Source organism: Mesorhizobium sp. BHbdii, assembly GCF_053848045.1.
Genome location: NZ_JBSPKX010000002.1, coordinates 57,359 through 113,825, shown reverse-complemented (window position 1 = coordinate 113,825; position 56,467 = coordinate 57,359). Strand labels below are relative to the sequence as shown.

53 protein-coding genes, 1 tRNA gene and 2 pseudogenes (2 of these 56 cut by a window edge) are annotated in these 56,467 nt (G+C 61.7%); 28 read left to right on the top strand and 28 right to left on the bottom strand.

All coding sequences use genetic code 11. The annotated features are described in order from the left end of the window. Positions 1–1,380: the 3' portion of a hypothetical protein gene (locus tag ACWTU8_RS13225; protein ID WP_455848520.1), read on the top strand. The gene continues 147 nt to the left of window position 1, outside the view; only the last 1,380 of its 1,527 coding nucleotides appear in the window; the start codon falls outside the window, past its left edge; the stop codon is at positions 1,378–1,380. 83 nt (positions 1,381–1,463) lie between these two features. On the opposite strand, the gene ACWTU8_RS13220 is transcribed toward ACWTU8_RS13225, so the two are convergent. Together ACWTU8_RS13220 and gyrB are read right to left on the bottom strand one after the other, a co-directional pair. Next, entirely contained in the window at positions 1,464–2,381 is a 918-nt protein-coding gene (locus ACWTU8_RS13220; protein WP_455839614.1) for a hypothetical protein, read from the bottom strand. 251 nt (positions 2,382–2,632) lie between these two features. Next, positions 2,633–5,104, bottom strand: coding sequence for a DNA topoisomerase (ATP-hydrolyzing) subunit B (gyrB, locus tag ACWTU8_RS13215; protein WP_455848519.1), 2,472 nt, complete (start codon positions 5,102–5,104; stop codon positions 2,633–2,635). Positions 5,105–5,427: 323 nt separating this feature from the next. On the opposite strand from gyrB, the gene ACWTU8_RS13210 reads away from it, so the two are divergent. Continuing rightward, on the top strand, positions 5,428–6,798 hold the full coding sequence (locus ACWTU8_RS13210) for a cytochrome P450 (protein ID WP_455848518.1): 1,371 nt from the start codon (positions 5,428–5,430) through the stop codon (positions 6,796–6,798). 15 nt (positions 6,799–6,813) lie between these two features. On the opposite strand, the gene ACWTU8_RS13205 is transcribed toward ACWTU8_RS13210, so the two are convergent. The 7 genes from ACWTU8_RS13205 to ACWTU8_RS13175 all read right to left on the bottom strand — a co-directional run bounded on the left by ACWTU8_RS13205 (position 6,814) and on the right by ACWTU8_RS13175 (position 13,063). Continuing rightward, a complete protein-coding gene (locus ACWTU8_RS13205) occupies positions 6,814–7,788 on the bottom strand; it encodes a complex I NDUFA9 subunit family protein (protein ID WP_455848517.1) in 975 nt (324 codons plus the stop codon). 118 nt (positions 7,789–7,906) lie between these two features. After that, complete coding sequence (locus tag ACWTU8_RS13200) at positions 7,907–8,359, bottom strand: DoxX family protein (RefSeq protein ID WP_029347625.1); 453 nt, start codon at positions 8,357–8,359, stop codon at positions 7,907–7,909. A gap of 337 nt (positions 8,360–8,696) precedes the next feature. Beyond that, on the bottom strand, positions 8,697–9,698 hold the full coding sequence (locus tag ACWTU8_RS13195; RefSeq protein ID WP_455848516.1) for an Ldh family oxidoreductase: 1,002 nt from the start codon (positions 9,696–9,698) through the stop codon (positions 8,697–8,699). Between the two features lie 33 nt (positions 9,699–9,731). Then, positions 9,732–10,544 (bottom strand): ABC transporter permease, encoded by an 813-nt coding sequence (locus ACWTU8_RS13190; protein WP_455848515.1) that lies wholly within the window; start codon positions 10,542–10,544, stop codon positions 9,732–9,734. Further along, complete coding sequence (locus ACWTU8_RS13185) at positions 10,544–11,209, bottom strand: ABC transporter permease (protein WP_455849051.1); 666 nt, start codon at positions 11,207–11,209, stop codon at positions 10,544–10,546. Before ACWTU8_RS13185 ends, ACWTU8_RS13190 begins: the two co-directional genes overlap by 1 nt. Before the next feature lie 191 nt (positions 11,210–11,400). Further along, positions 11,401–12,195 (bottom strand): transporter substrate-binding domain-containing protein, encoded by a 795-nt coding sequence (locus ACWTU8_RS13180; protein WP_065006059.1) that lies wholly within the window; start codon positions 12,193–12,195, stop codon positions 11,401–11,403. Between the two features lie 55 nt (positions 12,196–12,250). Then, positions 12,251–13,063: an ABC transporter ATP-binding protein gene (locus tag ACWTU8_RS13175; protein ID WP_095517697.1), complete on the bottom strand. Its 813-nt coding sequence runs from the start codon at positions 13,061–13,063 to the stop codon at positions 12,251–12,253. 219 nt (positions 13,064–13,282) lie between these two features. Here ACWTU8_RS13175 and ACWTU8_RS13170 point away from each other — a divergent pair, with 219 nt between their 5' ends. The 3 genes from ACWTU8_RS13170 to ACWTU8_RS13160 all read left to right on the top strand — a co-directional run bounded on the left by ACWTU8_RS13170 (position 13,283) and on the right by ACWTU8_RS13160 (position 16,577). After that, positions 13,283–14,131: a dimethylarginine dimethylaminohydrolase family protein gene (locus tag ACWTU8_RS13170; RefSeq protein ID WP_455849050.1), complete on the top strand. Its 849-nt coding sequence runs from the start codon at positions 13,283–13,285 to the stop codon at positions 14,129–14,131. After that, complete coding sequence (locus tag ACWTU8_RS13165; protein ID WP_455848514.1) at positions 14,128–15,708, top strand: 5-guanidino-2-oxopentanoate decarboxylase; 1,581 nt, start codon at positions 14,128–14,130, stop codon at positions 15,706–15,708. Before ACWTU8_RS13170 ends, ACWTU8_RS13165 begins: the two co-directional genes overlap by 4 nt. Before the next feature lie 161 nt (positions 15,709–15,869). Next, a complete protein-coding gene (locus ACWTU8_RS13160; protein WP_029347638.1) occupies positions 15,870–16,577 on the top strand; it encodes an SDR family NAD(P)-dependent oxidoreductase in 708 nt (235 codons plus the stop codon). 92 nt (positions 16,578–16,669) lie between these two features. Here ACWTU8_RS13160 and rpsA read toward each other — a convergent pair whose 3' ends face one another. The 4 genes from rpsA to aroA all read right to left on the bottom strand — a co-directional run bounded on the left by rpsA (position 16,670) and on the right by aroA (position 21,240). Further along, positions 16,670–18,367, bottom strand: coding sequence for a 30S ribosomal protein S1 (gene rpsA, locus ACWTU8_RS13155; RefSeq protein ID WP_455848513.1), 1,698 nt, complete (start codon positions 18,365–18,367; stop codon positions 16,670–16,672). Positions 18,368–18,572: 205 nt separating this feature from the next. After that, positions 18,573–19,217, bottom strand: a complete 645-nt coding sequence (cmk, locus tag ACWTU8_RS13150; RefSeq protein WP_455839609.1) for a (d)CMP kinase — start codon at positions 19,215–19,217, stop codon at positions 18,573–18,575. Beyond that, a complete protein-coding gene (locus tag ACWTU8_RS13145; protein WP_455848512.1) occupies positions 19,195–19,767 on the bottom strand; it encodes a hypothetical protein in 573 nt (190 codons plus the stop codon). Before ACWTU8_RS13145 ends, cmk begins: the two co-directional genes overlap by 23 nt. Positions 19,768–19,881: 114 nt before the next feature. Further along, entirely contained in the window at positions 19,882–21,240 is a 1,359-nt protein-coding gene (aroA, locus tag ACWTU8_RS13140) for a 3-phosphoshikimate 1-carboxyvinyltransferase (protein ID WP_455848511.1), read from the bottom strand. Positions 21,241–21,435: 195 nt separating this feature from the next. On the opposite strand from aroA, the gene ACWTU8_RS13135 reads away from it, so the two are divergent. Both ACWTU8_RS13135 and ACWTU8_RS13130 read left to right on the top strand, forming a co-directional pair. Continuing rightward, a complete protein-coding gene (locus ACWTU8_RS13135) occupies positions 21,436–21,825 on the top strand; it encodes a TIGR02300 family protein (RefSeq protein WP_095517696.1) in 390 nt (129 codons plus the stop codon). 170 nt (positions 21,826–21,995) lie between these two features. Then, positions 21,996–22,071 (top strand) — tRNA-Ala (locus ACWTU8_RS13130). Positions 22,072–22,198: 127 nt separating this feature from the next. Here the strand turns inward: ACWTU8_RS13130 and ACWTU8_RS13125 are convergent. Then, positions 22,199–22,570 (bottom strand): hypothetical protein, encoded by a 372-nt coding sequence (locus tag ACWTU8_RS13125; protein WP_455848510.1) that lies wholly within the window; start codon positions 22,568–22,570, stop codon positions 22,199–22,201. 443 nt (positions 22,571–23,013) lie between these two features. Here ACWTU8_RS13125 and ACWTU8_RS13120 point away from each other — a divergent pair, with 443 nt between their 5' ends. Then, positions 23,014–24,816 (top strand): PAS domain S-box protein, encoded by a 1,803-nt coding sequence (locus ACWTU8_RS13120; RefSeq protein WP_455848509.1) that lies wholly within the window; start codon positions 23,014–23,016, stop codon positions 24,814–24,816. Between the two features lie 152 nt (positions 24,817–24,968). Continuing rightward, complete coding sequence (locus ACWTU8_RS13115; RefSeq protein WP_455848508.1) at positions 24,969–25,211, top strand: hypothetical protein; 243 nt, start codon at positions 24,969–24,971, stop codon at positions 25,209–25,211. A 6-nt stretch (positions 25,212–25,217) separates the two neighbouring features. On the opposite strand, the gene ACWTU8_RS13110 is transcribed toward ACWTU8_RS13115, so the two are convergent. Together ACWTU8_RS13110 and ACWTU8_RS13105 are read right to left on the bottom strand one after the other, a co-directional pair. Then, on the bottom strand, positions 25,218–25,805 hold the full coding sequence (locus tag ACWTU8_RS13110) for an ATP-dependent DNA ligase (RefSeq protein ID WP_455848507.1): 588 nt from the start codon (positions 25,803–25,805) through the stop codon (positions 25,218–25,220). 77 nt (positions 25,806–25,882) lie between these two features. Beyond that, positions 25,883–26,044: pseudogene (locus ACWTU8_RS13105) on the bottom strand (ATP-dependent DNA ligase); the annotation flags it as partial. A 137-nt stretch (positions 26,045–26,181) separates the two neighbouring features. Between ACWTU8_RS13105 and ACWTU8_RS13100 the strand changes: the two are divergent. Then, on the top strand, positions 26,182–26,364 hold the full coding sequence (locus ACWTU8_RS13100) for a hypothetical protein (RefSeq protein WP_455839851.1): 183 nt from the start codon (positions 26,182–26,184) through the stop codon (positions 26,362–26,364). Positions 26,365–27,112: 748 nt separating this feature from the next. Here ACWTU8_RS13100 and ACWTU8_RS13095 read toward each other — a convergent pair. Both ACWTU8_RS13095 and ACWTU8_RS13090 read right to left on the bottom strand, forming a co-directional pair. Next, positions 27,113–27,622 carry a DUF2243 domain-containing protein gene (locus tag ACWTU8_RS13095; protein ID WP_455848506.1) on the bottom strand — a complete coding sequence of 170 codons (510 nt, stop codon included), beginning with the start codon at positions 27,620–27,622 and terminating at the stop codon, positions 27,113–27,115. Next, on the bottom strand, positions 27,594–27,827 hold the full coding sequence (locus ACWTU8_RS13090) for a KTSC domain-containing protein (RefSeq protein ID WP_455849049.1): 234 nt from the start codon (positions 27,825–27,827) through the stop codon (positions 27,594–27,596). The genes ACWTU8_RS13095 and ACWTU8_RS13090 overlap by 29 nt, the downstream gene beginning before the upstream one ends. Here ACWTU8_RS13090 and ACWTU8_RS13085 point away from each other — a divergent pair. Further along, complete coding sequence (locus ACWTU8_RS13085; protein WP_455849089.1) at positions 27,766–28,023, top strand: hypothetical protein; 258 nt, start codon at positions 27,766–27,768, stop codon at positions 28,021–28,023. The genes ACWTU8_RS13090 and ACWTU8_RS13085 overlap by 62 nt on opposite strands. 115 nt (positions 28,024–28,138) lie before the next feature. On the opposite strand, the gene ACWTU8_RS13080 is transcribed toward ACWTU8_RS13085, so the two are convergent. Next, positions 28,139–28,924, bottom strand: a complete 786-nt coding sequence (locus tag ACWTU8_RS13080; protein ID WP_455848505.1) for a class I SAM-dependent DNA methyltransferase — start codon at positions 28,922–28,924, stop codon at positions 28,139–28,141. Between the two features lie 378 nt (positions 28,925–29,302). Between ACWTU8_RS13080 and ACWTU8_RS13075 the strand changes: the two genes are divergently transcribed. Then, positions 29,303–29,554, top strand: coding sequence for a hypothetical protein (locus tag ACWTU8_RS13075; protein ID WP_455848504.1), 252 nt, complete (start codon positions 29,303–29,305; stop codon positions 29,552–29,554). A gap of 83 nt (positions 29,555–29,637) precedes the next feature. On the opposite strand, the gene ACWTU8_RS13070 is transcribed toward ACWTU8_RS13075, so the two are convergent. Next, the gene (locus ACWTU8_RS13070; RefSeq protein ID WP_455848503.1) at positions 29,638–29,826 is read right to left on the bottom strand and encodes a hypothetical protein; all 189 of its coding nucleotides are present in this window, start codon (positions 29,824–29,826) and stop codon (positions 29,638–29,640) included. Positions 29,827–30,700: 874 nt separating this feature from the next. On the opposite strand from ACWTU8_RS13070, the gene ACWTU8_RS13065 reads away from it, so the two are divergent. Both ACWTU8_RS13065 and ACWTU8_RS13060 read left to right on the top strand, forming a co-directional pair. After that, the gene (locus tag ACWTU8_RS13065) at positions 30,701–31,300 is read left to right on the top strand and encodes an ANTAR domain-containing response regulator (RefSeq protein WP_127210752.1); all 600 of its coding nucleotides are present in this window, start codon (positions 30,701–30,703) and stop codon (positions 31,298–31,300) included. Positions 31,301–31,302: 2 nt separating this feature from the next. Beyond that, on the top strand, positions 31,303–32,541 hold the full coding sequence (locus ACWTU8_RS13060) for a CmpA/NrtA family ABC transporter substrate-binding protein (RefSeq protein ID WP_455848502.1): 1,239 nt from the start codon (positions 31,303–31,305) through the stop codon (positions 32,539–32,541). A gap of 183 nt (positions 32,542–32,724) precedes the next feature. Here ACWTU8_RS13060 and ACWTU8_RS13055 read toward each other — a convergent pair whose 3' ends face one another. Beyond that, the gene (locus tag ACWTU8_RS13055; protein ID WP_455848501.1) at positions 32,725–32,901 is read right to left on the bottom strand and encodes a hypothetical protein; all 177 of its coding nucleotides are present in this window, start codon (positions 32,899–32,901) and stop codon (positions 32,725–32,727) included. Between ACWTU8_RS13055 and ACWTU8_RS13050 the strand changes: the two genes are divergently transcribed. The 7 genes from ACWTU8_RS13050 (at position 32,888) to ACWTU8_RS13020 (ending at position 42,217) form a co-directional block, all read left to right on the top strand. Beyond that, positions 32,888–34,204, top strand: a complete 1,317-nt coding sequence (locus tag ACWTU8_RS13050; protein WP_455848500.1) for a CmpA/NrtA family ABC transporter substrate-binding protein — start codon at positions 32,888–32,890, stop codon at positions 34,202–34,204. The genes ACWTU8_RS13055 and ACWTU8_RS13050 overlap by 14 nt on opposite strands. A 66-nt stretch (positions 34,205–34,270) precedes the next feature. Beyond that, entirely contained in the window at positions 34,271–35,167 is an 897-nt protein-coding gene (gene ntrB / locus ACWTU8_RS13045; RefSeq protein WP_455848499.1) for a nitrate ABC transporter permease, read from the top strand. Positions 35,168–35,177: 10 nt separating this feature from the next. Further along, positions 35,178–35,975 carry an ABC transporter ATP-binding protein gene (locus ACWTU8_RS13040; RefSeq protein ID WP_455848498.1) on the top strand — a complete coding sequence of 266 codons (798 nt, stop codon included), beginning with the start codon at positions 35,178–35,180 and terminating at the stop codon, positions 35,973–35,975. A 4-nt stretch (positions 35,976–35,979) separates the two neighbouring features. Next, positions 35,980–38,430, top strand: a complete 2,451-nt coding sequence (nirB, locus tag ACWTU8_RS13035; protein WP_455848497.1) for a nitrite reductase large subunit NirB — start codon at positions 35,980–35,982, stop codon at positions 38,428–38,430. A 64-nt stretch (positions 38,431–38,494) separates the two neighbouring features. Next, the gene (gene nirD, locus ACWTU8_RS13030; protein WP_192365460.1) at positions 38,495–38,824 is read left to right on the top strand and encodes a nitrite reductase small subunit NirD; all 330 of its coding nucleotides are present in this window, start codon (positions 38,495–38,497) and stop codon (positions 38,822–38,824) included. A 2-nt stretch (positions 38,825–38,826) separates the two neighbouring features. Further along, positions 38,827–41,628, top strand: coding sequence for a nitrate reductase (locus tag ACWTU8_RS13025; RefSeq protein WP_455848496.1), 2,802 nt, complete (start codon positions 38,827–38,829; stop codon positions 41,626–41,628). Positions 41,629–41,731: 103 nt separating this feature from the next. Beyond that, entirely contained in the window at positions 41,732–42,217 is a 486-nt protein-coding gene (locus ACWTU8_RS13020; protein ID WP_455848495.1) for a hypothetical protein, read from the top strand. Positions 42,218–42,244: 27 nt separating this feature from the next. On the opposite strand, the gene ACWTU8_RS13015 is transcribed toward ACWTU8_RS13020, so the two are convergent. Beyond that, entirely contained in the window at positions 42,245–43,276 is a 1,032-nt protein-coding gene (locus ACWTU8_RS13015) for a hydroxyacid dehydrogenase (RefSeq protein WP_455848494.1), read from the bottom strand. 172 nt (positions 43,277–43,448) lie between these two features. Between ACWTU8_RS13015 and ACWTU8_RS13010 the strand changes: the two genes are divergently transcribed. Beyond that, positions 43,449–44,888: an aldehyde dehydrogenase family protein gene (locus tag ACWTU8_RS13010; RefSeq protein ID WP_455848493.1), complete on the top strand. Its 1,440-nt coding sequence runs from the start codon at positions 43,449–43,451 to the stop codon at positions 44,886–44,888. 137 nt (positions 44,889–45,025) lie between these two features. Here the strand turns inward: ACWTU8_RS13010 and ACWTU8_RS13005 are convergent, their stop codons facing one another. The 3 genes from ACWTU8_RS13005 to ACWTU8_RS12995 all read right to left on the bottom strand — a co-directional run bounded on the left by ACWTU8_RS13005 (position 45,026) and on the right by ACWTU8_RS12995 (position 48,261). Further along, positions 45,026–46,363 (bottom strand): glucoamylase family protein, encoded by a 1,338-nt coding sequence (locus ACWTU8_RS13005; RefSeq protein WP_455848492.1) that lies wholly within the window; start codon positions 46,361–46,363, stop codon positions 45,026–45,028. A 51-nt stretch (positions 46,364–46,414) separates the two neighbouring features. After that, entirely contained in the window at positions 46,415–47,167 is a 753-nt protein-coding gene (locus tag ACWTU8_RS13000; protein ID WP_095517687.1) for an SDR family NAD(P)-dependent oxidoreductase, read from the bottom strand. A gap of 164 nt (positions 47,168–47,331) precedes the next feature. After that, complete coding sequence (locus ACWTU8_RS12995; RefSeq protein ID WP_127315855.1) at positions 47,332–48,261, bottom strand: TIR domain-containing protein; 930 nt, start codon at positions 48,259–48,261, stop codon at positions 47,332–47,334. Positions 48,262–48,365: 104 nt separating this feature from the next. On the opposite strand from ACWTU8_RS12995, the gene ACWTU8_RS12990 reads away from it, so the two are divergent. Both ACWTU8_RS12990 and ACWTU8_RS12985 read left to right on the top strand, forming a co-directional pair. Beyond that, on the top strand, positions 48,366–48,728 hold the full coding sequence (locus ACWTU8_RS12990) for a hypothetical protein (protein ID WP_455848491.1): 363 nt from the start codon (positions 48,366–48,368) through the stop codon (positions 48,726–48,728). Further along, a complete protein-coding gene (locus tag ACWTU8_RS12985; protein ID WP_455848490.1) occupies positions 48,725–49,987 on the top strand; it encodes an O-antigen ligase family protein in 1,263 nt (420 codons plus the stop codon). Before ACWTU8_RS12990 ends, ACWTU8_RS12985 begins: the two co-directional genes overlap by 4 nt. Before the next feature lie 80 nt (positions 49,988–50,067). Here the strand turns inward: ACWTU8_RS12985 and ACWTU8_RS12980 are convergent. From ACWTU8_RS12980 to ACWTU8_RS12970, 3 genes and pseudogenes are all read right to left on the bottom strand, one after another. Continuing rightward, a pseudogene (locus ACWTU8_RS12980) lies at positions 50,068–50,216 on the bottom strand (DapH/DapD/GlmU-related protein); the annotation flags it as partial. A gap of 489 nt (positions 50,217–50,705) precedes the next feature. Then, positions 50,706–51,923 carry a polysaccharide biosynthesis/export family protein gene (locus tag ACWTU8_RS12975; protein WP_455849048.1) on the bottom strand — a complete coding sequence of 406 codons (1,218 nt, stop codon included), beginning with the start codon at positions 51,921–51,923 and terminating at the stop codon, positions 50,706–50,708. A gap of 162 nt (positions 51,924–52,085) precedes the next feature. After that, positions 52,086–52,760, bottom strand: a complete 675-nt coding sequence (locus ACWTU8_RS12970; RefSeq protein WP_455848489.1) for a sugar transferase — start codon at positions 52,758–52,760, stop codon at positions 52,086–52,088. A gap of 554 nt (positions 52,761–53,314) precedes the next feature. Between ACWTU8_RS12970 and ACWTU8_RS12965 the strand changes: the two genes are divergently transcribed. The 4 genes from ACWTU8_RS12965 to exoK all read left to right on the top strand — a co-directional run. Further along, on the top strand, positions 53,315–53,635 hold the full coding sequence (locus tag ACWTU8_RS12965) for an exopolysaccharide production repressor exox (RefSeq protein WP_455848488.1): 321 nt from the start codon (positions 53,315–53,317) through the stop codon (positions 53,633–53,635). Positions 53,636–54,036: 401 nt separating this feature from the next. Beyond that, positions 54,037–55,050 (top strand): glycosyltransferase family 2 protein, encoded by a 1,014-nt coding sequence (locus ACWTU8_RS12960; RefSeq protein ID WP_455848487.1) that lies wholly within the window; start codon positions 54,037–54,039, stop codon positions 55,048–55,050. 266 nt (positions 55,051–55,316) lie between these two features. Then, entirely contained in the window at positions 55,317–55,715 is a 399-nt protein-coding gene (locus tag ACWTU8_RS12955) for a hypothetical protein (RefSeq protein WP_455848486.1), read from the top strand. Positions 55,716–55,878: 163 nt separating this feature from the next. Next, positions 55,879–56,467, top strand: the 5' portion of a protein-coding gene (gene exoK / locus ACWTU8_RS12950; protein ID WP_455849047.1) for an endo-1,3-1,4-beta-glycanase ExoK. 281 nt of this gene lie beyond the right edge of the window; 589 of the gene's 870 nt are visible here — the first part of the coding sequence; the start codon lies at positions 55,879–55,881; its stop codon lies beyond the right edge, outside the window.

Genomic DNA, 56,467 nt, shown 5'->3' with positions numbered 1-56,467 from the left:
GCTGTTTGGAGTCACGACCCTGCTCGCGTGCCGTTTTACGCCCGTGTCGCCGATTCGGGCGGTCCCGCCGGCTCGAAGATCAACCAGAGCTGGATCACGCCTGACAGCCGCACGAACTCGCACGAGCTTCGCCGGATCACCACCCCTTACGATGTCGATGGCCGCCGCACTGATTTCTACGAGCTTTACTGGGCCGACATCACGCAGGGCACGACGCGTGGCCGGCTTGCGGCCTGGGTGACAAATCTGCTCTGGCGCAAGCCCGCCGACATTCCGCGCGACGCCCGCGGGCTCTATGTCGTTACGCTTCTGGCCGTCATAACAGTCTTGGGCGCGGCGCTCGTGCTCGCGACCTCGGCCTTGCAAGGGTATATTTCCTGGACCACGGGCATGCTCGTCACGATCCTGGCCTCGTTCGTCGTCTGGTCGGTGGACCGGTTCGGTCTTCCTTATTTCGGTGATGTGGCCGCCTATGTCCGTGCTGAAGCGGCAACGGTCGAGAAGCGCGCGCTTGTACGCGACCGTGGCCTGACGCTGCTGAGGCGTCTCATGATGGACGATACCTACGACCGCATCGTGCTGGTCTCACACAGCCTGGGATCAATGATCGCCTATGATCTGCTGCAGATATTGTGGGCTGATTTCAGGCCGCGAAAGCTGGAAGCGGTCCGCGACAAGGCGAGACTGAAAGCGATCCGCGCCGTCGACAGCGCTACGCTCAACGCCGATGGTTCTGCGTGGCCCGACAGCTTGGATGACCTCTCCGGATTCCGGCGAGATCAATGGGAACTCTATCGCCAGCTCCGCGCCAGGGACGACGTTCATCCATTGCCGTGGAAGATCAGCGATTTCGTCACGCTCGGCAGCCCGCTGACCCACAGCGAATTTCTGGTGACCTACAATCTCGCCGAATTCAGGCGCGGCATCGCTGAGCGGCTGTTCTCGGCTTGTCCGCCAATCGCCGATACGGCGGCCGGTGGAACCGTCCTCTATCAGGAAGGGCGCAGCCGTTCGGGGAGGCCGCAGCGGGCGGTGCATCATGGCGCTGTATTTGCCGCGACGCGCTGGACCAACATCTTCGACAGGGGCAATGGCTGGCTGACGGGCGACCCGATCTCCGGACCGATGGCGGAAAATTTCGGCCCCGGCGTGGAGAACATTCAGGTCGAGCTGCGCAGTTCGCTTGGCCGCATCTTCACCCACAGGCTCTATTGGTCGCTGAAGGCGACCGGCGTCGAGGTCGCCGCAGCGGCCGGAACGCCGCCGCGCTCGCATATCGAGGTGCTGCGCGACGCCGTCGATCTCGGCCGCAAACTGGAGCCAAGCCAGGCGGTGTCCACGGTTTTGCCGGAAAGTAAGAGCCGGCGCTCGTTTCGGTGAACCGGCGCTGGCAATCACCCCATCGAAACAGCATGTCTATGCAGGGGCAGTGTCCCTGCATAGAAGAAACCGTCAAGCACTGATCAGCGGTTGGTCAGGAAGACCGCCTCCTCGTCGTCGCGCTGCCTGCCGCCAAGGGCTGCCGCGGCGCTTGCGATGAAAGCGCCGACAACCAGCGACAGTGCGCCAAGCAGCGCGAAGGTGGCACCGGCTTTCCTGGCGGTATCGGCAGCCTGCTGAGCTTGAACCTTCGCCTCTTCGACCCTGGCAAGCACGGCATCGACACGAGCCCTGGCATCCGGTTCCGACAGCCCGGCTCGGGCAGCCACCAGCTGCGACAGATAGGTCTTGTCGTCGGCAGACACTTCTCCTGCTGCTGCGCTCGCGATCAAAATGCGCGAAGCCTGCGCCGTCGCCGCCGCATCGCTCTCTGGGTTGGCGGCAGCAAGCCTGGCCGCATCGGCCGGGCGGAACAATGCATCGACGAAGTACGACGTTGCGTTGTCGGTCGCGGCGCCTCCGGCGTTTGCAGTGGCACCTGCCGAAGCGCCCATTGCCGCGCCCGACGCGACTGTCGAAGCGGCCTGGACGCCGGTTCCGACAGCTGCGGAAAGCGCCGAGCCGAGCACGCCGGCGACGAGCAACGTTGCAAGCGCCCAGGCGAGGAAGCCGTGGGCGGTATCGCGGAAAAAGACTTCATCGGTGTGGACGCCGACCCATTTGGTGCGCAGGCGCCCGGCAAGATAACCGCCGGCAGCCGACGACAGCCACTGCACGATGATCAGCCACGCGGCGGTGGAGGCCGCGAAAGTTGTGACCGATGTGCTCAAGCCGGACCACGGCGAAACCATGGTTAGCCCGAGCCCGGAGCCGAGCAACATCAGGATCAGTGTTAGCCCCGAGGCAGCAAAGGCGCCGGCCACGATCGGCCCCCAGCTGACAGCGGTGGAAGAGGATTCCGTCGGTGCGGAAACGTCGACAGCCGATAGGGTTGACTGCATGTCAGCCCCCTACCGTGCGAAAAGCATGATGAGAATAATGATCGGAATCGGGACTCCGAGAAGCCAGAGCAAAATGCCACGTCCCATAAGTGCCTCCTGCGGCGATTGTGATCAATCACAATGCCTTGGAAGCCTTTCCGTTCCGACCGGGCCCTCAGTGAACCTTTGTTGCGATGCAGCAGACATCATTGGCAGGCCTAGGTCCACCAACGATGTCTCGAGCGCTCGAAATTGAGCGTCCGGCCTGGGCTTTAAATATCCAGATTGGCGACGGACAGCGCGTTTTCCTGGATGAACTCACGCCTGGGCTCGACCTCGTCGCCCATCAGCCGCGAAAACAGGGAGTCGGCGTCCGTCGCGTCATTGACCTTGACCTGCAAAAGCGAGCGCACATTCGGGTCGAGCGTGGTCTCCCAGAGCTGCTCGGCGTTCATCTCGCCCAGGCCCTTGTAGCGCTGCATGGTCAGGCCCTTGCGGCCGGTGGCAAACACGGCGTTGAGCAGCGCCAGCGGTCCCGAGATGGTTTCCGACACATCCTTGCGGCGCAGCACCGGCGGCTCGCCATAGACTTCTGCGAGGCGCGGTGCGTAGCGGTCGATCTGGCGAGCATCGGCCGAGTTGATCAACGCGAGATCGAGATGCGCGAATTCCTTGACGCTGCGCACCGTGCGCTCGAACACATACCCGCCGACCCCTTCGTTTGAGGTCGACATGCGGCCCGTCCAGCCGCGTTCAGTGTCCTCGGCGATGATGTCGAGACGCCGGGCGACGCGATCGGCCATGGCGTTGGCCCGGCCGAGATCGGCGAACACGTCGGGGTTGAGCGCGCCGGCAATCGCGGCCTGCTCGACCACGCCTCTGTTGTAGCGCGTGTGCAGCCCGTTGATGAGCTGGCGCACCGCCAGCGCATCGTCGATGGCGCTGCGCAGGTCCTGTCCGGCCCGCACCTCGCCGGTGCTGAGCGCAAGCGACGCCTCCTCCAGCCCCGAGCCGATCAGAAATTCCTCGAAGGCGCTTTCGTCCTTGAGATATTGCGAGCTCTTGCCGCGCGTCACTTTGTAGAGTGGCGGCTGGGCGATATAGAGATGGCCGCGCTCGATCAGCTCGGGCATCTGCCGAAAGAAGAAGGTCAGCAGCAAGGTGCGGATGTGGGCGCCGTCGACGTCGGCGTCGGTCATCAGGATGATCTTGTGATAGCGCAATTTGTCGGCGTTGAACTCGTCCTTGCCGATCGAAGTGCCGAGCGCGGTGATCAGCGTACCGATCATGTCGGAGCCCAGCATGCGGTCGAAGCGAGCCCGCTCGACATTGAGGATCTTGCCGCGCAGGGGAAGAATGGCCTGGTTCTGACGCGAACGGCCGCCCTTGGCCGAGCCGCCGGCGCTGTCGCCCTCGACGATGAAGATTTCGGACTTCGCCGGATCGCGTTCCTGGCAGTCGGCCAGCTTGCCGGGCAGCGAGGTGACGCCGAGCGAGCTCTTGCGGGTGATGTCGCGCGCCTTGCGCGCGGCTTCGCGCGCCGCTGCCGCCTGGATGACCTTCTCGATGACCACCTTGCCTTCGGTCGGGTGCTCTTCGAGCCAGGTGCCGAGAGCTTCGTTGACGAGCCCTTCCACCACCGGACGGACTTCGGACGAGACCAGCTTGTCCTTGGTCTGCGAGGAGAATTTCGGGTCGGGAACCTTGACCGACAGCACGGCCGTCAGCCCTTCGCGGCAATCGTCGCCGACCAGCGCCACCTTCTCTTTCTTGGTGAGGCCCGAGGATTCGCCGTAGCCGGTTATCTGGCGCGTCAGCGCGCCGCGAAAGCCGGCAAGATGCGTGCCGCCGTCGCGTTGCGGAATGTTGTTGGTGAAGGCCAGCACGTTCTCGTGGTAGCTGTCGTTCCACCACATGGCGACCTCGACGGTGATGCCGTCACGCTCGGCTTTGATCGCAATCGGCTTGTCGATCAGCGGTTTCTTGACGCGGTCGAGATATTTGACGAACTCCTCCAGCCCGCCATCATAGTGCAGCTCATGGCGCACGACGTCGGCATGGCGGGCATCGGTCAGAACGATGCGCACGCCGGAATTCAGGAAGGCGAGTTCGCGCAGCCGGTGCTCCAGCGTGCCGAAGTCGAACTCGACCATGGTGAACGTCTCGGCTGACGGGAAAAAGGTGATCTCGCTGCCGCTGCGCCCCTCATAGGTGCCGGTAACCTTGCGCTGTTCGTAGGTGCCGGTGACCCTCAGCGGCGCGTCGGCATTGCCGTGCGTGAAGCTCATCTCGTAGATCTGGCCGTTGCGGCGGATCTTCAGCTTCAGCCAGCCCGACAGCGCGTTGACTACCGAGACGCCGACGCCGTGCAGACCGCCGGACACCTTATAGGAGTTCTGGTCGAACTTGCCGCCGGCATGCAGCTGCGTCATGATCACTTCGGCCGCCGAAATGCCTTCGCCGGTGTGGATATCGGTCGGAATGCCGCGGCCATTGTCGATGACCGTCACCGAACCATCGGGGTTGAGCGTTACCGTGACAAGGTCGGCATGGCCGGCCAGCGCTTCATCGATGGCGTTGTCGACGACCTCGTAGACCATGTGATGCAGGCCCGACCCGTCGTCGGTATCGCCGATATACATGCCAGGCCGCTTGCGGACGGCATCCAACCCCTTCAAAACCTTGATGGAATCGGCGCCGTACTCGGCCTCAGCGCCGTTGGCGTTGTCGATCTGATCGCTCATGAAAACCTGTCTGATTGATGCCGCACATCCAGCGCAGAAATCGGCTCCGAATCGCGCGTCTTTGATGTCCTAGATATAAGTGCAAAAGGCGGTTTTTCCAAGGTTTGCAAGCATTTCCGAATGGAAGAAGAGCACGCTCGGCCGGCCATGGCATCGGACCCAAAAAGTGGATCGGTTTTGGAACAGAGCGGCGGCAACAAGAGCAGGCCGCCCTGTTCCGGCAATCAGGTACTTTCCAGTGCCCCGGTTACATTCCGGAGAGGCCGGCGACATGGACGCTTGCCTTGCCAGCCACTACATTGAGGTGACCAGCGGAGCACGCCATGGACAGTCAGCCCGCCCCGTTCGTCCCGCCGGCACCGAAGCCGCGTACCTTGCCGCCTTCGACGCTGGAGATGATCCGCATCGTCTATCGCAATCCGCTCGAACTGTGGGGCGAGCCGACCTACAACGAACCCTGGATTTCGGTGACCGGCATCGGCGGGCCGCTGGTCATCGCCAATGACCCCGGCCTCATTCGCCACGTGCTGGTCGACAATGCGAAAAACTACAAGATGGCGACGGTGCGTCAGATGATCCTGCGGCCGATCCTGCGCGACGGCCTGCTGACCGCTGAGGGCGAGGTATGGAGGCGCTCGCGCAAGGCGATGGCGCCGGTGTTCACGCCGCGGCACATCTTCGGTTTTGCCGAGCCGATGCTGAGGCGCACACGGGAGTTCGTCACGCGCTACGAGGGCGGCGGCACGTCGGACATCGCCCATGACATGACGCTGCTTACCTTTGACATCCTGGCCGAGACGCTGTTTTCCGGTGAGATATCAGGTGAGCCGGGCGGCTTCGCCAAGGAGATCGACCGGCTGTTCGAGACCATGGGCCGCGTTGATCCGCTTGATCTGTTGCGGGCGCCCGATTGGCTGCCGCGCCTGACCCGCATCCGCGGCCGCAAGACCATGGCCTATTTCCGCAAGATCGTCACCGACACCGTCAAGATGCGCGAAGAGCGGGTCAAGCGCGATCCGGACAAGGTGCCGCAGGATTTTCTCACGCTTTTGCTCAAGGCGGAGGGACCGGACGGGCTGACGCGCGCCGAGGTCGAGGACAACATCATCACCTTCATCGGTGCCGGCCATGAGACCACGGCGCGTGCACTTGGATGGACGCTCTATTGCTTGGCCGAAGCGCCTTGGGAGCGCGAAAAGATCGAGCGCGAGATCGACGCGGTGCTGGCGCGCGAGTCCGATCCGACAAAGTGGCTCGACGCCATGCCGTTCACCCGCGCCGCCTTCGACGAGGCGCTCAGGCTCTATCCGCCGGCGCCGTCGATCAACCGCGAGCCGATCGAACCCGAAACCTGGAACGGCCTCTATATACCGAGGCGCGCCGCGGTGCTGGTCATGCCGTGGGTTGTTCATCGCCACCGCAAGCTGTGGGAGCGGCCCGACGCGTTCATGCCCGAACGCTTCCATCCGGGAAATCGCGAGAAGATCGACCGCTTCCAGTATTTACCGTTCGGCGCCGGTCCTCGCGTCTGCATCGGCGCCAGCTTTGCCATGCAGGAGGCGATCATCGCTCTGGCGATCATGCTGTCGCGTTTCCGCTTCGACACCACCGCCGAGACTAAGCCCTGGCCGGTGCAGAAACTGACGACGCAACCGCAGGGCGGCCTGCCGATGCAGGTCACGCGGCGCCTTTAGTGAGCGCCTGATTGGCTAGGCCGCCGTCTTGCGCTGGAACTGGCCCGCGGCCCGGTAACGCCAGAGATAGCTGGGCAGGATGCTGCCGATCGACTGTGGCTGGATATCGAGACCGGCGAGCGTCCTGTTTTCCCTGGTGGCCGCTTCCGACACGACGTTGTGCTCGCGCAATTGCAGGACCTGATCCTTGGTCAGCAGTGGATTGGGCAAAAGCCCGAGAATCGATGCCTGCATGTTCGCCACCCACCAAGGCACCGACACCAGAAGTCGCTTGCGGTCGATCATGGCAAGCATTTCCTGCATGCATTGCTTGAAGGTGAGCACCTGCGGCCCGCCAAGCTCATAGATCCGGCCGCCCTGGACTTTGCCGTCGACCGAGCGCGCCACCGCTTCGGCGACATCGCCGACATAGACCGGCTGGAATTTGGTCTGCCCACCGCCGATCAGCGGCAGGACCGGCGAATAGCGCGCCATATTGGCGAACCGGTTGAAGAAACTGTCCTCCGGCCCGAAATTGATCGACGGCCGCAAGACGACGGCATCGCTGATCGTTTCCAGGACCGCTTTTTCGCCGAGCGCCTTGGTGCGCGCGTAGTCCGATTGCGCGTTCAGATCGGCGCCCAGAGCCGAGATATGGGTGAGGCCAGCGCCGACGGCGCGCGCCGCTTCGGCGACGGCGCGTGCGCCGAATTCGTGGATGGAGGTGAATTTCTGCCGGCCGCTCTCATGCAGGATGGCCACCAGATTGACGACATGATCGGCGTCTTGCACGGCGCGGTCGACCGACCAACGCACGCGAACATTGGCCTGCACCGGTTGGATCTGGCCGACATTGCCGAGCGGCTGCAGATGGCCGGCGAGATCGGGCCGGCGGCAGGCGACCCTTATGCGGTAGCCGCGCCTGGCCAGCGCCCGCACGACTCTACGGCCGACAAAGCCGGAACCGCCGAACACGACGACGAGCTTTGGGGTCTGCAGGATTTCGGTCATTGCTGGCTCCGGCGCAGTTTCCAGATTTACTGGTGCTTGACTGAAGCCGTTTCTTAGTCCGTTTCGCGCCAAAGGCAAAGGGCGACGATAAGTCGCCGGAGACCTTGGTTCGACCGCGTCAGAACGCCCTGCCGATGCGTGCGTCGACCGATTGGCGGTTGCCGCCGCGAATGACGAAGAAGAACAGGATCGCCGCCCACAGCAGCGATTTTTCGGCGCCCGAAAAGCCCTCGCCCATAGTGACCCAATGGAACCAGACGGTGACCAGAAGCACGAACATTCCGGCGAAGGCGGCCGGTCGGGTCAAGAGACCTATGGCGATGAAAATGCCTCCGAAGAACTCGGTGCATGCCAAGAGCAGGGACCAAAATGCGCCCGGATAGAAGCCGAGGCCCTCGACCATCTCGGCGGCGCCAAACGGATCGGTGATCTTCTGCGAACCATGAATGGTGAGGAAGATGCCGGCTACGGCACGCAGGATGGTTTCAGAGGTGGTGTGCAGCGCCGCATAAAGGCTGCCAAGGGCTGGGACGAAAAGGCTTCTTCTGGAATTGTCGGTGCTTGCGGACATTGGGGCTCCTCTTTTGCTGCTTCGCGCAAACACCCGACCACCTCAGTCAAAGTCAAATGAACAAAAGTTGACTAGAAAGGCGTGTTAACTGACCAGATGCGAGAGAACGCAGAAAACCCCGCCGAAGCGTGGTTTTCGGGGTGACTCCCAAGGTCGGAGTCAGGGTCCGACGAGGCGGCCTAGCCTGAGACGGTATCAGGACGGCGTGAGACGCCCGCCCCAGCCCTGGACATTCGACCGGATGTCACCGCCCGGGCAAACCCCACCCCGGACAGGCATTGGTCGCGGCACCGCGCAAAAAGGTTCAACGGCGGCGAAAAAATCGCAGACAAACTTTTTAGGAAGAATACCGGGCGGCGAATTCGGAGATGCGCTGCACCACGGCTTTCGGAGCCGTTATGCCCCGTGCTGCTGCCTTCTCCGCCGCTTCGGCCCGGGCACGGCCGGGCACATGCACGCCGTAGCGGCGGCGCAACCGTTCGAGCTGGTCCTTCATGCGTTTCTCGAAATCCGGATCGAGCAGCTTAGGCTCGACGGCCAGCACGAAGAGGCCGGTTCCGGGACTGTCCGGTCCGCCGCTGAACCATGGCGCATCGAGCGACCAGTTGGCGCCCGACAGGCCAGCCGCCAGCACTTCGACCATCAGCGCGATGTTGGCGCCGCGCTGGCCGCCGAAGGCAAGCATCGCGCCTTTCATGGCGGCGGCGGGATCGGTGGTCGGGTTGCCGCTGACGTCCAAGGCCCAGCCTTCGGGAATTTTCTTGCCGTCCTCGGCCGCCTTGCGGATGTTAACGAAGGCAGTGGCGCTCGACGACTGGTCGATCACCAGCGGCGCTCCGTCGGCGGCGGGCGCGGCGAAGGACATCGGGTTGGTGCAGTAGACCGGCTTGACTGAGCCCGAGCCGGCAAGCACGGCGGGCCCGTTCGTCGCGGCGAAGGACACCAGTCCCAGCGCGGCCAGCCGCCCGGTGAAATAACCGAGTGCGCCGCATGTATAGGCGTTCTTCTGCGAAAAGATGGCGACGCCGAACAGGCGCGCCGCCTTGGCGAGATCGTCGATGGTGCGGTCGAAGCCGGTATGCGCCAGACCGCCGCGCGCGTCAGAGAGATAGATCGCCAAAGCCGGCCTGGTGATGACCGGCTCGGCCTTGCCGTCGATGCGGCCGGCCTCCAGCGCTTCGAGATAGTCGATGAAATGCGACAACCCCACCGTCGACAGCCCTTCCGCCTCGGCCGCTACGATGGAGGCTGCAAGCGACTGCGCCGCTTCTTCATTGGCGCCGGCGCCGAGCGCCGCCATCCGGCACAGCCCTGTCGCCTGGTCGAGACTGAGTTGCATTTCGTAAGTCCTGAATTCGTGAAACTGTCTCGATCAGCCGAGCCGGTTCGGAATCCGCGCCTCGAGCCGGCGGAAGCCGAAGACCAGGATACCGGTGATGGCCATATAGACCAACGCCAGAAGCAGCAAGGGTTCGTAGGTGACGAACAGATCCTGGCGCACCCTCGAGGCTACGGCATAGATGTCGACCATGGTTATGGTCGCCACCAGCGGTGTTGCCTTCAGCTGGAGAACGGTTTCGCCGGCCAGCGTCGGCAGCGCCCGGTGGATCGCCTGCGGAAGCCATACTCGCCTGAACATTTTCCAACGGCTCATGCCGAAAGCTCGGGCCGCCTCGAGTTGACCTTTCGGTACGCCTGCGAAGGCGCCACGCATTACTTCGCCTTCGTAGCCAGCATAGGAAATCGTCAGCGAAAGAACCGCATAGGGCCATGCCTGCCTGAGAATGGGCCAGAGGAACGACTCGCGTATCCACGGAAATTGTGGAAACAGCGAACCGAGTCCGAAGTAGAGCAGCCAGAGCTGGAGCAGCAGCGGCGTACCACGAATAACCGTGCAGAACACCTTGGCCGGAACGCTCAGAATCGGCGGGCCGATCACCTGCGCGAGGCCGAGGGGGATAGCGAGCGCGATGCCCAGAGCCGACGTCACCACCAGCAGCCATATGGTCCGCCATATGCCCTGCAAAGCCAGCGGCAAATAGGTGGGCAGCCAATCCCAGCGCATGAGGAAAATCGACGCCAATATGATAACCAGCGCGATCAGGATCAGCGCTATCCGATGTGGCCGCATCCAGAGCGAAGCTCGGGCGGCGGCGTTAATGACCGGGGTATCGGCAGCCGCCATCAGTGAGTTCCCGCGACCGAAGGCATGCCGCGTCGCGCCCAGCGCTCAACACGCCCAATGACGACGTTGGAGACGAGGGTCAGAACGAGATAGAGCGCGCCCGCCGCCATGAAGAAGGTGAAATAAGCCTTCGTCGCGCCGGCTGCCGTCCGTGTGGTTTGCGTCAGTTCATTGACGCCGACGATCGCGAGAAGCGCGGTGTCCTTGGTGGCGATCAGCCACAGATTTGCCAGCCCTGGGATGGCAAAGGGCAGCATCGCAGGTAGCGTGATACGCCTGAGAAGCAGGCCGGGGGGCATTCCATACGCCCGCGCGGCTTCGATCTGGCCCTGCGGAATGCCGAGAATCGCGCCGCGCAAGACTTCGGTAGAGTAGGCGCCCTGCACGACCCCGAGCACGCCTATTCCGGCGACAACACCGTTGATATCAATCGCGGCATGGCCGAGGGCGGTGAGCAACTGGTTGATGAGGTCGGTACCAGCGAAATAAAGCAGCAGGATCAGCACCAGTTCGGGCACGGCGCGGACCACGGTGGTGTAGACTTCCAGCAGGTCACGGACCACCGGCCCGCCATATAGCTTGCCATAAGCGCCGCCGACGCCGATCACGAGACCGACTCCAAAGGAGCCGAAAGCAATTCCGACGGAGTTTGCCAACCCATGCAGAAGGCCGAGACCCCTGCCGTTCGGCGGCTGGAAGGAAAGCAATTCCAGCGAACTGGCTCCGAAGATGGTGGCGAGAACGTCGCTCAGCTTATGTCCCCTGGACTTCCGGGTTGAGGCGCCAAAGATGTATCAAGCCGGACGTGCCATCGCGACGATGGCGGCTAGGCATGCCCGGCTTGATGCCGCTGCCGTCAGTTGGACTGCGACTCTTCGCCGTAGATGTCGAAGTCGAAGTACTTCTTGGTGATTTCGGCATACTTGCCATTGGCGCGGATGGCCTTGATTGCGGCATTGAGCTTGTCCTTGAGCTCGGTGTCGCCTTGACGTACGCCGGCGCCGACGCCAGGCCCGAGCACTTCAAGGTCCGGTGCGACATAACCTTTGAGGTCGCAGCACGCTTTGCCTTGATCCGACTTCAAAAATGCGTCGAGCGCGATCGAATCGGCCTGAGTGGCATCGATCCGGCCGGCGGCGAGATCCTGATTTGCCTCGTCCTGCGTCTGGTATTCTTTGATCTCGGCAGCATCGGTGAAGTGCTTCTTGGCGTAAGCAGCGTGCACCGTGGACGCCTGAACGCCGACAATCTTGGCTTTCAGCCCCTCTGGCGTCGCATCGAATTTCTGATCCTTGGCGCCGATCACCGCAGTCGGCGTATTGTAGTATTTCTCCGAAAAATCGATTTCCTTCTTGCGTTCGTCGGTAATGGACATCGAATTCATAATCGCGTCGATCTTCTTGGTTTTAAGCGCCGGGATAAGGCCGTCCCACGGGATTGGCGTCAATACGCAATCCAGCTTGGCTTCGCTGCAGATGGCGTTGACGATGTCTACTTCCCAGCCACCCCAGTTGCCGGAAGCATCCTGCGAGTAAAACGGCGGATAGGCTTCAGGCGAAAAACCCACCTTGATCTGTTCGGCGCTTGCCGAAAATGCGCCCGACAACGCGATCAGCGTAGCCGCGAGCGCCGTTTTGAGAAAAGGTTTCATTTTTTCATTTCTCCCGTTTTTTGGTTTTGACGTTCCCGTCTGCTTTTCTCGCAAGTCATCCAACATTGCGCAGAAACTGCTTCAGCCTTTCGGATTTGGGCGCACCGAAGATCTGCTCCGGCGGCCCTTCTTCCTCGACCAACCCGTTGTAAAGGTAGACGACATGCGTCGCGACTTCGCGGGCGAACTTCATCTCGTGGGTCACCAGCACCATGGTGCGGCCCTCGCGCGCCAGATCGCCGATCACCTTCAGCACCTCGCCGATCAGTTCCGGGTCGAGCGCCGAGGTCGGCTCGTCGAACAGCATGACGCGCGGATTGATGGCCAGCGCCCGGGCGATGGCCGCACGCTGCTGCTGGCCGCCCGACAGATAGGCCGGATAGACATCGCGCTTTTCGGCCAGCCCGACGCGGGCGAGCAGCTTTTCGGCCTCGGCGATGGCCACGTCGCGCTTGACGCCGAGAACATGCACCGGAACCTCGATTACGTTCTCGATCAGCGTCATGTGGCTCCACAAATTGAAATTCTGAAAGACCATGCCGAGCTTGGAGCGGATGCGCTCGATCTGCTTACGGTCGGCGGGAACGGTGTGGCCGTGACTGTCGGCCTTCATCCGGATCTCCTCGCCATTGACGCGGACGATTCCGCTGGTCGGGTTCTCCAGGCAATTGATGCAGCGCAGCAGGGTCGACTTGCCCGAGCCGCTGCCACCGATGATGGCGATGACCTCGCCGTCGCGCGCCGACAGCGAAACACCCTTCAGCACATGCAGTTCGCCGAATCTTTTATGCAGGTTCTCGACATGGATGGCTTCGGCGGCGTCGTTCTGCGCCGTGTACTTCAGGGCGGGGGCCGTGCCTTGCGCTATCACCTTTGGGGTGCCTCACGAAGCGGCTGGACCCGTCGCTGCTGGAATTTTTTACCCATTACCATCACTGGACAGACTTCTCATTCTCAAGATGGACCGTTCCGCTTGCCTCCGTCAACCATGCTTTTTTGGACCATTGATCGCGGCTCGCTGAGTGGCTATTGGCTGAATGGGATGTTTCAGGAGCACTTGGTGGGTAAAGCATACGGGTCGCAGTCCATGGCCGGGCCCCTGCAGCGCGTGCTGATGCGGTCCGCCGCAAGCGCCATGCCTCGCGCCAAAGCATCGGAATGGCACTATGGTCCTGGCTTCGATCCGCAAAAGGCCGCCGCCCAGCATCAGGCGCTGACGACGCTGGTTCTGGCATCCGGCGCCGAGATCGAATGGCTGACCGACGCCGATGACGGGCTTGCCGATTCCGTCTTCACACACGATCCTTCACTGATGACCGACCACGGCGCCATCATTCTTGCCATGGGCAAGGCGCTGCGCCTGGCTGAGCCCGGCCTGCACGAGGCGGCCTACAAGCGCATGGGCGTGCCTATCCTCGGCCGCATCGAGCATCCCGGCCAAGTCGAGGGCGGCGACTGCGTCTGGGTGGATTCTCGGACGCTGGCCGTCGGCCGCGGCGTGCGCACCAACCAGGATGGCATCCAGCAACTCGCCAACCTGCTAACACCCAAGGGTATCCAGGTCTATGGTTACGACCTGCCGCTCTGGCATGGCGAGGAGGCCTGCCTGCATCTGATGTCGGTGATCAGTCCGCTCGCCGACGATCTGGCGCTGGTCTATGCACCGCTTTTGCCGGCTGCCTTCTACCAGATGCTGCGGGCGCGCGGCATTCGCCTGGTCGAGGGCGACGCCGAGGAGTTCTTCGCCTCCAACGGTCTCAGCCTCAATGTGCTGCCGACCGCGCCGCGCGAGATGATCGCCGTTGCCGGCTTCCCGAAGACGGCGGCGGCCATGGCGGCCGCCGGCTGCAGGGTTTCAACCTTCGAGGCGGACGCGCTGTGCATTGCCTGCGAGGGCGGACCGACTTGCCTCACACGTCCGGTGCTCAGACAATGACGACAGTCGGCGAAGCGCTCATCACTTTGCTCGAAGCCCATGACGTCGACACGGTCTTCGGCATTCCGGGTGTGCATACTGTCGAACTCTATCGCGGGCTGGCGCGCTCGAAAATCCGCCACGTCACCCCGCGTCATGAGCAGGGCGCCGGCTTCATGGCCGACGGTTATGCGCGCGCCAGCGGCAAGCCTGGCGTCGCCTTCGTCATCACCGGACCGGGACTAACCAACACCATAACCGCCATGGGCCAGGCCCGCGCCGATTCGGTTCCGATGCTGGTGATCTCAGGCGTCAATGCCACGCCGACGCTCGGCAAGGGCCTCGGCCATCTGCACGAACTCCCCGACCAGCGTGGCATGATGGAGAAGGTAGCGCTCTTCTCGCACCGTGTCACCGACGCCGACGAACTGCCGGGCGTGCTTGCCCGCGCCTTCGCCCTGTTTTCGTCATCGCGCCCCGGTCCGGTCCATATCGAGATCCCGACCGACATTATGGTCAAGCCGGCGGACGGCATCGCAGCTTTGCTGACCAATGTCGCGCCGCCCGAACCGGATGCGGCGGCGATAGCAGAGGCGGCAAGGCTTTGCGCGGCTGCCCGCCGCCCGCTAATCCTCGCCGGCGGCGGCGCCAAGAGAGCCGACGCGCCGCTGAAGCGTCTCGCCGAAAGGATGGGAGCGCCGGTTGTCCAGACGGCTAATGCCCGCGGCCTGCTGCATCGCCATCCGCTTGGCGTGCCGGCGAGCCCGAGTCTGAAGGCGGTGCGTGCGCTGATGGCCGAGGCCGATCTGGTCATTGCCGCCGGCACCGAATTCGGCCCGACCGACTATGATGGGTATAGCGACGGCGGCTTTGTCCTGCCGACCAATCTGATCCGCATCGACATCGGCGCCGACCAGCTTGCCCGTCGGCCGGCCCGGATTTCGATCCAGGCCGATTGCGGCGTAGCACTCGAGGCGCTGCTTGCCGAAATCGGCAAGGGCCAGCCGCCATCGGACGACGGTCCGGCTCGCGCCGCTGCAACGAGGCAAGCGGCCTTCGCCGAAATCAGCCCGAGCCTCCAGGCGCAAACACGAGCCGTCGAGGCGATCCGCGATGCGTTGCCGGGCTCGACTATCGTCGGCGATTCGACCCAGCCGGTCTATGCCGCCAACCTCTATTACGATCACGATCGACCGGGCGGCTGGTTCAACGCCGCCACCGGCTTCGGCGCGCTCGGCTATGGTCCGCCGGCGGCAATCGGTGCGGCCCTTGCCGTGCCTGATGCGCCGGTCGTTTGTCTCACCGGCGACGGTGGTTTCCAGTTCACGCTGCCGGAACTGGGCGCCGCGCTCGACGCCTCGGCGCCGGTGATCTTCGTCGTCTGGAACAATCGCGGCTATCGCGAAATCGAAACCTCGATGCTCGATGTCGGCGTCGAGCCGGTCGGCGTCTCGCCGGCGCCGCCTGATTTCTGCAAGCTGGCCGAGGCCTATGGCATTGCCGCCGAGCGGCTTGCCGGCATCGGTCATCTGGCGGACGCACTCCAGCGCGCGCGGGCGACCGGACTGCCGTATGTCATCGAGATCCCTGTCGATTGAGTGCTGTGGCAGCGTCTGCTTGGGGATGCGATCCTCGTCGGATGGCCGCCGGCTTGAGGCGCGTAAACGACACTGTGTCATCGAGATTTCGGTTGAGTGATCTCGCGAAAGGCGCGACCTTCGGCGGCGGCGCGGCATATGAGTGACTGGAGCGGTCGAAGATGACGGATACACTGGACGGCAGGCATGTTGTGGTGACCGGCGGCACAGGAGCGCTCGGTGGCGCGGTTGTCGGCAAACTGCTGGAGCAGGGTGCGGTCTGCCATGTGCCCAATGCCCATGCTGCCGCGCCCGCGCATTTTCCCTTCCCGGCACATGAGCGCGTCAGGCTGGCGCACAATGTCGATCTCGCCGATCCCGCTAAGGTCGATGCGTTCTATGCCAGCGTTACCGATTTGTGGGCATCCATCCATCTGGCCGGCGGTTTCACCGCTGCGCCAGTCGAGAAGATCGAGCCCGCGTCCTTTGCCGAAATGATGGATACCAACGCCCGTACCACCTTCCTGTGCTGCCGCGCGGCGATCCGCTCGATGCTGGAATCTTCAGTGTCGGGGCGCATCGTCAATGTCACGGCGCGCGCTGGGCTCGACCTTCGGCGCGGTTCCGGCATGGTCGCCTACGGCGCCAGCAAGGCGGCGGTCGCGGCAATGACAGTGGCGATGGCGGAAGAACTCAAGGGCAAGGGAATCCTGGTCAACGCGGTCGCGCCCTCGACGCTCGACACGCCGGCCACCAGGGCAGACATGCCGGCCGCCGATTTCAGCAAATGGGTCAGCCTCGAAGCGGCCGCTGAGGCCATTGCCTATCTCGCTTCGCCGGCCAATCTGGCGATGAGCGGCACGCTGGTGCCGCTTTACGGCAGGGCCTGACACAGCAGGTCGTCGACCAAAGAAAACCCCGCCGGATCGCTCCGGCGGGGTTTTTCGTCACAGCCGCACCGAAATGCGGCAGCAACCAATCTTTAGCTGCCCTGCTTCTTCAGCGCGGCACCCAGGATGTCGCCCAGCGAAGCGCCGGAATCGGTCGAGCCGTACTGGGCGACCGCTTCCTTCTCCTCGGCGATTTCCAGCGCCTTGATCGAGACCTGCAGCTTGCGGGTCTTCTTGTCGAAGGCGATGACGCGGGCGTCGACCTTCTGGCCGACCGTGAAGCGCTCTGGGCGCTGCTCGTCGCGGTCGCGGCTGAGGTCGGAGCGCTTGATGAAGGTCTCGATGCCGCTCTCGACGAGCCGCACCTCCAGACCGCCATCCTTGACGCCGGTGACCTCGCAGGTGACGACCGCGTTCTTGCGCAGTTCGCCTGAAGTCGCCGCTTCGCCGGCCGTGTCCTTGGCTAGCTGTTTGATGCCGAGCGAGATGCGCTCCTTGTCGATGTCGACGTCGAGCACCTGCGCCTTGACGATGTCGCCGCGATTGTACTCCTCGATCACCTGCTCGCCCGGACGGGTCCAGTCGAGGTCGGAAAGATGGACCATGCCGTCGACATCGCCTTCGAGGCCGATGAACAGGCCGAATTCGGTCTTGTTCTTGACCTCGCCCTCGACATGGCTGCCGACCGGATGGCTGCTGGCGAAAGCCTGCCACGGGTTCTCGAGCGTCTGCTTGAGGCCGAGTGAAATGCGGCGCTTCGCCGGATCGACCTCGAGCACCACCACATCGACTTCCTGCGTCGTCGACAGGATCTTGCCGGGATGGACGTTCTTCTTCGTCCACGACATTTCCGAAACGTGGATGAGGCCCTCGATGCCCGGCTCCAGCTCGACGAATGCGCCGTAGTCGGTGATGTTGGTGACGGTGCCCTTGATCTTCTTGCCTATCGGGAATTTCGTTCCGATCTCGGACCACGGATCGCTCTCGAGCTGCTTCATGCCGAGCGAGATGCGGTGGGTTTCCTGGTTGATGCGGATGATCTGCACCTTGACCGTCTGGCCGATGTTGAGGATTTCGGTCGGATGGTTGACGCGGCGCCATGCCATGTCGGTGACATGCAGCAAGCCGTCGATGCCGCCGAGGTCGACGAACGCACCATAATCGGTGATGTTCTTGACGACGCCTTCGACCACCTGGCCTTCTTCGAGGTTCTGCACGATTTCCGAACGCTGTTCGGCGCGGCTTTCCTCGAGCACGGTACGGCGCGACACCACGATGTTGCCGCGGCGGCGATCCATCTTGAGGATCTCGAAAGGCTGCGGATTGTGCATCAGCGGCGAGACGTCGCGAATCGGGCGGATGTCGACCTGGCTGCGCGGCAGGAAGGCCACGGCGCCGTCGAGATCGACGGTGAAGCCGCCCTTGACCTGGTTGAAGATGACGCCTTCGACGCGCTCACCCTTGGTGAACTTCTCTTCGAGACGGACCCAGCTCTCTTCGCGGCGGGCCTTTTCACGGGAAAGCATCGCTTCGCCAAGCGCGTTCTCGATGCGCTCGACATAGACCTCGACCGTGTCCCCGACCTTGAGCGTCGAGTCCTTGCCCTTGACGCCGAATTCCTTCAGCGGCACGCGGCCTTCGACCTTGAGGCCGACGTCGATGATAGCCATGTCCTTTTCGATCGCGGTGATCGTGCCCTTGACGACTTGGCCTTCGCCGGAATGGCCGGCGGAAAATGATTCTTCGAGCAGGCTCGCGAAATCATCGCGAGTAGGGTTTGCAACTGACATAGTTTCTCCTGGAATGCCCCGCATCTCAAGCGGGACGGGCGCCGTCGGTTAGCGTTGCGTTGGCCTGCCGGCGTTCCGGGCTTCAGAAAAGCCCTTGGCCGCCTAAGCGGCAATTCCGGCGCATGAAAAATGCTGGCAGGCTGGTTCGTCCCCGATATGGATATCTTTTCGCCGCCGGCAATCGGCAGCGGAAGGAAAACCCAGCTCAGGCTTTGTTTCTCTTGGCCAGAACGTCGTCGATGATCGCCTTGGCCGCCAGGAACGCGGCTTCTATAGCCATTTCCGAGGTGTCGAGCAAGTGCGCGTCGGCGGCAGGCTTCAGCGGCGAGTCGGCGCGACCCATGTCGCGCTCGTCGCGGCGCAGGATATCGGCGAGGATTTCGTTGAAATCGGCGGTGCCGCCGATGCTCTCGATCTCGGCCAGCCGGCGCTCTGCCCGCACTTCGGCGCTGGCCGTCACATAGAGCTTGATGTCGGCGTCGGGACAGACGACGGTGCCGATGTCGCGGCCGTCGAGCACGGCGCCCGGCGGCGCCTTGGCGAATTCGCGCTGCTTTTCGACCAGTATGCGCCGCACCGAAGGGAACACCGCCACTTTCGAAGCCGCCTCGCCGACCGCATGCGCCGACAGCACCGACCGGTCGAGCTTGGCCAGGTCGACCTGGCGGGCAGCGGTCTCGGCGGCTGAGACATTGTCAAGCGGCAGACCGAGCCGAAGCAGCGCATGGGCCACAGCGCGATAGGTGAGGCCGGTGTCGAGCAGGTTCAGCCGGTAATGGTCGGCGACCCGGCGGGCAAGGGTGCCTTTGCCTGCGCCCGCGGGGCCGTCAATGGCGATGGTGAAGGTCAAAGGCGTAGCTTTCGGGCACGACAAAAAAGATGGGACAGCAGGCCAAAGATCGCCAATCCGCAAGCGCTGACGATCGGGTCATCTCCTGCGCACCAAGAGTTAGATGAGCCATGCCATCGACCAGGGTGACTGCACTGCTTCCAGCGAACAATATCGACATAATCAGGCAGAAATTACGCAAATACGGCGGAACCGATCTTGCTAACCCGGCAGCTATTAGGTCGATCGACACGTTTGGAAAAACAAGCTTATCGTGAGACAGCGGGGTGGTGGAGAGAATGGCTCCAGCCTTGGCTCGCAACCTGCGATGGATGTAATGGTTAAAAGCAATCCAGACAGCTGCAGCAAGGAGAACCCAGATGCTCGCTATCCGGCCTGCAAGCCAGAGCGCGATGAACATTAGCACAGGAATAAGAGTCAACAACACAAACGCCCATTCGCGATTCTGGATCTCGATGAGGCTGTTGAGTTGATCGGCATTGACGACCCGGGTTTTGGAGAGGACCTGTCCAAGCAGAACAGAAAAGTTCCGTCTGCTTGCCTTTGCCAATGAGGGCCCTTGGTTCCCGGCTTCTGAAAATCAGGACTAGCCATTTCTTTACCGCCTGCGCCGTTGCATACAAAGAAATCGAAAGTCAGTCACAAGATCACAGCCAGCGGTACTTCACTCAATCTCCGCGCCCAGCCCCTTCATCAGCCCCATGAACTCCGGAAAGCTGGTCGCGATCATCGCCTGGTCGTCGATGGTCACAGGCTTTTCCGTTGCCAGCCCCATGACCAGAAAGCTCATGGCGATGCGGTGGTCGAGATGGGTCTGGACGACGGTGTTGTGTCCATTGGGGTGCCGGCCGAGCCCCTTGCCGCCGGGTTTCCCGCGCACCGCCAACGAGGCCTCGCCCTCGGTACAGTCGACGCCGTTGACCTTCAGTCCGTTCGCGACTGCCGACAGCCGGTCGGATTCCTTCACCCGCAACTCTTCCAGCCCCTGCATCAGCGTCTCGCCCTCGGCGAAGCTGGCCGCGACAGCAAGCACCGGATACTCGTCGATCATCGTCGGCGCCCGTTCGGGCGGCACGGTGACGCCCTTCAACTCGGAATAGCGTACGCGCAGATCGGCGACATCCTCGCCGCCTTCATTGCGCGGGTCGACTATGTCGATCCGGGCGCCCATTTCCTGCAGCGTCAACAAAAGCCCGGTGCGGGTCGGGTTCATCAGCACGTTTTCGATTGTAATGTCTGAGCCCGGCACGATGAGTGCGGCCACCAGCGGGAAGCCGGCCGAGGATGGGTCGCCCGGCACAGCGATCGTCTGGCCGGTGAGCTTGCCCTGGCCCTCGATGAAGATGTGGCGCACGCCGCGCTCGTCGGTCTCGACCGACAGATTGGCGCCGAATCCCTTCAGCATCTTTTCGGTGTGGTCGCGCGTCATCACCGGCTCGATGACGGTGGTGACGCCGGGCGTGTTCAGCCCGGCGAGCAGCACCGCCGACTTCACCTGCGCCGAGGCCATCGGCACGCGGTAGGTGATGGGTGCGGCGTGCTTGGGCCCGTGCAGCGTGATCGGCATGCGGTCGCCGGGCGTCGCCTTCAGCACCTGCACGCCCATCTGGCGCAGCGGCTCAAGCACGCGGCCCATCGGCCGGCCGGACAGCGAAGCGTCGCCGATGAAGGTCGTCTCCATGTCATAGGTGCCGACCAGCCCCATGGTGAGGCGCGAGCCGGTCCCGGCATTGCCGAAATCGAGCGGGCCTTCCGGCTGCAGCAGCGCGCCGTTGCCGGTGCCGCGGATCACCCACTCAGTGCCGAGCTTTTCTATATGCGCGCCCATTGCCTTCATCGCGGCGCCCGTGCGCATCACGTCCTCGCCTTCCAGCAGGCCGGTGATGCGGGTCTCGCCGGAGGCGAGGCCGCCGAACATGAACGAGCGGTGCGAGATCGACTTGTCGCCGGGCACCCGCGCCGCGCCTGAAAGCGCTGACGATTTGCGGGCGGTGGCCGGTTTCGGGGCGGCAGTATGCGACATGGCTTTTCCCTGGGTGAAAATGCCGGTGGCCGGCCTTTTTCTTTTGGTTTGGGCGGTCTCGTATCACGGCGGACGGAAATGGTCATCCCCTTGCAAGAGGTCGCTCAACGCGGCGATTTATGACGCTGGCTTTAGGCTTTGACAGCGCCGCAAACTGTGGTTATGGGGACCAAACTTTCATCGACGAGGCTTGCTGTGGCAAAACCCGAACTTGGCACCAAACGCATCGACCCCGAGACGGGTCAAAAATTCTACGACCTGAACAAGGATCCGATCGTCTCGCCCTATACCGGCAAGAGCTATCCGCGTTCCTATTTCGAGGAAGGCAAGATCGCCGCCCTCGAGGAGGAAGAGGAAGTTGCCGAGAAGGAAGTGGACTCCGAGGAGGAAGAGGGCGTCGAGGTCGTCTCGCTCGAAGAGGCGGACGAGGATGCGAAAGCCGACGATCTTCCCGATCTCGGCGATGACGAGGACGATGTGGACCTCGGTGATGAGGATGACGATACTTTCCTCGCCGACGAAGAGGAAGAAGACGACGATGTCGCCGACATGATCGGCGTCGGCGACGACGACGACGAAGTCTGATCCGGCCTCTGGCGCAAGCGCCTGCCGACTTTCGCGGCGTCTTAATAAAAAGCGGCTCTTGAAGGCTTGATATTGACGGAAGGCGGGGTTAGAAGCCGCTGCACTAACGGCGCGGTCTCAACCCGCGCCGGATCTCTTCGCCGGCAACGGCGCCGGTAGACTGCCGGAGTGGGGCCATAGCTCAGTTGGGAGAGCGCTTGAATGGCATTCAAGAGGTCGTCGGTTCGATTCCGATTGGCTCCACCAGTTTTCTCCTAGCGAATACAAAAGCTTAGAGAAGCGGCCCCGGCCGCTTCTATTGCCTGGTGCAGCCTCGGGCACCCCCGGGAGCAATTTCGGCCTTTTAATTGATGGTTTCCAGAATGGGCTGGATCTAGGGCCAGTCCGTCTTGACGATCCGGCAAGTGTAGGCGCGCTCGACCTCGATGACGGCTTCCTCCTTGGTTTGGACCGTCCCGCGCGCACCGCCTTCATGGCATGTCCAGAACCAAGTCCCTGATTCCGACCCGTGCGTTCTTTTCATGATGCGGCCGACGCTGTCCTGCTGGAACTGGGCGGCAAAGTCATACGGCGGCGACTGCCCGCCAATCACCGTCCTGCCCCCATTGAGCCAGGCGCGCGCGCCAAGGTCGAGAACGAACCGGAAGGCATCTTCCTTGTTCTCGAAGGTGCTCAGAATGGCGCTGCCGTCCACTACTTGCCAGCCGCGTTGATAGGCGAACCGGACCTTTAGACGTTGGCTCATCCTCGGAACCGCTCGACAAACCACTCGATCTTGCCGCCTACCTTCATCGGCTTGTGGATCATGAGGCGTTTCGGCAGGTGTTCCGGATGCACCTCCAACAGCGTGACCTTGATCGACGGCTTGCACCGATCGCAGCTGAGGTTGAGAGTTTGCGGTCTCTGCCGCCGCCAAACACCATCATCAGGTCTGCCGAGCGATGGTAGCGAACGTTGCCGCAACTGCATTCGGCTTTGACCAGCATGTTGTGCCGGGTCGCCTTGCCCCGCGTGTCGATCGGTTCGTGCGCCATGAGAACGAATAAGGAACATTTTCCTTGAACGTCAAGCGGCTTGTGGGAATGTGCCGAGGTCGCTCGGCGGCAGCGAGAATTGTTGGGAACCAATCTTGGAACCAACTCTCACGAGCCGCGTTCTGGCCGGTTAATTTGAGACGGGGCTTGAGAGATGAATGAACTACCGCAGGCGAAGCTGATCGCCTTCAAGAACCCGAAATTATCCGGAGAGGATGGGCGGGACTTCGATTATCGGGATTTCTTCGAGAACGGCGCCATAGCGCTTCACCTGGTAAGCGCGGACGGCATCATTCTACATGCTAACCAGACGGAGTTGGACCTTCTCGGCTATCCTGCGGAGCAATATATCGGCAGCCACATTGCTGAATTCTATCACGATCGGGATGTGATCCAGGACATTTTGGAGCGCCTCACCCGTGGCGAGACGATCGCGCGATATCCGGCGCGACTGAGGGCCCATGATGGGTCGATCAAGCATGTCGAAATCACGTCGAGCGGCCATTTCCGGGATGGCGAGCTGATCAACACCCGGTGCTTCACTGTCGATGTAACCGACCTGGAGCGGACGCGTACGGAGCTAAGGCGACAGGACAGCACCTATCACCAGATTCTCGACGGCCTGCCGGTCGCCATATACACGACGGATCAGGATGGGACGATCATCTACTACAACCGCGCCGCCGCCGAGCTTGCAGGTACGGAGCCCGAGATCGGCAAGGACAAATGGTGCGTGACGTTCAAGCTGTTCACCCCCGACGGCAAAGAATTGCCGCATGATGAGTGCCCCATGGCGATTGCGCTCAAGGAAAATCGGCCCGTCCGCAACCAGGAAGCCGTAGCGCAGCGTCCGGACGGGTCGTTTTTTCCGTTCCTGCCCGTTCCAACACCGATACGGGATGAGGACGGCAATCTGATCGGCGCCGTCAACATGCTGCTCGACCTTACCGACCGCCACCGTGCTGAAGAGGCCAAGTTCCATTTGTCAGCCATTGTAGAATCCTCGTTCGATGCAATCGTCAGCAAGGATCTGAACACCATCATCAAGAGCTGGAATCACGGCGCCGAACGGCTGTTCGGCTACACCGCCGACGAAGCGATAGGCAGGTCGGTGACCATGCTGATCCCGGCCGATCACCAGGACGAGGAACCTCGCATTCTCGAACGCATTCGCCGTGGCGAGCGGGTCGAAACGTACGAAACCATTCGTCAGCGCAAGGATGGCAGCCTGGTTCCGGTCTCGCTAACGGTATCGCCCGTGCGCAACGCAACCGGACAGATCGTCGGTGCATCGAAGATCGCCCGAGACATCACGTCGGCGAGGGAAAACGAGCATCGCATCCGCATGCTGATGCGTGAGGTCAACCATCGCGTCAAGAACCAGTATTCGGTCATCCTTTCGATGATCCGCGAGACCAACAAGCGGGCCCAAACCCCCGCCGCCTTCGAACGAGAGGTTCGCGAGCGGATCATGGCTCTGTCGCGCTCGCACGATCTGCTTGTCTTGGGCGATTGGAAAGGCGTCACCGTTTTCGAACTCCTGTTGTCGCAGGCCAAGTCCTTCGGCAACGAGGAGCGAATTTCGATGTCCGGACCGTCCATTGTCCTCAGCCCCAACGCGGTCCAGTATCTCGGTATTGCCTTCCATGAACTCGCAACCAATTCGGCCAAATACGGCGTGCTTTCTGGTGATGAGGGCCAGATTTCGGTCATGTGGAACACCAGGTGTTCCGGTGCCTCGAGGCTCTTTCACCTCACCTGGGCCGAAACGGACGGGCCGCAAGTTCAGACCATCGGCCAGGGCGGTTTTGGAACTGTGGTGCTGAAGCGGATTGCGCCCCAAGCGGTCGGAGGAAAGGGAAATCTTGAGTACGGCCCACATGGGATCACCTGGAGCTTGGAAGCACCGCTGGCTGGTGTGGAGGCCACTATTGGGATGAACCCTGAGGGCTATTGACATTGCAGTTGGTCAACCAACCGAGTATCGGCGCACACCCTGCGATGTAATGGACAGGACGATCCTCGGGCCCGGCAGATCGGGCGGACCTGCAAGCCGCGAAGCGGGCATTGCACCGGTTTCGAACACGGAGCTGACGGCGAGCGGTTTCTATGAAACAGCCAACATCAGGCCCGAATGAAATGAAAGCATTGCTGGCAATGGTGTCGACGCTGTCCATGTTCTTTTCGGGTGCAGCGCTCGTTGTTGGCGGTCTCTTCGGATGCGTTGTGACAAATGAATTGTTTATGACGTCACATGCCGAGACGGTCTTTCACTGGATGGTGTGGGCTGCGCCGATTTTTGTCGCCTCTGTTATTGTGAACGGGATTACAAATAGGCGCTCGTCCGAATGACGAGTGTCAGTACTCTTCCCGAAAATCCTGCAGTGACGCATACCGCGGGTCTTCCTCGCCGCGCAGGTGCTTGACGCGGCCGATCAGCCCCGGCTTGACCCACTGCGTCGCCGGCCGCTCCATCCCCTTCGGCGGCGGCCCGGCATGCTCCTGGACGCGCTTCCACAGGCGCTCGCGGATCGCCCGGCTCGAATTGATGAAGGCCGATCCGACATATTTGCGCGTGCCGATCTCGCCCATGAGAGCGAATGCCGGCTTGCCGGCCTCGCGCTCGACGCCCAGCAGCTCGAACTCACCGATGGTGTGGCATTTCACCTTCAGCCAGTTGGTCGACGGGCCGCTGCGAGACTTGCTGTCCCGGCGTTTGGAGACCATGCCCTCTAGGCCGGCCTGGTCGACCAGGTGAAAGATCGCCTTCGTGTGGCCAGGCAGATCCTGGCTGAACTGGATGCGAATATCAGACGGGAGGATGGCAGCGAGGATATCGCGGCGTTCCTCCAGCGCCATGTCACGCAGATCATGGCCGTTGAGGTGCAGAAGATCGAAGGCGACGAAATAGAGGTCATGCTGGCGCCGCGTAATGGCCTTACGCAATTCCGCAAAGGCAGTCCCGCTTCGTTGAGCACGACTATTTCGCCGTCAATAATGGCGTTCTTCGACATCAAGCGTTGCAGCGGTCGCAGCGAGCGTCGGGTATTTCGCGGTCCCATTCCTCGCCTGGTGAAAATGCGAACTCCGGCGTCGTCGACGATGATCTGCGAACGGTAGCCGTCGAACTTGGCCTCATGGCTCCAGGCGTCGCCCTCCGGAGGCTTGTCGACCAGGGTTGGCATGAGCGGTTCGATGAACTGCAACCGGCCATCGCCGGAACTGTTACGCATACTGAAACCCCACCGCCACGGACGAGACTCAAATCCGACGCGCGGATTCAGTTCCGGAACATTTTAGCAAAAATGAATGTTTAGGGGAGATGACCAAGCTATCCGACCTAGGCCCGCCGATCACCAGCAGGCGTCACGGCGATCCGCCCAAGAACGAAGGCGACCATTTTTACATCTGCCCGATCTGTGCGCAGCCGGTCGATATGCGGGATCTCAGGCAAGTGATCTGGCATGACATGCCGGTGCACGATCGGCTGGAAATGGACGCCTAGGCATGCCGCGCCGACGGACCTCTTCCTGCATGGCCGGCGTCTCTACCTGCCCCCCAAACCCCAAGAGGCTCCGGCCATTCCCTTGAAAAACCTGTAACCTGGAAACGCAAAAAAGCCCGCTAGCCGGAGCCAGCGGGCATCGGAAGAGAGTCCAGGTTGGGGTCAAGCCCCGCCAGCTTCAAGATTGACGTGTCCGTGAAGACCCGCAACGTCCGAACGAATGAGAAGAGCCGTTCGACAAGAGAGCTATCGGGCCGTCGCTGTCTTGCGCTTCTTCGGTGCTGGCGTCGGTTCTGCAGCCGAAGCCTCCGGAAAAGCAGTTGCGGCCTTCAATCGCTCCTCCCGGAGCCGAGCTGTCTTTGCATCTCGTGCCGTGCGCTCGACCTCGATCAATTCCCGCGCAGCATCTGACGTGCGCTCCTTTCTCTCTTGTTTTTCTCTGTCGGTGAAGGTTTGCCTTTCCCGCATTGTTGCTCCGATCTGACGGAATGGTGCAGTGTTGCCGCACCGAACGATTGTCGCCAGATCGGGTTCCACCCGGACGAGCAAAAAAGCCCGCCGCACCTTTTTTACGGGCTCTACTCCGGACAAATTATAGCGGGGGCCGCCGGCTACCGTCCCAGCGGTAGCTTGGACGCCGAAACAGTTCTTCCTCCGCGCGAGGCCCGGATACTGAAGAGGAACCAGAAGCCGCAAGGAAAGTCGTGGCCACCGGAGCACTGTCGAGCAAAGCGGGCGCCGTTGTCCGTTAAGTTCGGCGAACTTCGTCAAAACGGTCCTGTTTGGAATTTCGATAGAGCACAAAGCCGCCGGCCAGCATTACCGCGCCCCAAACTAGGAAGGCGATGTCCCAAAAGATCCATAGATCGCGCGGAACGGTCTCATTTACGGGATGTAGTCCCAAGATCTGATGATTAACAACTCCTTCGATCAAATTGAAGAAACCGAATCCGATCAAGATCGTCGCGAAAAGCAGTTTGGCCGACCACCAAAAGTGAGGCTTTCTTGCTCTATTCCACAGAACGACCAAGCCAAGCACAGTGAAGATATAGTTGGCGGCATGGAAGAATCCGTCCAACATCGTGTTCAGCTTCAGATTTTCAATAGAGTTGGGCGGATAGCCCGCGCTTGTGATCATGTGGTGCCATTGCAGAATTTGGTGGAGCACGATCCCATCGAAAAAGCCGCCTAGGCCTAACCCTAGAAGGATACCGGCCGAAGCAGGAAATTTACGCTCTTTTCGGGGGCTGGTGGTCATTGGTGAGGCTCCGTGCCGTCGTCAAGCTAGACTGTCTGTTCCTAACGCGCGCCACAACGAGGTCCCCATTAGTAGGCGCTACACGGTACCGGAAGTGATTGCGGATGTGGTCGTTGAAGTAGCGGCCCTCGGCAAAGGCCGCTTTGAACGCGGCGAAGGTTTCCGGCGGCACGTCCTCAAACTGGTACCGTTTGCCGCTCGCCACGAACCACACCGAGAGGGTTCTGCTGTCCGGATCATATTCCGATTTGCGTATCGAGGTGGATGGCATGACGGCAGTCAACGACCTAGGTGACGACGTGTTCCAAGTCCATTCACGCTTCATGCGAAGGCATAGCCGCGAGCTTGGCAACCGCCGTTATGACGAGCCTATCAGCCAAAACAAACAGCGCCAACACTAGGGGCGAGCGCGAGCGCTCCCCCGACAGCCAATGGCAAGTTTCGGCGTTTGCCGCGTTTCTTGCCCTGTGCGGCAGCATAGGAACTGTAGATGCGCCGCACTCTCCTCTCGAAGCTTCATTGAGTACGCTGCGCTACAAAGACCTGGTTCGAACTTTCGCAAGTGAGTTCCCTGCCGTCGAAATCACCGAAACGCCACAGGACTTCCATCCCAGCCAAACTGAGGCGCGGCGGTATCTCCTTGGGAAAGAACGTTCGCAATCGCATTGGTGCAAGCGCCACTCGCTGTATACTGGGCGGACGTGTCAGCCTGACCGTCTCCACCTGATTTATCGGATCATAGGCGATGAGCTCTCTGTCGCGTCTCTTCTCCTTGGAGGGAGAGGCGAGTTCCCTCAGATCAGGATTAACGATGTCGAATGCAAAAATTCCAGCCGGCTGAAGGTGGTCGACAACTCTGTTAAGCACTGCCGACAAATCCACATCATTCGTCAGGTGCCCAAGGGTATTGCAGGTCGCAATGATGAGTGAGAATTTTTGCCGAAAACCGAACAGGCGCATGTCCCCATGAACAAAATGTAAGTGGGGAGTTGCTGAACCGGCCTTTATGGCAGCGGTCCCTAGCATCCAGCGCGATGCATCTAGCCCGACAACCTCGTGGCCGTCTGAGGCTAACGGCATACTTAGTCGGCCTGTACCGCAGCCGAGTTCCAGAATTGGCCCGCCATGTTCTCGGGCCAAATTTCGGTAGAAAGCCTCGCACCGGCTCGGGGGAACCATTAAATCATAGAGCCAAGGGAGATCATAAAGAACACTTACCATTCCAGCCATGGTTTGCCGCGTCCCAATTTGGTCGGCGGCCACAAAAGCTGGATTCCAGAGCACGCTCAAATGCAACTGCAAGCTGCTCCTGGAGTGTTGATCGCAACACAAGGTCAACTTCCTTGGCCAATCGCCGGGCAAGAAACTGGACGACAGACCCGCTACCCGGCCTTCCCTTGCTATCATCCTTGCTCATAGGGCAGCTCCTTAGAGCCGAACGCAAAGCGAGGCCGAATGTTTCTTCAAAGCAACCCGAATTGCGGGAACCTTCTGGCCAATTCCGCGGTCTCGCTTGGCCAAGGGGCGATCGAAGCGCGGTCGGCGGCTTCGTCAAGCGCGAGGTCATATAGATGAGCCCGCGTCATCCAATCGATGGATGAAGTCCATCATGGGGCGGTGCTACTTTGATGCGTGGCGGTTTTGCTGCCCCAAGGAGCGCGCTGGCTCTAAAGGCTAAATATGCGCAAGACGACTCTCATTGCAATCGCTATCCTCGCGATCAGCATCGGCTATGCCCAAGCCAAGGACCGTAAGGTCGAAACCGCGACTCTCGGGACGTACGCCAATGAGAGGAACCTGCCGATTTGCACCGCATCAAGCTCACTCTACGAAGTCCTCGGAGACAAGTGTTTTCTCGTCAAAGGTTCGATGATCTATGGCGACATTGCCGAGCTTTCCGCGTTAGGCATTTGGGCTGGTAGCGGAGGGTAGCGGAGCGGCTGGTGGCAGTTTTCTAAAGCCGGGGCTGATAAGGCCCAAGGCTGGCAGCTTGAGGAGCAATACCTTGGCTATGGTCACGCGCTTGACGGCGCGCTGCTTCCCGAGCCGGCGCGATATCGCACGATGTAGGACATTGCCCCGGTGGACCGAACGCGGATGCCGAAGCCGATCAACTCACTATCGAAAACGAAGTCGGTCGCGTTGGCCTTGATGGCGTCAACGGTCCGTTTGGTGATTTTGACAGCGCTTTCGCCGTGGGCCATTTTCGCAACCTGATTTTTGCGCTTGGGCACCCCCCAGGGCACCCCCAAAAAAGAAACAGCGCGATACAGTCGGAAACACCGTAGCTGATTTGCGTTGAAAACATGGAAACAGGGTGCAACGAACGGAAACAGAACGAAACTCAGGCCTTATGAATGGCATTCAAGAGGTCGTCGGTTCGATTCCGATTGGCTCCACCATTTTTCTCTTGGGAAAATTAGTCGTTGTAGGCCTGCCTATCACTCGCAGGCCGACAGCTCGGGCGGGTCCCTTGAAAATTTCGCTGTATTTCGGCTAGCCTGAAGCTGAAAACCCCGGCAATCACCAGGGTTTCAGCACACTGACTGCTAATAATACCAGGCCCAAACCCAAACACGCCTGCGAAAGCACCGTCTACGCGGAAGGCCATTTCGCCAGACGCGACGACAGATCCTTCTCCAAGCGCGCCGCCGGCGCCGCCGCCTGCGGTGCCACCGCCGATGGCGGACCGGCTCCGCTTGAGTATCTTCATCCACGAAGGCTTCCGTATCCGCCGCGTCGAGTTCATCGAGGATTCCACTTCGGGCGCCCGGTACGCCGGCTACCGCGTCGATGGGCCGAACTGCGCTCGCAAGGGCTGCTGCCCCAGCAATGCCAAACATTCCTGTCAAAAATGATCGCCGATCCATGGAAACCTCCAATCTTCTAGCCAGCGAGACAAGGTTCGCAAACTGAAAGATAGCGCAGGCGATAGAAAAGCAAAGTAGACCCTACGAATGGTATTTGAAGAAGCTTAACGGGTCAGCTCCGCGAACATATGGCAGTCCCCGAAGCGATAACTGCGTCAATTCTCAACATGCCGCATTGCACAATCGCGCGGCGTGCGCAAAATGCGGCATGATCCGGAAATCCCTCACCGTCCTGGTGATCGACGAAAACCACATCCGCGCCTCCATCATTGAGGCGGGATTGCGGGAGGCGGGGCATGAGCAGGTCACGGTCGTTCACGACGTTGCCGGAATAGCGCGGCGCATCGCCGAGATCGAACCGGACGTAATCGTCATCGACCTCGAAAATCCCAACCGCGACATGCTTGAAAACATGTTCCAGCTGTCGCGCGTCGTGAAGCGGCCGATCGCCATGTTCGTCGATCGGTCGGATCAGGCTTCGATCGAAGCTGCGGTGGCAGCGGGGGTCTCCGCCTATGTCGTCGACGGGCTGCGCCAGGAGCGCGTCAAGCCGATCCTCGATATGGCGATCAGCCGCTTCAACGCGTTCTCGCGGATGGCGCGCGAACTGGAAGAAGCCCGCAGTGAATTGGAGGACCGCAAGGTCATCGACCGCGCCAAGGGCATCCTTATGAGGTCGCGCGGCCTGTCGGAGGACGCGGCCTACACGCTTCTGCGCAAGACCGCCATGAACCAGAACCGCAAGATCAGCGAAATCGCGCAGAGCCTAGTGACGGCGGCAGGCCTTCTGGATCCCGGAGAGAGTTGAGCATGGCGGCCGAACACCAGATCAATGCCGGTTTCATACCGCTCTTCGACAGCGCGGTTCTTGTCGCAGCGCGCGAGATCGGCTTTGCCGCGCGCGAAGGCGTCGACCTGACGCTCAGTCGCGAGACATCCTGGGCCAACATCCGCGACCGCATCGCGATCGGGCATTTCGATCTGGCGCATATGCTGGGGCCGATGCCGATCGCCTGCAATCTGGGGCTCACGCCGCTCGCCTCCGATACGATCGTGCCGTTCTCGCTGGGACTGGGCGGCAATTGCGTCACGGTTTCGAACGTGGTCTGGGCGGGCATGGCCGCGCACGGCGCCTTGCCCGACCTCGATCCGGCGCGAGCCGGCAAGGCCTTGGGAGCGCTGATCCGTGAACGGGCAAATGCCGGTCGCGACGCGCTGCGCCTTGCGGTCGTGCATCCGCACTCCGGACACAATTTCGAACTGCGCTACTGGCTCGCGGCCTGTGGCATCGATCCGTCGCGCGAAATAGAAATCGTCATCGTGCCGCCGCCCTTCATGGCCGACGCACTCGCCGCCGGCAGGATCGACGGCTACTGCGCCGGCGAACCCTGGAACAGCGTCTCGGTTGTCGCCGGCACCGGCCATATCGCCACGGTCAAGGCCGCTATCTGGAAGACCAGCCCCGAAAAAGTCGTCGGCGTGCGCAAGGCCTGGGCCGAAAAACACCCCGAAGCCCTTTCAGCCCTGCTGCGCGCGCTCCATCACGCTGCGCGCTGGTGCGAGGATCCGGCGAACCGCGGCGAACTGGCCGCGCTGATGGCGCAGCCTTCCTTCCTCGGCGTTTCGCCGGCGTTGCAGATGCCGATCCTGACCGGACATCTTGCGCTGGGCGGCGGCGCGGAACTGACCGTCGAGGACTTCTTTCTGCCTTTCGGCAAGGCGGCGAATTTCCCCTGGAAGAGCCATGCGCTGTGGTTCTACACGCAGATGGTCCGTTGGGGGCAGATCAAGCACAGCGCTGCCCACATGGCGCTCGCGCGCGACACCTACCGGCCCGACCTCTATCGCGCCGCGTTGAAGCCGCTCGGCGTCGCCCTGCCGGGAGCCAACGCCAAGGTCGAGGGTGCCCTGACCGCTGCCACCCCGGTGGGCTCGGCCGGCGCCAGCCTCGTCCTTGGTCCGGATGGTTTCTTCGACGGCCGCATCTTCGATCCCGACAGGATCGACGACTATCTCGCTAACCGCGACTGGGCGATGCCGACGAGTTGAGCATTCCTTGCGCACTATCGTGCACTGCACAATATTTGTGCCACTGCACAATGAACGTGACTGCCGCATGAGCATCGGCGATCCGACGCTCCAGCCGTTACGCCCCCTCTCTCGATTGGTTTCATTGCTTAATCCGCCGCTTCTTCCAACTGGCACGGTTCCTGCATAGTAATCCATAGGCCTTCAGGCCACGGAATACGGCGTCCAATGGCGGGCGCCACAGGCAAAGCTGCCGCTCAGGTCACACGCGATCCGGATCAACGGACGCAGCGGCCTGGCCGGCGGCTTTTTTTGTTTGGTCGAAGACGCGGCGCAGATCCCAAGCCGCGCCCAACCGGAGATGACGATGACGAAACGCATCAAAACCCAATCCGCTCTCAAGGGTGTAACGCGCCGCGATTTCCTGATGATGAGCGCGGCCACCGCGGCAACGCTGGCGGCGGGACGCGCGCTGCTGCCGTCCGGCGCCTATGCGGCGACGGCAGCGCCGGAAGTCACCGGCGCCAAGCTAGGCTTCATCGCGCTGACCGATGCAGCGCCGCTGATGATCGCCAAGGAGAAGGGCCTGTTCGAAAAATTCGGCATGCCCGATGTCGAGGTGCTCAAGCAGGCCTCTTGGGGCGCGACACGCGACAATCTGATGCTCGGCGGCGAAGCCAACGGCATCGACGGCGCCCATATCCTGACGCCGATGCCTTACCTGATGCATACCGGCAAGGTGACGCAGAACAACCAGCCGATGCCGATGGCGGTCGTGGCGCGGCTCAACTACGACTGCCAGGCGATTTCCGTCGCGCAGGAATATGCCGGCACCGGCGTCGGCCTCGATGCCTCCAAGCTGAAGGACGCCTTCGCGGCCAAGAAGGCCGAGGGCAAAGAGGTGAAGGCCGCCATGACCTTCCCGGGCGGCACTCATGATCTCTGGTTGCGCTACTGGCTGGCTGCCGGCGGCATCGATCCCGACAAGGATGTCTCGACCATCGTCGTGCCGCCGCCGCAAATGGTCGCCAACATGAAGGTTGGCAATATGGACGTGTTCTGCGTCGGCGAGCCGTGGAACGAGCAACTCGTCCATCAGGGTGTCGGCTTCACCGCCACCACGACAGGCGAACTCTGGAAAGGCCATCCGGAAAAGGCGCTCGGCCTGCGCGCCGCCTTCATTGACAAGAACCCGAACGCCACTAAGGCGATCCTGATGGCCGTCATGGAAGCCCAGCAATGGTGCGAAGCCATGGAAAACAAGGACGAGATGGCGGCCATCATCGGCAAGCGGCAATGGATGAACGTGCCGACCGCCGACATCATCGGTCGCCTCAAGGGCGACATCAACTACGGCAATGACCGCGTCGCCACCGGCACCAACCTTTACATGAAGTTCTGGAAGGGCGGCGTGTCCTATCCATTCAAGAGCCACGACAGCTGGTTCCTCGCCGAAAACATCCGCTGGGGCAAATTTGCGGCGACCACCGACATCAGGGCGCTAGTCGATCAAGTCAATCGCGAAGATCTGTGGCGCGAGGCGGCCAAGGACCTCGGCGTCGCTGCGGCCGACATCCCGGCGTCTTCATCGCGCGGCGTCGAGACCTTCTTCGACGGCAAGATCTTCGATCCGGCCAATCCGTCCGCCTATCTCGACAGCCTGAAGATCAAGGCATCGGCCTGACGTCGCCGGCGAGCGGCGCCAGTGGCGCCGCCTGTCACTCCAATGCTCAAGGAGCTTTTTGCGAAAATGTCTATCCAAGCCATCGAGGACGCCAAGGTGAAGGCGTTCCCTACGCCTGCCAAGCCCGCAGAGGTCATAGCTTTCACCGCCAAGGTGAGGCGCCGCTTCGATCCCGCCGTGATCGCCGGCAAGCTGGCAAGCACGCTGGTGCCGCCGGCAGTCGTCATCGTCGTCATGCTCGTCATCTGGCAGATCGCCTGCTCGTCGCCCAACGCCAGCTTGCCGCCACCCAGCCAGGTATGGAACGAGGCCTACGATCTGATCGCCCATCCGTTCTTCGATTATGGTCCGCAGGATATCGGACTGGCCTGGCGGGTGCTGATCTCGCTGCAGCGCGTCGCCATCGGCTTCGGCCTGGCTGCAATCGTCGGCGTTGCGCTCGGCGCGCTGGTCGGCCAGTCGATCTGGGCGATGCGCGGCCTCGACCCTGTGTTCCAGATCCTGCGCACCGTGCCGCCGCTCGCCTGGCTGCCGCTGTCGCTGGCCGCCTTCCGCGATTCCAGCCCATCGGCGATCTTCGTCATCTTCATCACCTCGATCTGGCCGGTGATCATCAACACCGCCGTCGGCGTCCGCAACATTCCAGAGGATTATCGCAACGTCTCCCGCATCCTCAGGCTCAACCAGCTCGAGTTCTTCGTGAAGATCATGGTGCCGGCCGCGGCGCCTTACATCTTCACCGGCCTGCGCATCGGCATCGGTCTGTCCTGGCTTGCCATCGTCGCCGCCGAAATGCTGACAGGCGGCGTCGGAATCGGCTTCTTCATCTGGGATGCCTGGAACTCGTCGCGGCTGCCCGACATCATCGTTGCCCTCGCCTATATCGGCATCACCGGCTTTTGCCTCGATCGCCTTGTCGCGGCCGTCGGCGCCTTCGTCACCCGCGGCACAACGGCAAAGTGAGGAGAGGGCAATGACGGCCTATCTGAAACTCGACCATATCGACAAATCCTTCACCCGCGGCGGCCAGGTCAGCGAGGTGCTGAATGACATCCGGCTGACCATCGACAAGGGCGAATTCGTCTCGATCATCGGCCATTCCGGCTGCGGCAAGTCGACCTTGCTCAACCTGATCGCCGGGCTGACGAAAGTGTCCGCCGGGGCGGTCCTGCTCGAAGACAAGGAGGTCGACAGCCCCGGTCCTGAACGCGCCGTGGTGTTCCAGAACCACAGCCTGCTGCCATGGCTCACCGTCTACGAAAACATCAACCTGGCGGTGTCTAAGGTCTTCGGCCGCACCAGGAGCCGGGCCGAACGGCACGACTGGATCATGCGCAATCTCGACCTCGTGCAGATGGCGCATGCCAGGGACAAGCGCCCCGCCGAAATATCGGGCGGCATGAAGCAGCGCGTCGGCATCGCCCGCGCGTTGGCCATGGAGCCGAAGATCCTGCTGCTCGACGAACCCTTCGGTGCGCTCGACGCGCTGACGCGCGCCCATCTGCAGGACGCGGTGATGGATATCCATTCGAGGCTTGGCTCGACGACGATCATGATCACCCACGACGTCGACGAGGCGGTGCTGTTATCCGATCGCATCGTCATGATGACCAACGGTCCGGCGGCGACCATCGGCGAGGTGCTTCCTGTGCCGCTGGTCCGGCCGCGCCGCCGCGTCGAGCTTTCCTCCGACCGGACCTTCCTGCGCTGCCGCGAGGCGGTGCTGAAGTTTCTCTACGAACGCCACCGCTTCGTCGAAGCCGCGGAGTAGCTCAATGACCGAAAAACTCGTCATCATCGGCAACGGCATGGCGCCCGGGCGGATGCTGGAGCACCTGCTCGAACAGGCGCCGGACCGTTACGTCGTCACCATCTTCAACGCCGAGCCGCGGGTCAATTACGACCGCATCATGCTGTCGCCGGTGCTGTCCGGCGAGAAGGCCTTCGAGGAGATCATCATCCACGGCGACGGCTGGTACATCGCCAACGGCATCACCCTCTACAAGGGCCACAAGATCGTCGCCATCGACCGGACGGCAAAGACCGTAACCTCCGACCACGGCGTCACAGAGCCCTATGACAAGCTCGTTATCGCCACAGGCTCGGTGCCTTTCATCATTCCGGTGCCCGGCCACGATCTGCCGGGCGTGCTCACCTATCGCGATCTCGACGACGTCCAGGCCATGCTGCTTGCCGCCCAGTCGCGGGCCAAGGCCGTGGTCATCGGCGGCGGCCTGCTCGGGCTGGAAGCGGCGGCGGGCTTGAACTCGCAAGGCATGGACGTCACCGTGCTGCATGTCATGCCGACGCTGATGGAGCGCCAGCTCGATCCGGCTGCCGGCTATCTGTTGCAGCGCGCCGTCGAACAACGCGGCATCAAGGTCATCACCAAGGCCAACACCCAGGCGATCACAGGCAAGGGCAAGGTCGACCAGGTGGAACTCGCTGACGGAACCATCATCCCGGCGACGCTGGTCGTCATGGCGGTGGGCATCAGGCCGAATGCGGCGCTGGCGAAAGAAGCCGGCATTGCCGTTAACCGCGGCATCGTCGTCGACGCCGGCATGCGCAGCAACGATCCCAACATCTACGCGCTCGGCGAATGCGCCGAGGTCAACGGCCAGGTCTACGGGCTGGTCGCCCCGCTCTATGAGATGGCGCGCGTCGCCGCCAGCCAGCTTGCCGGCAACGAGGCGGCGGCTTTCGTCCATATGGACACGCCGACCAAGCTCAAGGTCACCGGTATCGAGCTGTTCTCGCTGGGCGACTTCGCCGAGGGCGAGGACCGCCAGGAGATCGTGCTGCGCGATGCCGCCGCCGGCGTCTACAAGCGGCTGGTGCTCAGGGATGACCGCATCATCGGTACCGTGCTCTATGGCGAGACGGCCGACGGCGCCTGGTTCAACGACCTCAAGAAGAAGCAGACCGATATATCGGGAATGCGCGACACGCTTATCTTCGGCCAGTCATACCAGGGAGGCGCCTCCCTGGACCCTATGGCGGCCGTTGCAGCCTTGCCGGATGATGCGGAAATCTGCGGCTGCAACGGCGTTTGCAAGGGAAAGATATCAGGCGCGATCACGGCCAAGGGCCTGACCTCGCTCGACGACGTGCGTGCCCACACCAAGGCTTCCGCTTCCTGCGGCTCCTGCACCGGTCTGGTCGAGAAGCTGATGGTGCTGACCATCGGCGACAAATACAATCCGGCGGCCGTGCAACCGATGTGCGGCTGCACCACGCTCGGCCATGACGAAGTCCGTCGGCTGATCAAGGCCAAGAGCCTGAAGACCATTCCCGCCGTCATGCAGGAACTGGAATGGACCACCTCCTGCGGCTGCGCCAAATGCCGGCCGGCGCTCAATTACTATCTCGTCTGCGACTGGCCGGACGAGTATGCCGACGACTACCAGTCGCGCTTCATCAACGAGCGCGTCCACGCCAACATCCAGAAGGACGGCACCTATTCGGTGGTGCCGCGCATGTGGGGTGGCGTCACGAATGCCGCCGAACTGCGCGCCATTGCCGACGTCGTAGACAAGTTCGAGATCCCGATGGTCAAGGTCACCGGCGGGCAGCGCATCGACATGCTGGGGATCCGCAAGGAAGACCTGCCTGCGGTGTGGGCCGATCTCGGCCAGGCCGGCTTCGTCTCCGGTCACGCCTATGCCAAGGGATTGCGCACGGTGAAGACCTGCGTCGGTTCGGACTGGTGCCGCTTCGGCACGCAGGATTCGACGGGGTTCGGTGTTCGCATCGAAAAATTCATGTGGGGGTCGTGGACGCCCGCCAAGGTCAAGATGGCGGTCTCGGGCTGCCCTAGGAACTGTGCCGAGGCGACCTGCAAGGATGTCGGCGTGATCTGCGTCGATTCAGGCTACGAAATCCATTTCGCCGGTGCTGCCGGCCTCGACATCAAGGGCACAGAGGTGCTCGGCCTGGTCAAGACCGAGGACGAAGCGCTCGAGCATATCGTGGCGCTGACGCAAATGTATCGCGAACAGGGCCGCTATCTCGAGCGCATCTACAAATGGGCCAAGCGCGTCGGCATCGCCGAGATTAAGCGCCAGATCATGGACGATGGCGAGAAGCGCAAGGCGTATTTCGACCGCTTCGTTTTTTCGCAAAAATTCGCGCAGGTCGACCCGTGGTCGGAACGCGTTTCCGGCAAGGACAAGCACGAATTCCGGCCGATGGCTTCGGTCGGTTTCGCGCAGGCGGCGGAGTAGGCGCGTGTTCCCGAAAAGTGGAAACCGGTTTTCGGTTAAGAACACGCGCAAAAGGATGAGGCAGATGAACTGGGTATCAATCGGCTCGATATCGGACATTCCGCGCCGCGGCGCGCGCTGCGTCGCCACGCCGCAAGGCAAGATCGCCGTCTTCCGCACCGCGGAGGACCAGGTCTTCGCCATCGAGGACCATTGTCCGCACAAGGGCGGGCCGCTCTCGCAGGGCATCGTCCACGGCGCGGCGGTGACCTGTCCCCTGCACAATTGGGTGATCTCGCTGGAGACCGGCAAGGCGCTCGGCGCCGATGAAGGTGCGGTGCGCACCATTCCGGTGCGGATCGAGGGCGAGCGTCTGTTCATTGCGCTGGAAGCGCTGGCCAGCCGCGCGGCCTGAGCATGAAGATCGACGAAGCGCGCGAGGTGAGGACCACCTGCCCCTATTGCGGGGTGGGCTGCGGCGTGCTGGCGAAGGTCGCCGCGGATGGCGAAATAACCATTCGCGGCGACCCAGACCATCCGGCAAATTTCGGCCGGCTCTGTTCCAAGGGCTCGGCGCTGGCGGAGACGATCGATCTCGACGGCCGGCTGCTCTATCCGGAGATCCACGGTCGCCGCACCGGCTGGGACGAAGCGCTCGACCTCGTCGCCTCGACTTTCTCGCAAACCATTGCCGAGCACGGCCCCGACGCGGTCGCCTTCTACGTTTCCGGCCAGTTGCTGACCGAGGACTATTATGTCGCCAACAAGCTGATGAAAGGCTTCATCGGCTCGGCCAATATCGACACAAACTCGCGCCTGTGCATGGCCTCGTCGGTTGCCGGCCACCGCCGCGCCTTCGGCGCCGACACCGTGCCGGGCAGTTACGAGGATCTGGAGCTTGCCGATCTGATCGTGCTGGTCGGCTCCAATCTCGGCTGGTGCCACCCGGTGCTCTACCAGCGCATTGCCGCGGCCCGGGAAAAACGGCCCGAGATGAAGGTGGTGCTGATCGATCCGCGCCGCACGATGACCGCCGGTATCGCCGACATGCATCTGGCGATCGCGGCCGATGGCGACGTCGCGCTGTTCACCGGCCTGCTCGCCTATCTTGGCAAAAATGACGCTCTGGACCGCGCCTATATCGCTGCACATACCACGGGCTTCGAAGGCGCGATTGCCGCTTCCGCGCTCGACCTTGCCGGCATCGCCGCTGCCACGGGCCTCGGCGAGGACGAGCTTGTCCGCTTCTACAGCCTGTTTGCCGCGACGGCGAAAACGGTGACCGTCTATAGCCAGGGCGTGAACCAGTCGTCCTCGGGCACCGACAAGGTCAACGCCGTCATCAATTGCCATCTCGCCACCGGCCGCATCGGCAAGCCCGGCACCGGGCCGTTTTCGGTGACCGGCCAGCCCAACGCCATGGGCGGCCGCGAGGTTGGCGGCCTGGCCAACATGCTGGCCGCCCATATGGAGATCGAAAACCCCGAACACCGCAGCCTCGTGCAGCGCTTCTGGAGCGCGCCGGCCATCGCCGAAAAACCCGGCTTGAAGGCGGTCGAGATGTTCCAGGCGGTGGCCGACGGGCGTATCCGGGCGCTATGGATCATGGCGACCAACCCGGTCGATTCGATGCCGGATGCCGATGCCGTCGAGGCGGCGATCAAGGCCTGCCCTTTTGTCGTGGTGTCGGATGTGCTGGCCATGACCGACACGGTCCGCCACGCCCATGTCCGGCTGCCCGCCGCCGCATGGGGCGAGAAGGACGGCAGCGTAACCAATTCGGAGCGCCGCATCTCGCGGCAACGCGCCTTTTTGCCGGTGCCCGGCGAGGCAAGAGCCGATTGGTGGATCATCGCCGAAGTGGCCAAGCGGATGGGGATTGCCGAGGCGTTTTCGTATGCGTCGCCGGCCGCGATTTTCGCTGAACATGCAGCGCTGTCGGCCTTCGAGAATGACGGCGCCCGCGATTTTGATATAGGCGCGTACGCCGGTGTTGACGCGGGGACCTACGAGGAGTTGGCGCCATTCCAATGGCCAGCACCGGCCTCACCCTCCCCCTCGAGGGGAGGGTCGGCGCGCGCGTTGAGCGAAGCGAAACAAGCGGGACGGGGTGGGGTCCGTGGAGCCTCTCCGACCCCACCCCGGCTCTCTCGCCTTGCTGCGCAAAGCTCGCTCGCCGACCCTCCCCTCAAGGGGGAGGGTATCCGGTTCTTCGCCAATGGCGGCTACTACACGCCCGACCGCAAGGCGCGTTTCATCGCCATCCACCCGACCGCACACATCCGCACCAGCCCGGACTATCCGCTGATCCTCAACACCGGGCGGGTTCGCGACCATTGGCACACCATGACGCGGACCGGCAGGAGCCAGCGGCTGTCGCAGCACATGGCCGAGCCCTTCGCCGAAATCCATCCGCTGGATGCGCAGCACCTCGCCATCGGCGATGCCGACATCGTGCGCGTCTCGACTGTGCACGGCGAGGTGCTGGTTCGCGCGCTGGTGACAGCGCGGCAGCGGCCGGGATCAGTCTTCGTGCCGATGCACTGGACGGACCAGTTCTCAGCGCGTGCTCGCGTGGATGCACTGGTGGCGCCCATCACCGATGCGATTTCAGGCCAGCCGGCCTCGAAGAATGTTGCCGCCCGCGTGGAACGCTTTGCTGCCGCCGCCTTCGGCTTCGCCGTGCTTGCCGAACGGCCGGGCTCGATCGACGCCGACTATTGGAGCCTCGCCCGTTGCGCCGCTGGCTGGCGCCTCGAGCTTGCACTGAAAGCTGGCCGGGATTGGTCGGCTTTCGCAGCTTCGCTTTTTGGCGCGGACGCGCAAGGCGAGACGCTCGCCTATCATGATGTCGCCGGCGGGCGCTATCGCTTTGCCCGCTTCGCCGGCAGCCGGCTGGCTGGCGCGCTCTATCTTGCGCCCAAGCCGGTCGCGGTGTCGCGCAGCTGGGCGGTGGAGCAGTTGAGTGCGGACCATGCCGATCGGCGCGGGCGGCTGGCGATCGTAGCCGGGCGGCCGGGCGGCAATACCGTCGATCGTGGCGCCGTCGTCTGCTCCTGTTTCGGGGTCGGCGCCAACCAGATCGCGGAGGCGGTACGCGGCGGCTGCACCAGCGTCGAGGCGATCGGCGCCACCCTGCATGCCGGCACCAACTGCGGCTCTTGCCGCGCCGAGATCAGGACCATCATCGAGGCGCGACGCCTTCAAGCGGCGGAGTGAGGGCGTCGAGAAACTCTGTCACGCCGAGCCTCGACGCTTACCAGCAATTTACAAACCATGGGCTACCAACGTCCTTATTCGATTCGTTCCGAACAGGACCCTTATGAGCAAAGCCCTCACTTCATTCGCATTGGTCGCCATATTGACGGCTTTGCTGATGGCGCTCAGCCTGGCAGTGGCCAGGCATGGCTATCCCTATGGTGCGATCGGCGCAAAACGCCTCGACGACGTCGCCGATGCCGGAACGTTTATCCCGCTTGCATCAGTCTACTTCTTCAGCGCGCTGCTCATGATGATCCTGCCGATCAGAGCCGCCAGCGTCGTCCTGACGAACGCCGCGGATGCGATCTTCTGGACAGTCATCGTGTTGTTCGCGGCCATCATTGGCTGTCTCGCTGCCAGATGGGCTTTCGATCGGGGCAACATCTTGCCGGCGCTGCTGAACTGGCGCTTCCTGTTTGTCGGAGCAGTCGTCGGATGCCATCTCTTCATGAACGAGTTGCGCCGCAATATCCTGCTGAGAAGCCTGTTCTTCGTCGTCTTCGCCGCTGCGACGCTGGCCTGCCTGTTTTGGTCGTTCGCCATCTGAGAACCGATGCAGGCGCTGGCTTGCGGCTCAGTTCTTGTCGACTGGCTTCGAACGCATCCGCGAAACGGTCTCGCGTTCGGCCCGCTTCGAACGCATCGGCGGCAGGCCGCGGTCGATCAGGTCCATGTCCTCCAGCACCATGTCGCCCATGCGCTTGAAAGCGATGTCGAGCGCGCCGGCCCGGTGGGCGGAACGCAGGAAGCCGGGCAGCGTGCGCACGGGATGATCCTGCGCCAGCGGCTCTTCCGGAAACACGTCGCTGGCGGCGACGATGTGGCCGCTGCGAACGGCGTCCATCAGCGCCGGAAAATCGACCACACCGGCACGGCTGAGCAGGATGAACGCGGCTCCAGTGCGCATTCTGGCAAAGGCGTCAGCGCCGAGAAACCCTTGGTTTTCACTGGTCACCGAAGCGACGACGAAGACGAAATCGCTAGTCCACAGAACCGTGTCGAGCGTAGCCGGCTCGACGCCGTTCTCGATGAGGATCGACGGCGGCAGCCACGGATCGAAGACCTTGGTCCGCGTGCGAAAGCCCGACAGCAGCCGGTTGAGCGCGCGGCCGAGATCGCCGAAGCCGATGATACCGACATCCGCGCCGGACAGAAGCCGCGCCGTCCGGTTGCCGTCGCCGCCCCACAGCTCCTTGCCCTCACGAAACGCGAGGTCAGCGTCGACGATGTCGCGGGCGAGATTGAGCGCCATGGCAAGGCCGAGCTCGGCCACTGGCTCGGCAAAGACCAGGCCGGTGGTAACAACATGGATGCCGCGGGAAAACAGCGTCTCATACGGCATGTTGTTGATGAGGTTGCTCTCGACATTGAAGACGCAGCGCAGTGTTCGCATCTTGTCGAGCGTCTCCGGCGCGATCGGCGGCTGGCCGACGATGTAGCGCGCCTCGGCGAGCACGTCGGCCGGCAGGGCCGCTACGCCTTCTGGCGACGTTTCGACGATACGATATTTGGCGCAGAATCTCGCCAGTGCCTCGGGCGTGAAAATCAGGTCGAGCGTGCGCGGCTCGGGCGCGCTGATCACCAGCGGCAACACGCTGTCGGACATGGCGGTTCCTCCCGGTGCGATCCGCGTCGCACAACACTAGAATCAACTTTTACCGCCTCGACACCTAGCACATGCCTGTCGAGCAAGAGAACTTTGCCGCCGGCGGCCTTGCGGTGTGGCGGCCGGTGGTCCAGATAGACGGCAATCGAAGGACGACAAGGAAGACAGCGACATGACCCCGTTTCGAAAGAACCTCATCGATGGCGAGTGGGTGGGCGACGCCGGCTCCCGCAACATCAACCCGTCCAATCTCGACGATGTGGTCGGCGAATATGCGTCGGGGGACGCCGAGCAGGCCCGGCAGGCCATCGCGGCGGCGAAAGCGGCATTTCCGGCTTGGTCCCGATCGGGCCTGCTGGCACGCCATGCGGTGCTGAGGAAGGCGTCGGACGAGATCACCGCGCGTAAAGATGAAATCGGCCGGGCGTTGGCGCGCGAAGAAGGCAAGACGCTGATCGAGGGCATTGGCGAGACCGTGCGGGCCGCCCAGATCTTCGATTTCTTTGCTGGTGAGACGCTGCGCCTGTCTGGCGAGCTGGTTCCAAGCGTGCGGCCCGGCGTCGGTGTCGAAATCACGCGGGAGGCGGTCGGCGTCGTCGGCATCATCACGCCGTGGAATTTCCCGATCGCGATTCCGGCGTGGAAAATCGCTCCTGCCTTGGCGTACGGCAACACCATCGTCTTCAAACCGGCCGAGTTGGTTCCGGAGAGCGCCTGGACCATTGTCGACATCCTGCACCGCGCCGGCCTGCCGAAGGGCGTGCTCAATCTCGTCATGGGCAAGGGTTCGGTGGTCGGCCAGGCCATGCTCGACAGCCCTGACCTCAATGCCATCACCTTCACCGGCTCGGTCGGCACCGGCAAGCGCGTGGCTGCCGCCAGCGTAGAGCACATGCGCAAGTTCCAGCTCGAAATGGGCGGCAAGAACCCGCTTGTCGTGCTCGACGATGCAGATCTTGCGGTCGCCGTCGACTGCGCGATCAATGGCGCATACTTCTCGACCGGCCAGCGCTGCACGGCATCGTCCCGCCTGGTGGTGACGGACGGCATCCATGACCGCTTCGTCGATGCGATGAAAGATCGCCTGGGCAAGCTGGCCGTCGGCGACGCTCTCGATGCCAAAACCCAGATCGGACCGGTGGTCGACCAGAGCCAGTTGAAACAGGACGAAGACTATATCGCCATCGGCCGCCAGGAAGGCGCCGATCTGGCCTTCGGTGGCGAGCGGCTCGATCGCGAAACCCGCGGCTTCTACCTGCAACCGGCGCTGTTTACGCAAGCCACCAACGCCATGCGCATCTCGCGCGAGGAGATCTTCGGGCCCGTGGCCAACGTCATCCGCGTCAAGGACTATGACGAGGCGCTGGCGGTGGCCAACGACACGCCGTTCGGGCTGACCTCGGGCATCTGCACGTCGAGCCTCAAGCACGCCACGCATTTCAAGCGCAACTCGGAGGCCGGCATGGTGATGGTCAATCTGCCGACGGCGGGCGTCGATTTCCATGTGCCTTTCGGCGGCCGCAAGGGATCGAGCTACGGCCCGCGCGAGCAGGGCCGCTACGCGGCGGAGTTCTACACCACGGTGAAGACCGCCTACACGTTCGCCGGCTAATCATTCCGGTGACTTGTCGGGCCAAATGAAATCGAACATGCGAGCAGGCCAGTGACTCCTTTCCCAGCAAGCGCGAGTTGCTGGGAAGGGCGAACATCTTAGTGTCCGACACGACAGCGACAGCTGGGCGGTAGCCGTCATTCAGCACGGTCCTTAGGGTTCGCCGGCTGCGATAGCCAGCCGCCGCTGAACCCGGCCTTGCACAGGCCGCGACGCATATGCGGGCTCGACCGCATCAGGTCCCAGATCAGGCGCGAGCGGTGGTTTTCGATCATCAGCACGACGATACCCTGGTCCAGTCCGTAATGCGCATCCGATATCCAGCCGCTCGGCCCGAACTTCCGCCGGTTCGCCAGCGTCGGGTTGAAACCGCTCGGCACCCTGAAACTGTCGACCACCTCAGGGTGGCGTTCTCTCAGGTGGCGCAGCGCCGGCAGGCAGATTTCCGGCGCGAAGGGCAGCGATGCGAGATACGACCACGGCGCTATCGTTCCGTCGTCGGGGCCGAACGGTGCGCCGCGCGCCGCGTAGCCGGAAAATTTGCGCGGTCGCCGCTCGATCTTCGCGCGGAAGTTGCCGGGTCCGTCACCCGCCGAAAGGCCCCAAAGTCCTTCGCCATAGCCGTCATAGCCAGAGGGGTTGTGCCGCGCATAATCCCGATGAAGGTAGGTCGCGCGGCGGCTGTTTTCGAAATAGTCCGAGTTCTTCTCCTGCATGAACGCATCCCGGATGCCGTCGAAGTCGATCCAGGCATGCGAGAACTGGTGCATGAACAGCGGACCGCCATAGAGCACGTCGTAGCCGTAGATGTTTTCCCATCGATATGTCGCCGTCCAGCCGGCATAACTGTCGTCCGAGGCTGGCTTGTCCGGGGAAGCCATTGCCAGAACGTAGAGCATGGTCGCTTCGTTGTAGCCTTCCCAGCCATAACGCAGAAAGCCGCTCTTCGGCTTCCAGCCCTGTCGCAAGGTCGAATTGCTGCCTTGCGCCCATCGCCAGTCGACCCGCCGGTAGAGGACTTCCGCCAGTTCGCGGATTTCGGTTTCTTCGTCATTGTCGCCCGTGAAATAGGCGCCAGCCACGAGCACGCCAGCCATCAAAAGCGCAGTGTCAACCATCGACAATTCGCATCGCCAGGTGCGCAGGCCGGTCCGGATGTCGAGGAAATGGTAATAGAAACCCTTGTGGCCGGTGACGTCGTCGCCATTGCCTTGCCGGCTGTTCCAGAAGAAGCGCAGTGCAGCAAGCGTCAGCTTTACGGCTGCATCTCGAGTCATCCAGCCACGCTCGACCCCGACCGGATAGCAGGACAGGGCGAAGCCGACGACCGCGATGCTTGCCGGCCAATTTGGCCGCGAGGTGTCGGCAACCAGCCCGTTCTCCGGGTTCACGGTTTCCAGAAAATAGCCGAAGGCCGCGCACTGGAAGCGGTCGAGCAGGTCTTCGTCGGACAGTCGAGGTTCGACCCTAAGCAAGCGACGGGAACTCCAGTCTGGCGGCCTTGGCGGTAGATCGCCCGACTTGCTTCAATAGGTGGCCCGGCCGCCGGAAACGTCGAAAACGGCGGCCGTGGTGAAGGAGCATTCCTCGGAAGCGATCCACGAGATCAGCGCCGCCACCTCCTCGACCTCGCCAAACCGCGCCATCGGTATCTTCGACAGCATGAAATCGATGTGCTGCTGGCTCATCTGCTGGAAAATCGCGGTGCGCACCGCCGCCGGCGTGACACAGTTCACCGTCACCTTGGTCTTGGCCAGTTCCTTGCCCAGAGACTTGGTCAGGCCGATCACCGCCGCCTTGGAGGTGCTGTAGGCAGAGGCATTCGGGTTTCCCTCTTTGCCGGCGATCGAAGCGATGTTGACGATCCTGCCGTAATTGCGCTCGAGCATGTGCGGAACCAGCGCCTTGTTGCAGTAGAAGACGCCGTTGACGTTGATGTCGATGACCCGGTGCCAATCCTCCACCGAATAGTCCCAAGTCGTCATGTTCGGTCCGGTGATGGCCGCACTGGTGACCAGGATATCGACCGCGCCAAGGGCATCGATCGTCTGCCGGGCGGCCTGTTCGACCGCCACGGCATCGGCGACGTCGACAGTCACGCTATGCAAATCGGCAATGACAGCCTTGGCCTGCTCGATCTGGGTGGGGTCGCGATCCCAGACGCAAACGCGCCCGCCCTCTTCAGCGATTCTTAGCGCGACAGCCAGGCCGATTCCGGACGCGCCACCAGTGATCACGGCCGACCGCCCGGCAAACCGTCCCGCAAAACTCATCGGCATGTGCTCTTCCTCCCAATCGGCGGCGAATGTGAAGTCAATGGCGGAGAAGTTCAAGCCAGAGGCTGGAGCTCCGAACAGGTTCATGGTGGGCCACGAGGCGGTAGGAAAAGCCGCGCCAGGGCTAGAGCGTCGGGCTAGCTGGAGTTACGCCGCGCGCACCGGGTTCAGACGTTCTTGATCGATTTCCAATGGTTCAGCCGCTCTGCGATCAGCTCTACTCGTCGCTGGTTGTCGCGCCCGTCCAGGATGCTCAAGTCCTCCGGCTCGGCGCGCAGATAGACACCGGAGGTGCGGGCGTTCAGTTTTGGCTGTGTGTCGGCTCGTGTGGTGAAGTACCCGGACGCGCGATCGGCTGACTCCAGCCGGATCTCTCCTGTCCCGTACAACTGCGACGCGTTCGCGTCCAAGGGCCGTTCTCCATTCCAAAAGTAAAAGATGCCGGCAGGCTCCTTTCTCTCCTTTACTGCTTCGCTCCAGTATCTCGCGGACAGACTGCCATTCTCTTGCCATGAGCGGCCGGCTAGCTCCAGCGCACCATCGCGGTCTCGCGAGATACGCAGGAGGCTCACCGCGGAAGGTTCCTTCACGGTCCGCTCCGACAGGGAAAACTGCCACCAAAGACCCTCTATTCGGGCGGCGCGGCCCTCATTTTCGATCGCTTTTCGCAGCTTTTGGTTGACCGCTCTCATCTCGGCGGCGGTTGTCGCTTCGCCGTACCTCACGGACGTCAGGCCGAGGAGATCGCTTGGAAGCTTGGAGCCGTTGGCATGGAGGATAAACGTTCGGCGCATTCCGAGGACACCGCCGAAAAGGCCGGCTTCGAAGACCACATTGTCTCGCGGAGAAGCTTGAGCGGATACAGGAGCAGGTGATGCCGGCAGGCTTGCACTCGTCCAGTCGTCCTGGGCGAACACAAAAGCAGCGAAGTCGACTTCACGCGTAAGCTCAAGGAGGCGCTCCAGTGTGGTTGTCCCGGGATTGAAGGATGTCGTCCAGGGTTCCACATACGCGATGTCTTCAAGACCGCGTGTCAGCGCCTGCAGCAGTTTTTTCTGCTTCCCCGACGAGCCCAGGAAGATTCGAGGTTTGTCCATCCGTTTGCTCCAGCCCAGCAGATCGGGACGACCAGCCTCTGCCAATTATCCCCGTGGCCATCGTCTGGTTGCCCCGACATAGCGTACGCGGAGGGCCTCATTCATTGCAACGATGCAAGGAATGCCGGCTGCTATTTTTCGGTCCGGTGCTGAAAGAACTGCGAAAACAGTTCCGCGGTGGTGATGCCGAGCTTCTCATGAATTCGGCGGCGATGGCTCTTGACCGTGATGCCGAGGCGCTCACAATCTTTGGAGCCAGAAGCCGGCCTGGATGCTCGGTTCTTGCCACACGGCCTGTCGTGGCCTTTTACCGCCTTCCCGGGGTGGCCTTGTGGCTGTTTTTGCCTCATTTGGGTGACAGGCTGCAGGGGATGGGTTATATTGCACTGCACAATGGAAGCGTTCACGCCTGGCGCGGCGGCGAATCGGCATTGAACTGCATGGACGGGAATTCGCTAGCGAGATGAAGATTCCAAAATCTCTGTTGGTCGACCCGGAGAAGAGCACGGTCTATGGCACATTTGCTGTTGCCATCTCCATTTGGGCGTTCTCCTACTCCTCCCTTTTCGGCCAGATCCTGATCCTGGCCTATTATGCGGTCTGGCTTCCCCTGATCATGGTAGATTACCGGCGGCTGTTGCGACATGCCTCCAGCGCGTGGCTGCCACTGGCGTTTGCAATCTACGTCTGCCTCTCGGTGTTCTGGTCGGACGCTCCCGGCATCACGTTGAGGACGGCGATCCAGTATTGCTCCCATATCGCCTGCGCCTACATCGCCGCGCACACCGTCAGCGTTCGGACGTTGACAATAGGCTCACTGATCGGGATCTTTCTCGTCCTGCTCTACTCGCTTATGGTCGGGGGTTATTCCTATGATGTCCTCGACGGGACGTATAATTTCGTCGGCGCATTCGGCTCCAAGAACCAGATCGGCTTTGTCGCCTCCCTTGGCATCTATTTTTGCGTTGTCTTCCTGACCTTTCTCAGGCGCGGCCGGATCAGCCTTTTCTTGACGGCGCCTGTCCTCGTCCTGTCGGCCTATCTGCTGGTCATTTCGCATTCAGCCACCTCGATGGCTTCGATACCGGCAGTTCTCGCTCTGGTCGCTCTGCTTGCCATGGCGAAGAAGCTTTCGCTCCGCTACCGACGGGTGATTTTCCTGGTCGGCGCATGCGGGCTGGTCGCGGTCACCGCGATTGCCTTTGCGGGGCTTCTGGATTTCGTCCTTGGCGTCTTCGGAAAAGATTCCACGCTCACCGGACGGACCTATCTCTGGGAGCAGGGCTGGGGTGCGGCGCAGCAAGCGCCCATCCTCGGCGTCGGCTACGCGGCCTATTGGGTGCAGGGCTTCGCCGAGGCCGAACGGCTTTGGAACGAATTCTACATCACGACCCGAAGCGGCTTCCACTTCCACAACACCTACATAGAAGCGCTCGTCGAGCTTGGCTATGTCGGGGCGACGCTGATTTCGCTGATCATCGTGCGCACGCTGTGGGGCCACATATCGGCGTTGATATTCAGGACGTGGCAGGCCGAGTCTGTGATTCTTGCCGGCGTGATGATGCTTCTGTTCATCCGGTCCTTCGTCGAGGTCGAGACCCTCAACCCCTACATCATGGGCTCCTTCCTCCTGTATTACAGCTACTTCAAACTGGTGAAGGTGCCTGTCGCCCGTCCTCGGTGGACGGCGGCGAGCCTCGCGGAACCAGAAGCCGCAAAGGGCTAAGGAAAGCGCCGAATGTCACCTTGATTTCGTTCGTTAAAATTACCGTCAAAAACGAATGTAGTCTTGGGCGCCACAATTTCGCGAATTATTCGGGCGGGATTTCCTGCAACCAGGCTTCGTGGGGGTGCACTTTTGGTGACCACAGAGCCGGCTCCAATACGCTATGATCCCCGATTTCGACCCCAGGCAGGATTATTGGATTTCGGCCAATCCAAACATTATCCCCAATCAGGACAGCTTTCGCTTTAACACCGGCACCCTCTTCGACCTCATGATAGTTAGAGTCTTGGATTACCACCGAATCGCCAATGAGGCATCCTTTTCCGATGCTTACTGCGACAGATGCGTCGATCGTAACTCCGCTGTTTATAAAAGATCTAGAGCCAATTGACACGCTTGCGTTCCGGCAGGCATGAAACCAGGAACGTGACCCAAGCCCTCGAAACGAAACGCGAGAGCCAAATCTAAAATTGCCATTTCCTGCTATATGTGGCGAGACGCCAGGTACCGAAACTCGATCGGATATTTCGATACCTCTCACTGCCCAAATGAATGTGATGATCGTGCCTTTAATATACCTTCTAGCACGATAGATATTCACTACGCTTCCCCCACCGATAGGCACTTCTCGCCGAGAAGCGTGCATCTATGCGGACGACCTCGGCATGACGCTCCCTTTGAGAGTCAGCTGACGTTGGGGTATTCGATCGCTCGAGTTCTATTGGCTGGCCATTGGCGCCAGCTTCACCTTGATCACGTCCCCGGGCAGCACGGGCGTGTCTTCACTGGCGGCAATTTCGCTGGTCTTGCCGTCGACCACCCGAACCAGGGCAAAGGACATGGTTGGCTCTTCGCCGTCGCGATAGCGTTGTAACGCCGGGTTCCCCGACATGGCTTCGGCCATCAGGCCGGTTTGCATGTTCATCTTGAGCATCGTCGCACTGAGATCGGCTTCTACCTGTTGCCGGTCGGCGGCGAGGCTCGCATTCTGAGTGTTTTCCAGGTCGATGGCATCCTGATTGGCCTTGCTGATCGACTGCTTGGCGGTAAGGATGGCCGTGTCGTAATCTAGGATCTGGCCTTCCAGGTCGGCGATCGTTTGTTGCGAAGTCAGAACCCGCGTGTTGACGACAAGGCCTTTCTGCGCCAGCGAGCCGATGCCGCTGAGCTGTTCCTTTGCCAGGTCGACCTGCCGCTGCTGGTTGACGATCTTTTTCTGCAGCGAATCGATCTCGCTCTGCAGCAGCTTCTTCAAATCGTCGAGCGCCTGAAGGCGCAGTTTGAGCTTCTTTTGATCGGCCGTCAGGATCGCCATCTCGTCCGCAACGACGCTTGCCACCTTCGGATCGTCGGCCACCTCCTTCGGCACGTTGAATGTCGACTTGTCCGCCATTTCCGCTTCGATGCGCGCGCGCCTGACGATCAGCCGGACCCGTTGGTCTTCGAGAACGTCAAAATCGCCCTTGGCATTGATCATGTCGCGATCGTACCGCTGTCCTTCGGGGGCCCGCCGGACACCGCCGGCGATGCTCATCGCCCTCAGGACGGTCAGACCAGGCACGTAGGGATACTGGCCAGGCGTCTGGACCTCCCCGGAAATGTAGAATGGCCTGTACTCCGCCATTTCGACGGAGGCTTCCGGTCGGTCCGCCAGGGCGAGCTTGCGCTGGAGCGCCTGGCCGATCGCTGCCGCGATCTCGGATGTGGTCTTGCCGGATGCCGGCATTTCGCCGACGAACGGCACGGACAATGTTCCGGCCGGGCCGACTGTGTACTCTCCGTTGACGGCCGTCCAGTCGCGGAACGTGCCTTCAACGGTCTGCCATTCGGCCACGCGGATGGTCAGCTTGTCCTGCGATCCAAGGCGATACTCATCGGCGGCGGCGAGTTGGGGAACGGTGAGTGCCAGCGCGAGGCAAGTGGCTACAAGCCGCATCCGCCGTATGGGATTGCTGACGGTGCCGGCGCAGGAGATTTCGAAGATATCTGTTTTCAACTGACGTTTTCCGATCCGCTTTAGCCCCGCCCGATGAAACTTGCTGCAGAATGCTTGGCGTCTGGACAGTCACTCTTCCACACAGAGCCGGCTCCCAGCCGGTCAGTAGCAGCCCCGCGACATCCAGACGGCAGGCACGGTCTTGACGATGATGCGAATGTCCTCGAACAGCGACCAGTTCTCGACATAGTGGCGATCGAATGCGACGCGGCTGTCATAGGAAACGTCGTTGCGGCCGCTGACCTGCCAAAGCCCGGTCAGGCCGGGGCGCGATTTCAGGTAATAGACGGCCGAACTGCCATAAATCTCGAGTTCGTCGCGTACGACGGGGCGAGGACCGACAAGGCTCATGTCACCCTGAAGGATGTTGATGATCTGCGGCAGTTCATCGAGGCTGAGCTTCCTCAGCACGGCCCCGACGCGCGTGACGCGCGGATCGTTCTTGAGCTTGCGGGTCGCTATCCATTCGGCTTTGGCGTCCGGGTTGGCGGCAAGATATGCAGCCAGCACCTGTTCGCCATTCTGAACCATGGTGCGAAACTTGAGGCACGGGAAAATCCGTCCTCCGCGACCGATCCGGCTGTGACCGTAGAAAATCGGTCCGCCGTCGGAGAACTTGACAAGCAGCGCGACCATCACAAACAACGGACTGAGAGCAACTAGGCCAATCAGTGAACCGGCGATATCGAAGCTGCGTTTGAGCAGGCCGCCGATCGGTGGAAAATCGATACCGACCTGCGAAAAATCCGCGTCGGCCGGCTTGGCTACGTCCCTCATGCATAAACTCCATACGTTGAACGGATGGTTTGCCGCACGATATCAAAAAAATGTTGCGTCGCAACACACAATTTCTTGAGCGCCTGAAATAATCACGTCATGAATTGACTAAATAATAAACCGATCCTGCACAAATTTTGGCCTTTATGGCGCGTTCGTGACAGATTATGGGCAACCATGAAAAATCTAGTGCGTTTTTGGGGCTGATCTTGGGCAAATCGCTCTTTGTGACGGGTTCTTGAGCGTTATCGTGCTTGAGTTTCGTAAAGTATAGAGAGGGTTTAAAGTAAAATACTGATTAATTTTTCGGCTCTTACTGAAGTGAGTCCATACTGGGGTGATTGGTCGTGAGGCCGATGTGTGCATCGCAACATGGCAGAGTCGATCCCGCGAACTTATCCAAAATAATTTGTGGTTGGCCTTGCCCGCTATTGCAACCTTAATAGAGTTGCAAATTGTTTCTGTCAGAGTATGGACAGCGTGAGAAGGCCGGAAGCAACCGGCCAAAGAAAGCGAGCGGCTCAACAAGCTCGCATGGCGAAGGGAGGCTCGGGGTGGGTCGATCATCGATTTTGCCCGAGCAGGTTGACGGGCTGTCGGGTATGTCGCTACCAAAATTCATTGTCGGCATGATTTTCGCTCTGGCGATCGTGGTCGCCTGGTCGTATCTCGACGGCGCTTCGCTGGGCGAAACGCTGTTTCGCGCTATAGCTTGCGCCATTGTCATCCAGCTGGGCTACTTTCTGCTGGTTTTCGTCATGGTTGCCAGAAACACCTCGACGTCGGCTGATAAGAGTCCAGATGCCGAACGAAAGCTGAGTTCGACCGAAGCGGCCGATGGCGAGAAGTTAAGTGCCAGGAGAAGCCTGCACTGACTTGACGAAGCGCCGGATTGCTGGCGGACTGCTCGCCCGACAGCATCCTGGGCAACCGGCCTCCGGATTTTTCATTCAGCCTCGGATCCTCAGACTCAGCTCTAATTTTCTGTCGATCAACCTGGTGATCAGAGATTCGAGTGCGCTGAGGCAGGAACGGTTTGCGAAGCAGTCCGTCTATCCGCGGGTATTTCACCGCCCATCGGTTGCGCCATGACGACACCGAAAGGAAAGACTGGACGGAGCGAATGATTTTCACGATGCTTTGCTTCGCAATTGCAGCATAAGCGCCGGCTGATTTTCGAACAGCCGGACAGTCAGTGCGAACGAGAGCTGCATTGGACATCAAACCGGGGGCGGCGAGAAATTCGGAGCTACCTGTGCAGTCGAGAGGCGAATTGATGACAGAACCCCAGGTCTGCGTGATCATCGCCGCCCGCAACGCGGCGCGGACAATTCCGGTTGCCATCGCATCGGCATTGCGCGAGCCGGAGGTGGCCGAAGTCGTCGTCGTCGATGACGCCTCCACCGACGACACCGCGAAAGTCGCTCGGGCGGCCGACGATGGCAGCGGCAGGCTTTCCGTCATCCGGCTCGACGTCAACGGCGGTCCCTCCTTCGCCCGCAACGCCGCGGTCGCCAGCTCCAGATCGCCGTTCATCAGCATTCTGGACGCCGACGATTTTTTTCTCGAGGGCAGATTTCGCGAGTTGTTCGCCAGCGTCGATTGGGATTTCGCTGCGGACAATATCATGATGATCAGGGACGATGCGGCGACCGACGTCTCGAAAATCACCGCTCCGCGGTTTTCGGCCGATCCGGAATTTCTCGATTTCGAGCGTTTCATCGAAGGCAACATCTCCAGTCGCCGTGTGCAAAGAGGTGAGTTGGGTTTCCTCAAACCGGTGATCAGCCGCGCTTTTCTTGACCGACATGGACTGCGCTATGACGAAAACCTGCGGCTGGGCGAAGACTATGAACTCTACGCGCGCGCGGTTGCTTGCGGGGCGCGCTTCAAGGTCATCAGGTCCTGCGGCTATGGCGCGATCGTTCGCGCGGACTCGCTGAGCGGCCAGCACAAGACGCAGGACCTCAAGCGTCTGGCCGACGCAGATCTGGCGCTGCTGGCGATCGATAGTTTGCCGGAAGGCTCTAAGGCCGTGCTCAGAAGGCACGAACGGCAGGTACGCGACAAATATCGGTTGCGAAACTTCCTCGACGTGAAGAACGAGCAGGGGCTGACATCGGCCGCGGCCTACGCCCTGGCCAGCCAATCCAACCTCATCCCCATCCTTCGCGGCGTGGCCGCCGACAAGCTGGATACGCTGTTTCGCCGCGCCGGCTTTGCCTCGAAGCAGCCTGTGCCGCCGCTGCGCTTTCTGATGGCCGCAACCAGCCCGGTCGGCGAGACTTGAGCTGGTCCGCAACCGGCGCCATGCCGATCATGTCAACAGGTCCTTACCCTGCTTCAAAGTGATGCAAATTTCCGGTTCGCCGCACTAGGTGGTTGCCTACTCGCTTTGGGGATGGCATGTATGTTGCGGTGCAGCAATTTTGATTGGCTGTTTGAATCGGCCCGAAAATGTCCCCTGTCAGAGGAGCTGGACGATGCGACAAGACTTTTTTGGCCCGGACGGGCACAGGGATAGCCTTAGGCCGGCTATGACAGGAAACTAAGCGCATGGCCTCGATATTTGGCTTCAGATCAAGGGATCCGGCCCGAGACAGGCAGACCGACATCTCGCGCCTTGACCGCCTGGCAAAGCTGCTTGACCAGATCGCAGCGGAGGTCGAGGCGGAGAAAAACGGCCTTGAGAATCGCTACCGGACCAAGGCCACCAACGCGGCCTTCCTGGTGGAGGCGATGGAAAATGGGGCGGCCTCCTCCAGCAGATCCTCCGAGGTCAGCGATCTGACGAAGTCGATCCTGAACTACGAGCGGCGCATCGCGGCGCTCGCGCGCCAGAACGAATTGATGAAGGATCTCCGTCATTCGCTGGATGCAATCTTTGACGAAAGCGCCCAGCGTAGCTCGACCGCCAAGGCAGATTTCGCCAAGCCGGCCGCCGGCACGGGTTGAATTTCAAGATCCCTGGATGGGCCCACAGGCAGGAGGTTTGGTGTCACTGGGCAAGTTAAGGCAAGCACAAGGAAGGTACTGGCAGAAGGTCAAGGTCAGCTCGTTTCGTCATGGTTTGAACATCGACTTTGGGTTGGGGGCGCAGCACAAAGGTGAGTTTGGTATGAACGCGGATCCGAAAAGCACGTCCACCCGAGCAACCGGCGGCAGGCCGCTCACGCGCTCGATCAGGCAAGGGAACCTGAGGCAGCTATCTTCGGGCGGCGCGTTTCTGCTGCTCGCACTCGGCAGCCTGGTTGCAGGCCCGACCCCTTCCCATTCGCAGGACATCCCGACTGCGCCATCGTTCGTCGATGATTTCACCAGCTTCGATCGTGCGCGTTGGTACATTGCCGACGGCTGGACGAACGGCAAGCACCAGAACTGCACCTGGTCCAAAAGCCAGGTCCGGCTTTCCGACGGCATGCTGACGCTCGGTTTCGAAAAGCGCAAACTAAAGGATCGCGACTTTGCCTGCGGCGAGGTCCAGACCAAGCAGCGCTTCGGCTATGGCACCTATGAGGCGCGGATGAAAACCGATGCGGGCTCCGGCATCAATGCCGCCTTCTTCACCTACATCGGCCCCACTGACAAGCAGCCGTGGGATGAAATCGACTTCGAGGTGCTGACCAAGGACACCTCCAAGGTGCAGGTCAACGCCTACATAGCCGGCAAGGGCAATAACGAGAAATTGGTGGATGTAGCTGGCGGGA

What these genes read in the sequence shown, in the direction of transcription:
- aroA (WP_455848511.1), bottom strand. Translation starts at nt 21,240, where the DNA reads ATGTCGCATACTGCCGCCCCGAAACCGGCCACCGCCCGCAAATCGTCA.
- ACWTU8_RS13160 (WP_029347638.1), top strand. Translation starts at nt 15,870, where the DNA reads ATGACGGATACACTGGACGGCAGGCATGTTGTGGTGACCGGCGGCACA.
- ACWTU8_RS13070 (WP_455848503.1), bottom strand. Translation starts at nt 29,826, where the DNA reads ATGGCCCACGGCGAAAGCGCTGTCAAAATCACCAAACGGACCGTTGAC.
- ACWTU8_RS12955 (WP_455848486.1), top strand. Translation starts at nt 55,317, where the DNA reads ATGGCCTCGATATTTGGCTTCAGATCAAGGGATCCGGCCCGAGACAGG.
- ACWTU8_RS13055 (WP_455848501.1), bottom strand. Translation starts at nt 32,901, where the DNA reads ATGCGTTTCGTCATCGTCATCTCCGGTTGGGCGCGGCTTGGGATCTGC.
- ACWTU8_RS13195 (WP_455848516.1), bottom strand. Translation starts at nt 9,698, where the DNA reads ATGCAACTCAGTCTCGACCAGGCGACAGGGCTGTGCCGGATGGCGGCG.
- ACWTU8_RS13165 (WP_455848514.1), top strand. Translation starts at nt 14,128, where the DNA reads ATGACGACAGTCGGCGAAGCGCTCATCACTTTGCTCGAAGCCCATGAC.
- ACWTU8_RS12995 (WP_127315855.1), bottom strand. Translation starts at nt 48,261, where the DNA reads ATGGACAAACCTCGAATCTTCCTGGGCTCGTCGGGGAAGCAGAAAAAA.
- ACWTU8_RS13040 (WP_455848498.1), top strand. Translation starts at nt 35,178, where the DNA reads ATGACGGCCTATCTGAAACTCGACCATATCGACAAATCCTTCACCCGC.
- ACWTU8_RS13025 (WP_455848496.1), top strand. Translation starts at nt 38,827, where the DNA reads ATGAAGATCGACGAAGCGCGCGAGGTGAGGACCACCTGCCCCTATTGC.
- ACWTU8_RS13015 (WP_455848494.1), bottom strand. Translation starts at nt 43,276, where the DNA reads ATGTCCGACAGCGTGTTGCCGCTGGTGATCAGCGCGCCCGAGCCGCGC.
- ACWTU8_RS13000 (WP_095517687.1), bottom strand. Translation starts at nt 47,167, where the DNA reads ATGCCGATGAGTTTTGCGGGACGGTTTGCCGGGCGGTCGGCCGTGATC.
- ACWTU8_RS13075 (WP_455848504.1), top strand. Translation starts at nt 29,303, where the DNA reads ATGCGCAAGACGACTCTCATTGCAATCGCTATCCTCGCGATCAGCATC.
- ACWTU8_RS13170 (WP_455849050.1), top strand. Translation starts at nt 13,283, where the DNA reads ATGGCCGGGCCCCTGCAGCGCGTGCTGATGCGGTCCGCCGCAAGCGCC.
- ACWTU8_RS13100 (WP_455839851.1), top strand. Translation starts at nt 26,182, where the DNA reads ATGACCAAGCTATCCGACCTAGGCCCGCCGATCACCAGCAGGCGTCAC.
- ACWTU8_RS13095 (WP_455848506.1), bottom strand. Translation starts at nt 27,622, where the DNA reads ATGACCACCAGCCCCCGAAAAGAGCGTAAATTTCCTGCTTCGGCCGGT.
- ACWTU8_RS13050 (WP_455848500.1), top strand. Translation starts at nt 32,888, where the DNA reads ATGACGAAACGCATCAAAACCCAATCCGCTCTCAAGGGTGTAACGCGC.
- ACWTU8_RS13065 (WP_127210752.1), top strand. Translation starts at nt 30,701, where the DNA reads ATGATCCGGAAATCCCTCACCGTCCTGGTGATCGACGAAAACCACATC.
- ACWTU8_RS13120 (WP_455848509.1), top strand. Translation starts at nt 23,014, where the DNA reads ATGAATGAACTACCGCAGGCGAAGCTGATCGCCTTCAAGAACCCGAAA.
- ACWTU8_RS13010 (WP_455848493.1), top strand. Translation starts at nt 43,449, where the DNA reads ATGACCCCGTTTCGAAAGAACCTCATCGATGGCGAGTGGGTGGGCGAC.
- ACWTU8_RS13180 (WP_065006059.1), bottom strand. Translation starts at nt 12,195, where the DNA reads ATGAAACCTTTTCTCAAAACGGCGCTCGCGGCTACGCTGATCGCGTTG.
- ACWTU8_RS13020 (WP_455848495.1), top strand. Translation starts at nt 41,732, where the DNA reads ATGAGCAAAGCCCTCACTTCATTCGCATTGGTCGCCATATTGACGGCT.
- rpsA (WP_455848513.1), bottom strand. Translation starts at nt 18,367, where the DNA reads ATGTCAGTTGCAAACCCTACTCGCGATGATTTCGCGAGCCTGCTCGAA.
- ACWTU8_RS12985 (WP_455848490.1), top strand. Translation starts at nt 48,725, where the DNA reads ATGAAGATTCCAAAATCTCTGTTGGTCGACCCGGAGAAGAGCACGGTC.
- ACWTU8_RS12970 (WP_455848489.1), bottom strand. Translation starts at nt 52,760, where the DNA reads ATGAGGGACGTAGCCAAGCCGGCCGACGCGGATTTTTCGCAGGTCGGT.
- gyrB (WP_455848519.1), bottom strand. Translation starts at nt 5,104, where the DNA reads ATGAGCGATCAGATCGACAACGCCAACGGCGCTGAGGCCGAGTACGGC.
- ACWTU8_RS13125 (WP_455848510.1), bottom strand. Translation starts at nt 22,570, where the DNA reads ATGAGCCAACGTCTAAAGGTCCGGTTCGCCTATCAACGCGGCTGGCAA.
- ntrB (WP_455848499.1), top strand. Translation starts at nt 34,271, where the DNA reads ATGTCTATCCAAGCCATCGAGGACGCCAAGGTGAAGGCGTTCCCTACG.
- ACWTU8_RS12975 (WP_455849048.1), bottom strand. Translation starts at nt 51,923, where the DNA reads ATGCGGCTTGTAGCCACTTGCCTCGCGCTGGCACTCACCGTTCCCCAA.
- ACWTU8_RS13060 (WP_455848502.1), top strand. Translation starts at nt 31,303, where the DNA reads ATGGCGGCCGAACACCAGATCAATGCCGGTTTCATACCGCTCTTCGAC.
- nirB (WP_455848497.1), top strand. Translation starts at nt 35,980, where the DNA reads ATGACCGAAAAACTCGTCATCATCGGCAACGGCATGGCGCCCGGGCGG.
- ACWTU8_RS12960 (WP_455848487.1), top strand. Translation starts at nt 54,037, where the DNA reads ATGACAGAACCCCAGGTCTGCGTGATCATCGCCGCCCGCAACGCGGCG.
- ACWTU8_RS13205 (WP_455848517.1), bottom strand. Translation starts at nt 7,788, where the DNA reads ATGACCGAAATCCTGCAGACCCCAAAGCTCGTCGTCGTGTTCGGCGGT.
- ACWTU8_RS13220 (WP_455839614.1), bottom strand. Translation starts at nt 2,381, where the DNA reads ATGCAGTCAACCCTATCGGCTGTCGACGTTTCCGCACCGACGGAATCC.
- ACWTU8_RS13200 (WP_029347625.1), bottom strand. Translation starts at nt 8,359, where the DNA reads ATGTCCGCAAGCACCGACAATTCCAGAAGAAGCCTTTTCGTCCCAGCC.
- ACWTU8_RS13210 (WP_455848518.1), top strand. Translation starts at nt 5,428, where the DNA reads ATGGACAGTCAGCCCGCCCCGTTCGTCCCGCCGGCACCGAAGCCGCGT.
- ACWTU8_RS13190 (WP_455848515.1), bottom strand. Translation starts at nt 10,544, where the DNA reads ATGGCGGCTGCCGATACCCCGGTCATTAACGCCGCCGCCCGAGCTTCG.
- ACWTU8_RS13115 (WP_455848508.1), top strand. Translation starts at nt 24,969, where the DNA reads ATGAAACAGCCAACATCAGGCCCGAATGAAATGAAAGCATTGCTGGCA.
- nirD (WP_192365460.1), top strand. Translation starts at nt 38,495, where the DNA reads ATGAACTGGGTATCAATCGGCTCGATATCGGACATTCCGCGCCGCGGC.